The sequence below is a fragment of the Streptomyces sp. NPDC020597 genome (assembly GCF_044335095.1).
In the GTDB taxonomy this organism is placed as follows: Bacteria; Actinomycetota; Actinomycetes; order Streptomycetales; family Streptomycetaceae; genus Streptomyces.
Window position 1 is genome coordinate 1 of record NZ_JBIRUL010000023.1, and the last position, 57530, is coordinate 57530.

The window sequence follows — 57530 nt, forward strand, 5'->3', positions numbered from 1 at the left end:
GCGGCGTCCGGTGTGCCCGGTCCACTCGCCTGAGCGCACCCGCCCGGCGAACGCGGCCATCCTGTCGAGCACGGCGTGCACCGCCGGGACGACGTCCTCCCCGTCGACCTCGACCACCGCGTCGCGCGGGGCGCGCAGCGCGGTGTGCAGCACCGCACGGTCCTCGGTGGTGTTGATCTTCTCGCCGCGGAACATCGCGTCCCGGAGCCCGAACACGTCGACGGCCGCGGCCAGCTCACGCAGCAGTCGCAGCGTCTCGTCGGTGACGAGGTTCTTCGAGTAGTCGATGCGCAGATCGCCGACGCGCACCACGTACCGCTCGGCGCGCTGCGGGTCCGCGGCGAACAGGTCCCGCAGGCCCGCCTGCCGTCCGGCGCGGTGGTCCTGGAGCGCGGTCCACTCGGGCCGCCGGTCGGGACGGGGGGTCTCAGACATGAGCAGGGGTCTCCTTGGTGCCCTCGCCCCGCAGGGCGACGGCGTACATCTCGTCCGCGTCGAGGCGCCTGAGCTCCTCGGCGATGAGTTCTGAGGTGGTGCGGACCTTCAGCGCGAGGGTGCGCGAGGGCTGGCCGGGCAGGGTGAGCGTGGCCAGCGGCCCCTCGGGGCGGTCGATGACGATCTCGCCGTCCGCGGTGCCGAGCCGCACGGCCGTCACCACCGGGCCGTCGGTGACGACACGGTCGATCGTGACCTTCAGCCGCGCCTCCAGCCAGCGGGCCAGCAGCTCCGCGGCGGGGTTGTCGGCCTCGGCCTCGACGGCGCCCGAGACGATCGGCACCCGGGCCTGGTCCAGGGCCGCCGCCAGCATCGAGCGCCACGGGGTGAGGCGGGTCCAGGCGAGGTCGGTGTCTCCGGGGGCGTAGGAGCGGATCCGGGTCTCCAGGGCCTGCAGAGGGTTCTCCACCGCGTAGAGGTCGGTGATCCTGCGCTGGGCCAGCGCGCCCAGCGGGTCCTTCGACGGGTTCTGCGGCGCGTCGACGGGCCACCACACCACGACCGGCGCGTCCGGCAGCAGCAGCGGCAGGACCACGGAGTCGGCGTGGTCGGAGACCTCGCCGTAGGTCCGCAGCACGACCGTCTCGCCGGTGCCTGCCTCGGAGCCGACGCGGACCTCGGCGTCGAGCCGGGACCGGGTGCGCTCTCGCGGGGTGCGGGCGTGCCGCTTGATGACGACGAGGGTGCGCGAGGGGTGCTCGTGCGAGGCCTCCTCGGCCGCCTTGATGGCGTCGTAGGCGTTCTCCTCGTCCGTGACGATCACCATCGTCAGGACCATGCCCACGGCCGGTGTGCCGATCGCGCGGCGGCCCTTCACCAGCGCCTTGTTGATCTTGCTTGCTGTGGTGTCGGTCAGGTCGATCTTCATGGCCTGCGCCAGCTCCGTCCGTCTCGTGCGAGCATCTCGTCGGCTTCCTCGGGTCCCCAGCTGCCCGAGGGGTACTGCGCGGGCCTGCCGTGCCGTGCCCAGTACTCCTCGATCGGGTCGAGGATCTTCCAGGACTCTTCCACTTCCTGGTGGCGCGGGAACAGGTTGGCGTCGCCGAGCAGCACGTCCAGGATGAGGCGCTCGTACGCCTCGGGGGAGGACTCGGTGAAGGACTCGCCGTAGGCGAAGTCCATCGTGACGTCCCGGATCTCCATGGAGGTGCCGGGCACCTTGGAGCCGAAGCGGACCGTGATCCCCTCGTCCGGCTGGACGCGGATGACGATCGCGTTCGCCCCGAGCTCCTCGGTGGCCGAGGAGTCGAAGGGGGAGTGCGGGGCCCGCTGGAAGACGACCGCGATCTCGGTCACGCGCCGGCCGAGCCGCTTGCCGGTGCGCAGGTAGAACGGGACGCCCGCCCAGCGGCGGTTGTCGACGTTCAGCTTCACGGCGGCGAAGGTGTCCGTGGTGGAGGACGGGTCGATGCCGTCCTCCTCGAGGTAGCCGCGCACCTTCTCACCGCCCTGCCAGGCGCCCGCGTACTGGGCCCGCACGGTGTGCCGGCCCAGGTCGTCCGGCAGCTTCACGGACTGCAGCACCTTGAGCTTCTCGGTGAGCAGCGAGGCGGCGTCGAACGCGGCCGGCTCCTCCATGGCGGTGAGGGCCATCAGCTGCAGCAGGTGGTTCTGGATGACGTCACGGGCCGAGCCGATGCCGTCGTAGTAGCCGGCCCGGCCGCCGATGCCGATGTCCTCGGCCATGGTGATCTGCACGTGGTCCACGAAGGACCGGTTCCAGATCGGCTCGAACATGGTGTTGGCGAAGCGGAGCGCCAGGATGTTCTGGACGGTCTCCTTGCCGAGGTAGTGGTCGATGCGGAAGACCTGGTCGGGTTCGAACACGTCGTGCACCACCGCGTTGAGCTGCTGGGCGCTCACCAGGTCGTGGCCGAAGGGCTTCTCGATGACCGCGCGCCGCCAGGAGCCCTCCGGAGCCTTCGCCAGCCCGTGCTTCTTGAGCTGCTCGACGACCTTGGGGAAGAACTTCGGCGGGACGGAGAGGTAGAAGGCGAAGTTGCCGCCGGTGCCCCGGGACGCGTCCAGCTCCTCCACGGCCGTCTTGAGCTGCTTGAACGCCGTGTCGTCGTCGAAGTCGCCGGGGATGAACCGCATGCCCTCGGCGAGCTGCTGCCAGACCTCCTCGCGGAACGGCGTGCGGGCGTGCTCGCGCACCGCGTCGTGGACGATCTGCGCGAAGTCCTCGTCCTCCCAGTCGCGGCGGGCGAAACCGACGAGCGAGAAGCCCGGCGGGAGCAGCCCGCGGTTGGCGAGGTCGTACACCGCCGGCATCAGCTTCTTGCGGGACAGGTCGCCCGTCACCCCGAAGATGACGAGGCCGGACGGGCCCGCGATGCGGGGCAGGCGCCGGTCGCGGGGGTCCCTCAGGGGGTTCTCCCAGGCCGCGCCGAGACTGCTGCTGCTCATTCCGCGTCAACTCCCTTGCTCATCGTCGACTTCGTGACCGCGTCCGGAAGGCCCTGCCACGCCGCCGCGGATCCGGTGACGCCCTCGTGCTCCGACCGGGTGACCCCCTCGTCGTGGGGGACGCCCGGCGTCTCCGGTGCGGCGGGGCCGGCGGCCGCCCGGGCGCGGTCGCCGGTGACCGTGTCGCCGGTGGCCTCGCCGCGGTCGGCGGCGGCGGTCTCCGGCGTGGTCCCGGCCATGGCGCCGACCGTGCCCGGCGCCGCCATGCCGTCCACATACAGCGTGTCCTCGTCAGCGGGATCCTTCACGCCGGCGGACGCCCACAGCAAAGGCCGCCGCACCTTGCCGGCTCCGGACGGCCTTCTCCGGCGTTCGCCGGCCGGGCCCCTGAGTGCGCCCGCGATCGCGGTCGCTTCGGTCACTGTGATCATCTTCTTTCTGGCGTTCCGGTCAACCGCGTGCGGCGGCCACGGATTCCCGGGCCGCGGCGGCGACGTTCTCGGCGGTGAAGCCGTACTCGGCGAACAGGGTCCCGGCGTCGGCGGAGGCGCCGAAGTGCTCGAGGGAGACGATGCGTCCCGCGTCGCCCACGAACCGGTGCCAGGTCAGGCCGATGCCCGCCTCGACGGCGACCCGGGCCCGCACCGACGGCGGAAGCACCCGGTCGCGGTAGTCCCGGGGCTGCTCCTCGAACCACTCCACGGACGGCATGGAGACGACGCGGGCGTCGATCCCCTCGGCCCGCAGCGCCTCGCGCGCGCCGACGGCCGGCTGCACCTCGGAGCCGGTGGCGATGAGCACCACGTCGGGCACGTCCGAGGCGGAGTCCAGGAGCACGTACCCGCCCTTCGCCGCGTCCGGGTTCGGCGGGTACGCCGGCAGGCTCTGGCGGGAGAGGGCGAGGCCGTGCGGGGCGGGCCGGGTCGCGTGCCGCCGCAGGATCTCGGCCCAGACGAGCGCCGTCTCGTTGGCGTCGGCCGGACGGACCACGTTCAGGCCGGGGATCGCGCGCAGCGACGCGAGGTGCTCGACCGGCTGGTGGGTGGGGCCGTCCTCGCCGAGGCCGATGGAGTCGTGCGTCCACACGTACGTCACCGGCAGCTGCATCAGCGCCGCCATGCGGACGGCGTTGCGCATGTAGTCGGAGAACACCAGGAAGGTGCCGCCGTAGACGCGTGTGTCGCCGTGCAGCGCGATGCCGTTCATCGTCGCGGCCATCGCGAACTCGCGGATGCCGAAGTGGACCGTACGGCCGTACGGGTTCGCCCCGGGCAGCGTGTTGCCCTCGGGAAGGAAGGACGACGTCCCGTCGATGGTGGTGTTGTTGGAGCCGGCGAGGTCGGCGGAGCCGCCCCACAGTTCGGGCAGCACCGGGCCGAGCGCCTGGAGCACCTCGCCGGACGCGGCGCGGGTGGCGACCGACGCCCCGGGTTCGAACACCGGGAGCGCGTCCTCCCAGCCGTCGGGGAGCCGGCCCGCGACGATCCGGTCGAACAGGGCCGCCCGCTCGGGGTTCGCGGTGCGCCACGCGGCGAGGCGCCTGTCCCAGGCGGCATGGGCCCGCGCGCCCCGGTCGAGTGCGGCGCGGGTGTGCGCGAGGACCTTGTCCTCGACCTCGAAGGTCTTCTCCGGGTCGAAGCCCAGGACGCGCTTGGTGGCGGCGACCTCGTCCGCGCCGAGCGCCGAGCCGTGCGCTGCCTCGGTGTTCCGCGCGTTCGGGGCGGGCCAGGCGATGATCGTGCGCAGCGAGATGATCGACGGGCGGCCGGTCTCGGCCTGAGCCGCCCGCAGGGCCTCGTGCAGGGCGGGCACGTCGACGTCGCCGTCCCCGGCGGGCTCGACCCGCCGGGTGTGCCAGCCGTAGGCCGCGTACCGCCCGAGCACGTCCTCGGAGAACGCGGTCGCGGTGTCGCCCTCGATGGAGATGTGGTTGTCGTCGTAGACGAGGACGAGGTTGCCGAGCCTTTGGTGGCCGGCCAGCGAGGAGGCCTCCGCCGAGACGCCCTCCTCCAGGTCGCCGTCGGAGACGATGCCCCAGACGGTGTGGTCGAACGGCGATGCGCCCTGCGGGGCGTCGGGGTCGAACAGTCCGCGCTCGTAGCGTGCGGCCATCGCCATGCCGACGGCGTTGGCGACGCCCTGACCGAGCGGACCGGTGGTCGTCTCGACGCCGGCGGTGTGTCCGTACTCGGGGTGTCCGGGCGTCTTCGAGCCGTGCGTGCGGAAGCGCTCCAGGTCCGCCAGCTCCAGTTCGTAGCCGGCCAGGAAGAGCTGGGTGTAGAGGGTCAGCGAGGTGTGGCCCGGGGACAGCACGAAGCGGCCGCGTCCGGTCCACTCCGGATCGGCCGGATCGTGCCGCATCATCTTCTGAAAGATCGTGTAGGCCACCGGAGCCAGACTCATGGCGGTGCCGGGATGGCCGTTGCCCGCCTGCTGGACGGCGTCAGCAGCCAGGAGCCGTGCGGTGTCGACGGCGCGCCGGTCGGTGTCGGTCCACGTGAAGTCGTTCGGTGTCTGCGTGCTCATCTTCAAGAGATCCTCGATGGGGGCGAGCCTGCGGCTCTGGCGTGTTCAAACTTAAAAGTCTGACTTTTCGGCGGATAGGTCTCCCTGTGTCAGGCTGTGGTGAAAGTGGGACACCCCCGGGCGACAGATGAGCCCCCGGGACGGCAACTGGGCGGCGCGAGCAGGACATGGCGGACACACCTACCCGAGGCGGCGCCGAAGGCGGCATCAGAACCTTTCCCTTCCCGGTCGAGCACAGCGTCGGCGGCATCGGCATGCAGGTGGGCCCGATGGGGCCCGCGCACGGCGGCCGCTCCTGGCACACGGATGCCCCCGCGGACCGCGTGCACCGCATCGACTTCCACGTCGTGATGCTGTTCGACGCCGGTCCCGTCCACCACATGATCGACTTCACCCGGCACGAGGCGGCGGCAGGCGACGTGCTGTGGATCCGCCCGGGCCAGGTCCACCGCTTCTCGAGGTCGAGCGAGTACCGCGGAACCGCCCTCACCATGCAGCCCGGCTTCCTTCCGCGGGCCACCGTCGAGGCGACCGGTCTCTACCGCTACGACCTGCCCCCGCTGCTGCATCCGGACGAGGCGCAGCTCGCGGGGCTGCGCGCGGCGCTGACGCATCTGCGGCGCGAGTACGACGACGGGGCCGAGGGCACCCTGCCGCTCAGCCTGCACACGGCGGTGCTGCGGCACTCGCTGACGGCGTTCCTGCTGCGGCTCGCGCATCTCGCGGCGAGCGGCGCGGAGGCGACGCGGCGTCAGGCGGACACGACGTTCACGCTGTTCCGGGACGCGGTGGAGAAGGAGTTCGCCGTCAATCACAGCGTCAGCGCCTACGCCGACGCCCTCGGCTACTCACGGCGCACCCTGGTGCGGGCGGTCCGGGCGGCCACCGGCGAGACGCCCAAGGGGTTCATCGACAAGCGGGTCGTCCTGGAGGCGAAGCGGCTCCTGGCCCACACGGACCTGCCGATCGGCCGGGTGGGCGCGGCGGTCGGCTTCCCCGACCCGGCGAACTTCTCCAAGTTCTTCCACCTGAACACCGGTCAGACCCCGGTGGCCTTCCGCGCCGACCAGGGATGAGCCCCCAGCGGCGCGGATCGGTGTCGCCGGACCGGTGTCGTCGGACCGGTGTCGTCGGACGGGACACGACGGACCGGAGAGGACGGTCCGGAGATGACGGGGCAGGACGTCGCCGGGCGGCCGGCCTCGGTGCGAGGTCGGCCGCCCGGCGTCGTCGAGCCGTCGGTCAGTGACCGAAGGTGAACCAGTTGACGTTCACGAAGTCCGCGGGCTGACCGCTGGTGAAGGTCAGATAGACGTCGTGGGTGCCGGTGACGGAGCTGATGTTCGCCGGGATCGTCCGCCAGCTCTGCCAGCCGCCCGTGTCGGCCACCGCGAAGCTGCCGACGGGAGCGGCGCTGCGGCTGTCCAGGCGCACCTCGACCAGCCCGCTGACGCCGCCCGCCGCGCCACCGGCGACCCGGGCGCTGAACTGGGTCGCCGCCGACGAGCCGAACTTCACGCCCTTGTACAGCGCCCAGTCGCCGTTGGCGAGGGCGCCGATGTTCTGACCGCCGCCGGTGTCCGAGGTGGACTCGGTGATCGTGCCCGACTGGCTGTCGTACGACTCGGCCTGGATCGTGCCGTAGGCGTCCCGGCCGCCGGTCGGCGGGGGCGTCGTCGTGCCGCCGCCGCCCGCGGCCTGCAGCACCTGCACGTAGTCGACCACCATCGGACGGCCCGGCTGGGTGTCGCCGTCCAGACCGCCGCCGAAGGCGTCGGGGAACGCCCCGCCCATCGCCACGTTCAGGATGACGAAGTAGCCGTGGTTCGTGGCGTTGGCCCACGTCGTCGCGTCGACCTGGTTCGCGGTGACGGTGTGGTAGTTCACGCCGTCGACGTAGAAGCGGATCGCCTCGGGGCTCACCGAGCGGTCCCACTCCATGCTGTAGGTGTGGAAGCCGGACTGGCAGGTCGTGTTCGGACACGCGACGGAGTTGCCGATGCCGGTCGTCTCGTTGCACGGGCCGCCCGGGTTGGTGCCGCAGTGCATCGTCGCCCACACCTTGTTCAGGCCCTGGACGTTCTCCATGATGTCCAGCTCGCCGACGCCCGGCCAGTTCTGGTAGTTGCCCCGGTACGGTGCGCCGAGCGCCCAGAACGCGGGCCAGTAGCCCTCCGCGGCGGTACCCGTCACGTTCGGCATCTGGATCCGCGCCTCGACGCGCAGCTTGCCGCCGGACGGGGGCTGGAAGTCGGTGCGGGTGGTCTCGATGCGGCCGGACGTCCAGCGGCCGGCGGAGTCGCGCAGCGGGGTGATGCGCAGGTTGCCGTTGCCGTCGAGCGAGACGTTGGCCGTGGCGGCGGTCATCGTCTCGACCTCGCCGGTGCCCCAGTTGGCCGGTCCGCCCGGATACGAAGTGCCGGTGCTGTACTGCCAGTTGGAGGTGTTCACGCCGGTTCCGGCGGCTCCGGTGAAGTCGTCGAGGAAGACCTGCGTCCAGCCGGACGGCGGCGTGGGCGCGGAGGCGTTCGCGGGCAGGGTGACGGCCGCGGCGGCGGCCGCCGCCAGACCGAGCGTGCTGAGCACGGCGATGAGCGCGCGTCGCCGTCGGGGGATGCCGGAGGTTGCACTCATGAGGGGGGCCTCTCGGGTACGGAGTGATGGCGCGGGTGCCTTTCCCATCCTTTGAGAGCGCTCTCAAAGTGCGCCCAATGTGCTCTTCGCCCCGAGGGTCGTCAAGAGTTAAAGCGAAGAAACTCCTTTCACGGCCCGGAAGTTCAGGGTGTGAAGCGCCCAAACGGGCGAAAGCGCGCCGCGCGCAGCGCAGTTGACGACCGGACCGTGTGGCCGCCCCGTCCGCGCACCGCCCTACGCGAGGGGGTGGTCGTAACGGATGAACCCGCGGAACTCCGCCACCTTGTCGTACAGGGCCCGGGCGGTGGCGTTGCCCTCCTGGGTGGTCCAGTAGAGACGGTCGGCCCCCCGCTCGCGCGCCGCGCCCGCCACCCGCTCGATCAACGCACGCGCCACGCCCCGGCCGCGGGCCGCCTCGTCGATGTAGAGGTCCTGGAGTTGACATGCTCCTCGCCCTGAAGGGCGTGGATTCTGGCCTTCTCTGACTGGTTGCCGTGCCGCTACGCGGCACGGTGTCCGGTCGGGAATCCGTGGCTTCCTGTTTCTTCACGCCGTGCCAGGACTGCTCCTGGTCTTACCGGCGCTCCGCAGGCTGTCGCCGCCAGTCCGGCGGCCTGTTCGATGTTGAGTGCGGCGTTGTGGTCCCGGTCGTGGACGGTGCCGCAGGCGGGGCAGGTCCATTCGCGGATGTCCAGGGGTTTGGGTCCGTCCTTGACACCGCAGGCGGAACAGACCTGGGAGGTCGGTTCGAACCGGCCGATCCTGACCAGGGTGCGGCCGTACCGCTCCGCCTTGTACTCCAGCATGCTCACGAACGACGACCAGCCCGCGTCATGCACGGACTTGGCCAGCCTGGTGCGCGCCAGCGCCTTCACCGCCAGGTCCTCCACCGCGATCCCTTGGTTCTCGGAGATCAGCTTCGTGGAGAGCCGGTGGTGGAGCTCACGGCGCGCGTCGGCGACCTTCGCGTGGGCACGGGCGACCTTCACCCGCGCCTTCTCACGGTTCCTGCTTCCCTTCCGTTTGCGCGACAGCTCCCTTTGGGCCTTCTTCAGTTTCTTCTCCGCGCGCCGCAGGAAACGCGGCGAGTCGATCCTCTCGCCGGTGGAGAGGACCGCGAAGTGGGTGAGGCCGAGGTCGATGCCGACGGTGCGGTCGGTGGCGGGCATCCGTGCGGCGTCGGCGGCGGGGTCGGCGTCGATCACGAACGAGGCGAAGAACCTGCCCGCCGCGTCCCTGGCCACGGTGACGCTGCTGGGGACGGTCGGCAGGGTCCGGGACCACTTCACCTTCACCGCCCCGATCTTCGGCACGCCCGCTGGAGCATCACCGGCGGCGGGCGTCTGAACCTGTTCGCGGTGAAGCGGATGGACTGCCGGGCGTCCTTGCGGGACTTGAAGCGGGGCGGGCCGAGCTTCGGGCCCTTGCGCCTGCCGGTGAGAGAGGCGAAGAAGTTCCGGCAGGCCGGCGTCCCGCAGGGACTGCTGGAGCACCACCGCGGACACCTCACCCAGCCAGGACCGCTCCCTTGTCTGTTTGGCTTCGGTGATCAGTCTCTTCGACAGTTGACCGGCCGTGGGGAACGGCCGCCCCGTCCGCCGGGCGTCCTCACGGGCACGCACGGCGTCGTTGAACACGACCCGGGCGCACCCGAACGCCCTGGCCAGCGCGGCCTGCTGAACGGCGTCCGGGTACAGGCGAAACCGGTACCTGAGCTGCATGACGATCACACTAGGCATCTCGAACCCACGTCGCCACCGGGAACATACGAGCGACCCTTCACCGTCACGAAGCTGGGTCCGGCTCCCCCGCAACGCCCCCGCGACGCTCCGCGTCGCGACCACCGGATTCGCTTCACCCCCGGCCCGAAGGCCGGAGCGCTGCGAATGAATCCCGGTAGCCGCGCGCCAGCGCTTCCCAGGCGGCGCGGTCCTGCGGGGCGAGCGAACCGGTCTCGATCATGGTCGCGCATTCTCGCCGAGGACGGCGACCGCGCCAACCGGGTTTCCCCGCACGGGCGGAGGTCGGCGACGGCGGTGCGGACGGCACCGCGGCCGACGTCGTGTTCGCGACCTCGTGGGCGAAGGCGTCCGGATGTCAGCCCAGCTTCGTGACGATGTCTGCGACCTGGTCCGGCATCGACAGGAACGGCGAGTGGGAGGCGTCCAGAGCCACCACGGATGTCGAGTTGTCCGGGAAGGCGGCGTCGGCTTCCGTGATGAATCTGCGCTGCAGCGCCGGGCGTATCGCCATGTCCTGCGCGCAGGTGACATAGGTTCGCGGGATCGATCCCCAGCCGTCTCGGGTCAGAGTCGTGGCACCCGCCGCGATACCGACCGGGGCATCGGGTGACAGCAGGCCGAGAGCGGCATCGGCGACGACCGGATCCACGTCGCCGAAGAATGCCTGACGCAGTTGCTGCCGGTAGGCCGCATTCTCCGACGCGAGGTCGAAACGTAGCGCGCCGATCACGGTGGGATCGGCACGTAGGGATGGCCCGACGAGCTCGCCCTCGTTGTCGGCCGACTGAATGTACGCGACAGCCGGGATGTCCGAGGCCGGCATGAACGCCGTCAGGTACACCATGTGTCCGACCAGCTCCGGCACTTGCTGGGCCGCACGCGTCAATACTGTGCCGCCCATGCTGTGGGCCACCACGGTGACCGGACCTCCGCGGCCGACCTGTCTGATCTGCGAGGCGAGAAGGTCGGCCGCTTCGTCCAGGCCGACACCCGCCACCGGAGAGGCCTCTGTGGCGACAGCGTCAGGATCGAAGGGGCGTCGGGAGAGGCACTCCGGCCGACGGGCGTTCAGCCCATGTCCTGCCATGTCCACTGCGACTGCTTGGCGACCGGCCGCCGTCACTTTGGCGATGACCTCACTCCAGCACCAGGAACCGTGCCAGTAACCGTGCAGGAAGAGCAGGGGTGTAGATGTCATGGCCACTCCTTTGTTTCGGCCGACGCGGCCACGAGCAGGCGCGTGCGCTCCAGGGAAGGACCGGCGTCATGGGTGAAGGAATCTTCACTCAGAGAACAATCGCAATCAATGTGATCCACATCACTCATATTTCAGGTCAGTGTGGACCTCGGTCGACTGTGCCCCTGGCGGCCTGGGCGCCGGGACGGCGGTACGCGTCTGGCCGTGGTGTGGTTCCACGGTAGGGCACACCGCCGGTGACAGCAGGGTCAGCGGCGCGCGTCGTCGGGTGCGAGCGGGCCGGTGACCTCGGCGAACGCTTCCGCCAAGGGGTGGAAGCAGCGCCGTGACGACGGCAGGCACCGCTTCCCCCTTGCCACAGATCACGGGGCCGCTTCACGTACGGCCCCGAGAACATCACCGCAGGTCGTGATCAGCGATCCCGCAGATAAACAGGGCGATATCTGCGGGAAGGCCTCAGAAGGGGCCGGCGCCCGACGCGCGCCGCCCACCAGGGTCGACGAAGGCTGGCGCCGGTTTTCGTTCCGATGTTCCTCGGCCCCCTGGTCGCGCATTCTCGCCGGGGGCGCAGGTCAAGCCAACCGGGTTTCTCGCGCGGGTCGGCCCGGGGCGGCGGGTCAGTCGCGGCGGTCCTGCGGCTGCCAGCCGAGCGCCCGGGAGATGCCGCGGGCCGCGAGGCGCACCGCGGGGGCCAGGATCGGGACCTGGGCGTCGGCGTGGGGGACCACGACCGAGACGGCGGCGGTCACCGCGCCGTCCGGGCCGCGCACCGGAGCGGCCACCGAGAGCGCGTCGTCGGTGACCTGACGGCTGCTCACCGCCACACCCGTGAGCCGTACCTGGGCCAGCGTCCGGCGCAACTGGACGGGATCGGTGAGGGTGTGGGCCGTGTAGGACGTCAACGGACCGGCGCAGTAGTCCTCTTGGAGCTCCGGGCTGCCGTGCGCCAGCAGGGCGAGCCCGACGCCGGTGACGTGCAGGGGCCAGCGGGCGCCCACCCGGATGTGCACGCCGACCGCCGACCGTCCGGACAGCCACTCGGTGTAGACGACCTCGTGGCCGTCGCGCACCGCCAACTGCACGTTCTCGTGGGTGGCCTCGTACAGGTCCTCCAGGTACGGCAGTGCCGCCTGCCGCAGTGCCAGGCCGCGCGGCGCGAGCGCAGCGACCTCCCACAGCCGCAGCCCCACGTGGTACGTGCCCGACCCGTCGCGCTCCAGGGCGCCCCAGTCGGTCAGCGCGGCGACCAGCCGGTGGGCCGTGCTGAGCGTCAGGCCGGCGCGACGGCTGATGTCGGTGAGGGACAGCGCGGGATGCGTGTGGTCGAACGCCGCCAGCACGGCGAGCAGGCGGTCGGGCGCGGAGCGGGCGCTGCGGGCGGGTGCCGGCCGGTCCATCGGGTCCTCCTCACGGCATGGGGCTGACGGTCTCGGGCCGACCGCCCCGGTCTGACGGGGCCGGTCTGACGGGGGGCCGTCCGGTGCGGCGGCCCGCGGGGGAGGGGGGCCGCGACCTCAGGCGAGTCCGTCCTCGGCGATCCGCAGCAGCAGGCCGTGCAGCGCGTCGCGTTCGGCCGGGGCGAGCGGGCCGAGCAGTTCGTTCGTCACCCGCAGGCCCGCTTCGTCGGTGCCGCGCAGGAACGCGCCGCCGCCGTCGGTGAGGACGACGATCCTGCTGCGCCGGTCGTCGGGGGACGGCCTGCGCTCGGCGAAGCCCAGCTTCTCCAGATCGTCGACGAGCCCGACGATCGCGCTCGGGTCGTAGCCCAGCCGTGTGCTCAGCTCGCGCTGGAGCGCGCCCTCGGAGCCGGCGAGGAAACGCAGCACCGCGTAGTGGCGCAGCCGCAGCCCCGACTCCTGGAGGAACGTGTTGAAGAGCTGGCCCGAGCGCAGCCCCAGCCGGTAGAGCAGATAGCCCGTGTCGGCGTGCAGCGCGCGCATCCACGGCTCGTCCGCGTCGATCGGGGCGGCGTTCACTGCGTTGTCCTGGCGGGCGATGGCGGGCTCCCTGGTCTCGGTCCCCTCCCGGGGCGGTGCGTCGTACAGATTTCAGCATGACGCACGCGCAGGATGACAACAACTATTGACGACAACAATTATTGCTCTTAGCTTCGATCTCGAAGCCGTACCCCTCGTGCCGCCCGGCCGCCTCCCCGTGGCCGGCCGTACTCCCCATGTGAAGGGACACCGTCGTGCCCAGCATCGATCTCACCGGCAAGGTCGCCGTCGTCACCGGCAGCGGCCGGGGCCTCGGCCTCGCCTACGCGCACGCCCTGGCCGCCCACGGCGCGGCCGTAGTCGTCAACGACGTCGACGAGGCGGTCGCCGAGCAGGCTGTGAAGTCCCTCGTCGAGGCGGGCGGCCGGGCCGTCGCCGAGGTGGTCCCCGTCGGCACGACCGAGGCCGCCGAGCGGCTGGTGAACCGGGCCGTGGAGGAATTCGGGCGGCTCGACGTCCTGGTCACCAACGCGGGCATCCTGCGCGACAAGGTGCTGTGGAAGATGACCGACGACGACTTCGACGCGGTGATCGCCACCCACCTCAAGGGCACCTTCACCTGCGCCCGCGCCGCCGCGGTACGGATGCGCGAGCAGGGCGAGGGCGGCACGCTGATCCTCGTCGGCTCGCCGGCCGGCCAGCGCGGCAACTTCGGCCAGACGAACTACGCCGCCGCCAAGGCGGGCATCGCCGCGTTCGCCCGCACCTGGTCGATGGAGCTGGGCCGAGCGGGCATCACCGTCAACGCGATCGTCCCGGTGGCCGCGACCGCGATGACCGAGACCATCCCCGCCTTCGCCCCGTACGTCGAGGCCCTGAAGAACGGCGAGCCGTTCCCGGACTTCCTGCGCAAGGGAGAGGGCTTCGGCACGCCCGAGGACTGCGCGGCGCTCGTGCCCTTCCTGGCCTCCGAGGCCGCCCGCGGCATCACCGGCCAGGCCATCGGCATCGGCGGCGACAAGGTGGCACTCTGGTCGCATCCGCAGGAGATCCGCACGGCCTACGCCGACGGCGGCTGGACCCCCGGGACGCTGGCCGATGCCTTCCCCACCTCGGTCGGCGCCGAGCTCCAGACGGTCGGCATTCCGGCCCCCAAGTTCCCGGAGGCGTGATGAGCCCCGCCGAGACCCCCGTCCCGCCCCCCGCGATGAACGTCGACGAACTGGTCGCCATCGACGTGCACACCCACGCGGAGGTGTCCTCCAAGGGGCACTCCTCCCTGGACGACGATCTGCACGACGCCTCCTCCGCCTACTTCAAGGTCGAGGGCAAGCGCAAGCCCACCCTGGAGGAGACCGCGCGCTACTACCGTGAGCGCAGGATGGCCGCCGTGATCTTCACGGTGGACGCCGAGTCCGCGACGGGCACGGCGCCGGTGCCCAACGAGGAGGTCGCCGAGGCCGCCGCCGCCAACGCCGACGTCCTCATCCCGTTCGCCTCCATCGACCCCTTCCGCGGGAAGGCGGGCGTGAAGCAGGCCCGCCGCCTGGTGGAGGAGTACGGGGTGAAGGGCTTCAAGTTCCACCCCAGCATCCAGGGCTTCTTCCCCAACGACCGCTCGGTGGCGTACGACCTGTTCGAGGTGATCGAGGAGACGGGGACCATCGCCCTGTTCCACACCGGTCAGACGGGCATCGGCGCCGGCGTCCCGGGCGGCGGCGGTATCCGGCTCAAGTACTCCAACCCGCTGCACGTGGACGACGTCGCCGCCGACTTCCCGCACCTCAAGATCATCCTGGCGCACCCGTCGTTCCCCTGGCAGGACGAGGCCCTGGCGGTGGCCACCCACAAGCCGGGCGTGCACATCGACCTGTCCGGCTGGTCGCCGAAGTACTTCCCGCCGCAGCTCGTGCAGTACGCCAACACGCTGCTGAAGGACAAGGTCCTCTTCGGCTCCGACTTCCCCGTCCTCACCCCCGACCGCTGGCTCGCCGACTTCGACAAGCTGACGATCAAGGACGACGTGAAGCCGAAGATCCTCAAGGAGAACGCCGCCCGCCTGCTCGGGCTGACCACACCGTAAGGGGCGTGGAAGATGCGCAACGAGGGACTGGGGTCCTGGCCCGCACGCCGGGCCCGCAAGACCCCGCACCGCACCGCCCTGGTCCACGACGGCCGGCCGACGGACTACCGCACCCTGCACATCCGCACCACGCGCCTGGCGCACGCCCTGCGCGCCCGGGGCGTGCGGCGCGGCGACCGCATCGCCTATCTCGGCCCGAACCACCCCTCCTACCTGGAGACCCTGTTCGCCGCCGGCGCCCTGGGCGCGGTCTTCGTCCCGCTGAACACCCGTCTCGCCGGCCCCGAGATCGCCTACCAGCTCGCCGACTCCGGGGCCAAGGCCCTCGTCTACGGCCCCTCGCACGCGGGTCTGGTCGCCGGACTCCCCGGCCACACGGACGTGCGGACCTACCTCGAGGTCGGGGCCGAGTACGAGGAGGCGCTCGCCTCGGCGCCGGACGAGCCGATCGACACGCCGGTCGCGCCCGACGACACCTGCATCATCATGTACACCTCGGGGACCACCGGCCGCCCCAAGGGCGCGATGCTCACCCACGGCAACCTCACCTGGAACGCGATCAACGTCCTCGTCGACACCGACCTGATCGCCGACGAACGCGCCCTCGTCTCCGCGCCGCTGTTCCACACGGCGGGACTGAACATGCTGACGCTGCCGGTGCTCCTCAAGGGCGGCGCCTGCGTCCTCGTCGAGGCCTTCGACGCGCAGGCCACCCTCGGCCTGATCGAGGAGCACCGCATCACCTTCATGTTCGGGGTGCCGACCATGTTCGACCAGGTCGCCCGGCACCCGCACTGGGCCGCCGCCGACCTGTCCTCCCTGCGCATCCTGACCTGCGGAGGCTCCCCGGTGCCCTCGCCGCTCATCGAGGCCTACCAGGCACGCGGTCTGACCTTCCTCCAGGGCTACGGCATGACCGAGGCCTCGCCCGGCACGCTCTTCCTGGACGCCGAGCACGCCGTCAGCAAGGCCGGTTCGGCGGGCGTCCCGCACTTCTTCAGCGACGTGCGGGTCGTGCGGCCGGACCTGGCGCCGGTCGAGACGGGCGAGACGGGCGAGGTCGTGGTGCGCGGTCCGCACGTGATGCCCGGCTACTGGGGCCTGCCCGAGGAGACGGCCGCGGCCTTCGCCGACGGCTGGTTCCGCAGCGGCGACGCCGCCCGGGTCGACGAGGACGGATACGTGCACATCGTCGACCGCATCAAGGACATGATCATCTCGGGCGGGGAGAACGTCTACCCCGCCGAGATCGAGGACCTGCTGCTGGCCCACCCCGACATCGTCGAGTGCGCGGTCATCGGGGTGGCGGACGACAAGTGGGGCGAGGTGCCCCGCGCGGTCGTCGTCCCCCGCGAGGGCGTCACGCTCGACCCCGACCAGGTGCTGGCGTCCCTGGCGGGCCGGCTCGCCAAGTACAAGATCCCCAAGTCGGTGGCGATCGCGGACGAACTGCCGCGCACCGCCTCGGGCAAGCTCCTCAAGGCCCGGGTGCGCTCCCGGTACGGCGCCCCCTCCTGAACAACCCGCTCCCCCCGACCGACTGACCGACCCCTTTGTGAACTCCCCTGTGAGGAACGGCATATGAGCATCATCGTCAACGGCCTCGACGAGCTGAGGAAGCTGTCCGGCAGCGACCTGGGCACCAGCGAGTGGATCGAGGTCACCCAGGAGCGCATCGACACGTTCGCCGACGCGACCGGGGACCACCAGTGGATCCACGTGGACCCGGAGAAGGCCGCGGCGGGACCCTTCGGCGCGCCGATCGCCCACGGGTACCTGACCCTGTCCCTCTTCATCCCGCTCTTCACCGAGCTGCTCGACGTCCAGGGCGTCACCACCAAGGTCAACTACGGGCTCAACAAGGTCCGCTTCCCCTCGCCGGTCAAGGTCGGCTCGCGGATTCGCCTGACGGGCAGACTGACCGACGTCGAGGACGTCCCCGGCGGGGTGCAGATCACCGTCGACGGGGCGATCGAGATCGAGGGGGGCGCGAAGCCCGCGGCCGTTCTGCAGAGCCTCTCGCGGTTCTACGGATAAGGGCTGATCCGAGCACCGCAGGGTGAGGGGGTGCGGAAAGCGCGGGCCGGTCGTGCCGGCCGCGCGGTCCCCGCACCCCCTTCGGCGCGCCTCAGCTCACGACGTCCACGAAGACCGGGTTCGAGTAGAACCAGGTGTCCGCCCACGGGTCGCCGTTGCCGGGCGGGTGCGGGACCGGACCGTGCGGGTCCACGGAAGCGCCCAGGTAACCGGTTCCGTGACGGTTGCCGTCGCTGCCCCGCAGCCGGACGTAGAACGACTCGTCGCCCACCGTGAGCGGGACGCGCAGCGTGTACGTGCCCTTGCGGCCGCTCACGTCGGTGGAGCGCACCACCCTGGTGTCGGGCGCCCGCCAGGAGTCGCGGTCGGCAACCGGACCGCGCACCGCGCCGCGGATCACGTCCACGTGCGCCGGCTCCGGCAGGATCCCTTGCGGGTTGGGGCGGGAGGCGGTGGTCACCGTGATGTCCAGGGTGAGCCTCTCGCCCCGGCGCACCCGCAGCCGTCCGCCGAGGGTGACGCCCCGCCCGTCGCCGTGCCCGCGCCGCAGCCGCACCTCGAGTCCGTCCAGCAGGTGCCCGTGGTCCAGCCAGACGCGGCCCTCGCGCAGCCCCGCCATCACCGCGCGGTAGCCGTAACGGGTGACGCCCACGTGCGTGCGGCTGAACTGGCCCGGCCAGAAGTCGCTGCCCGGCTGCGGGGTGCCGGTGTTCACCGGGTCGGGCAGCCTGCCGGTGTCGTCGAAGGTCTGCCCGGCCGGCCAGTCGCCGTTCTTCCAGGTGTCGAAGACGGTCCGGTGGTTGTCGGAGTTGGTGGTGATCGTGAACAGCCGGCCCTCGGCCAGCATCGAGTCCCACAGGCCGCCCACGGTCGCGGTGGCCCAGTCGAAGCCGCCGTACGTGAGATACGCGTCCGCCGGGTACCCCGCCCAGGACTGTGCCGACGGCTTGTTCTCGTACTCGCCGCGGATCGACGTGGCGCCGCGCAGGCCCGGCAGCGCCGCGCCCTGGGCGCCGGGCGCGCCCTCCATGCCGATCATGATCTCGGGCGCCGCGTCACGCCAGGCGCGCATCTCGTGCGGGGAGTCGATGCCCAGCCGCAGCGGGTGGTTGGCGAGCACGAGGACGTCGTCGACGTAACCGGTGCGGCGCTGCTCGGCCAGCCACTTCACGGCCTTCACCGCGTGCGCCTCGTTGCGTGCGGTGTCGGCGTCGGCGGCCCCGCCCTTGTCGTACCCCAGCAGCTTGCCGTCGTAGGCGAGCTCGAACCGGGTGAGCAGGTCCACCTCGTGCGGGCCGGGCGCGGCGAACACCGTGCAGTGCTCGGCGGCCGGGATGTACCACTCCAGCCCCTGGAAGATCAGCTGTCGCGGGTTCGCGGCCCGGGCCTCGAGGATCTCCCGGTGCTCCAGCGCGGCGCCGTGGCGGGCGTGCCCGAAGTTGGCGTGCTCGTTGAACACCATCCAGTCCAGGCCGTACCGGGCGGCGGCCCGCGCCTGCTGGGAGAACGTGTACTTCGCGTCGTGGCTGTACACGGAGTGCACGTGGTGGTCGCCGACGAGGTAGGCGAGGGGCGGGTCCTCGCCGCCGCAGCCCCTCTCGCCGGCCGCGGCCGGGCCGGCGAGGGCGGGCGCGGCCGCGCCCCCCAGCGTGAACGCGGTGCCGAACAGGCCGGCCCGGCGCAGAAGCTGCCGCCGGGACACGCCCTGGGGGTCGAGCGCGGTGGAGGAGACGGTCGGGTCGGCCCAGACGGGGAGCTGCTGCTCGGTCATCACGGATTCCATGAGGTCTCTCAGTGGTTCAGGAAGGAGGTCACGGGCAGCGCCCGCGCCACGATGCGCACGTCGCCGAGGCGGCCGTGCAGGATCTGGTCGATCCGTCCGGCGTACGTGTAGCCGCCGAGCAGCCAGGGCAGCCCGACCGAGGCGATGCCGACGGCCGGGGCCTTCGGATTGCGGACCACGGGGCAGCCCTCGACGTACAGCGTGGTGTGCCGGCCGTCGTTGACGACCGCGAGGTGCCACCAGGTCTCCAGCGGCGTCTCCTGGCCCCAGTTGGTGGCGATGCCCTGCTGGTTCAGGGGACGCATCGCCCACTGCGGTTCCCGGTCGTCGGACAGCGAGAGGGTGGCGAGCGGTTCGTCCGGGTCGTCGGCGGACTTGCCCGCGGCGCCGCCCGTGCCGGTCCGGCCGACCAGACCCGACCAGGCGTGGTGCGCCGGGTCCCAGTCGGCGGGGAGGCGGTAGAACGCCTCGATGGTGTAACCGCGGGCGAAGGTCGCCGAGTTCAGCGGCGCGCCGTCGACCGTGCGCAGGTAGGCGCCCTTCAGCGGGGACTTGAAGCCCCGGAACTCCAGGCTGCCGTGGCCGGGCTGGTCGGGATGGTGGTCGGACGACCAGCCGAGCGTGCCGCCGCCGACCGCGACGACCGTGAGGTCGTTGCCCTGCCCGGAAAGGTCGCGCACGGTGCCGGAGACCGCCGAGCCGTCGGTGTGACCGTCGAACCGCCAGTAGGCCGCCGTGCCCGGCACGAGGACCTTGGCCACGGGCCGTGCCGGGCGGGCCGGCGCCGGATCGAACCCGGCGAAGCGCTCGGCGAAGTCGACGCCGACCGTGAACCGGTCCGCGTCTCCGCTCAGTTCGAGCTCCTGCCGCTCCAGCTCGCCCAGCCCCTCGGCGGCCCGGCCCAGGATCCAGGGCGAGAGGGTCTCCACGTCGATGACGTTCCGGTCGAGGTCGAAGCGGTACAGGCGGATCATCGCGGCGCCGCCGAAGTACCGGTTCTGGTAGTTCGTCAGATGCAGATGGACGTCGTGTCCGGCCGCGTTCTTCCGCGTCGCGCGGCCGGCGGGCCAGTAGTGCCCGCCCAGCGCGAGGAAGATCTGGTCGTGGTCCGCGATCAGCCGGTCCCACAGCTGCTGCCCGTACGCCGAGAGCGCGTCGTCCTCGACGACCAGCTCGTGCGTGGTCAGGATGACCGGCGTCCTCGGATGCCGGGCGAGGACCCCGGCGGCCCAGGCGTACCCCTGCTCGGACAGCCGCCAGTCCAGCGCCAGCACCATCCACTCCCGGCCGCCGGCACGGAACAGGTGGAAGGTGTTGTAGCCGTCGGGGGAGGCCCCGCCGAAGGTGGGCTTTCCCCGGAAGCGCTGCGGGCCGAAGGCCTCCAGGTACGGGGTCGTGCCGCGCTGGTCGGTCGTCGACGACTGCACGTCGTGGTTGCCGGCCAGCACGCTGTAGCCCGCTCCGCGCCGGTCCAGCAGCCCGAACGCCCCGCTGATCGCGGCGACTTCCTCGTTCGCGCCGTTCTGGGTGAGGTCCCCCAGATGGGACAGGAACACGATGTTGTCGTCCGCGCCCCGCGCCAGCAGATAGCGCAGAGACGCCTCGACCGGCGACTTGTCGATGCTCGGGCCGTCGAAGAGGTACTGCGTGTCGGGCATGACGGCGAGCGTGAAACGGCGGCTGTCGGGGTCCGGGCGCCACCGGGCCGGGACCGCCTCGGCGGCGGCCCCGGTGGCGAGGCCGGCCGTCGCGGCGGCGCCGAGCAGGGCGGTGGCCCGCAGAAAGCCGCGTCTGCCGGCGCCGGAGGGGACGGGGTCTTCCTGGGGCCGGGCATGCGAAGTACACACGTGCTGCTCCGTTGCGAAGTGCGAAGTCCGTTACCGGACAGGGGGTTCACAGGACGCGCAGGATCCAGCTCCAGCGGTGGACGCCTGCCGGGACGAGGTAGGAGGGGAGGGTGTCGGGACCGCACGACGCCGTCCCGAGGCCGCGGTGCGCGGCGTCCACGTGCACGACGCAGCCGCTGCGCGCGGTCAACTCGTCATGGTGGGCGACGGCGGTCAGGTCCTCGGCGCGATAGCGGGTGACGGAGACCTGGCGCGGCTCGTCCAGCGTGACCGCGAGGCCGGTGGCGTCCGGCGCCGAGAGCGTGAAGCGCCGCACGCCGTGCCGGCCGCCGCTCTCCTGCGGACGCAGGTAGGGGGTGAACGCCTCGTCGACGGCGAGCGAGTGATGGCCCACCGGCGCCCCCGAGGCGCGGTCGGGGTAGGACTCCCACGGGCCCTGCCCGAACCACTCCAGCAGGTCCAGCCCCGCGACCGTCTCGAAGACCGAGCCGACGCGCGGCACGTCGTCGAACTCCGCGGGCAGTTCCGCCTGTTCGTCGATCCGCAGCCCGCCCTCGACCGGCGTGAACACCTGCCGGTGCCGTACGACGCCGCCGGCGCCCGCGTACTCGGCGAGCACGCTCACGCCGTCGCCCTCCTGACGCACGGAGACCAGCCTGCGCACGAGGGAGTCCAGACCCCACGCCCGCCAGCGACGCGCCGGGCCGCCGAGCTCGTCGTTGTCGGTGGGCGCCCGCCACAGGGAAAGCGTCGGGGCGGCCGCGAGCAGCGGGTGGACGAGGAGCCCGGCGGCGTCGGTCTCGACGCGCCCGGACCCCGCGGACGCCTGCAGCGGTTCGGCCTTCCGCAGCTGCACCTGGGGCGCGCAGACCGCGGTGCCGGGCGGCGCCCACGGCAGCTCCCGGGCCGTCGTCACGCGCAGTGTCAGCCATGCCTCGCCGCCGTCCCGCGGAAGGTCGAAGGGCAGCGGCAGCACGGCCGTCCCGCCCGGCCGCAGATCGGGCAGTTCGGCGGCCGCGGTGAGCGTGCCTCCGTGGGCGAGCGACAGCTCCCACTCGCCGCAGAGCCACTCCAGACCACGGAAGTGCTGGTGGTTCGAGACGACCACCCCGTCCTCCCGCAGGCCGTGCAGCCGCACCGGCGCGGCGAGTTCCCGGTGCTCGGACATCACCGGCTTCGGGGTGCGGTCGGGGAAGACCACGCCGTCCGCGATGAACGCGCCGTCATGGTCCTTCTCGCCGAAGTCGCCGCCGTACGCCCAGCGGTACCCGGGCGCGGCGACACCGTTGTCATAGAGCCCGGCGCCCCCACGCCCGACCGGTCTCGCGTCGTTCACGTCCTGGAGGATGCCGTGGTCCCAGAACTCCCAGATGAACCCGCCCTGAAGACCCGGGGTGGCCTCGATGGCGGCCCAGTGGTCGGCCAGCGTGCCGTTGCTGTTGCCCATGGCGTGGGAGTACTCGCACTGGATGAGCGGCTTGGTCTGCCGCCCGGACAGCGCGTGCGCCACACAGTCCTCCAGCGGCGCGTACATCGGGCAGGCGATGTCGGAGGCGACCTCGGGGTCGGCCCAGCCGCGCTTGGCGGCGCCCTCGTACTGCACCGGCCGGGTCGGATCGTGGCGGCGGACCCAGCCCGCGGCCGCGTCGTGGTTCGCGCCGTAGTCGGACTCGTTGCCCAGGGACCAGACGATGACCGACGGGTGGTTCTTGTCGCGCAGCACCATCCGCGAGACCCGGTCCACGAAGGCGTTCAGGTAGCGGGGGTCGTCGGCGATCTCGTGGGCGTGGTCGTGGGCCTCGATGTCCGCCTCGTCGACGACGTAGAAGCCGAGTTCGTCGGCGAGGTCGTACAGAGCGGGGTCGTTCGGGTAGTGCGCGGTGCGGATCGCGTTGAAGCCGTGGCGTTTGAGCACGACCAGGTCGGCGCGCATGTCCTCGTGCGACACGGTCCGTCCGGTCAGCGGGTGGAAGTCGTGCCGGTTGACCCCCCGGATGAAGATCCGCTCGCCGTTGACCAGCAGGTCGCGGCCCACGATCGCCACGTCCCGGAAGCCGACCCGGTGGCGGGAGGCGTCGGCGACGGTGCCGTCCGCGCGGTGCAGGCGTACGGTCAGGTCGTACAGCTCGGGCGTCTCGGCGCTCCAGGCGCGCACCCCGGGCACGCGCGCGCCCAGCCGCACCTCGCCGAGGAAGGCGGAGACACGCTCCTCCTCGGCGTTGGCCAGGTCGAATCCGGCGTCCCGCGTCAGCGGCAGGCCGGCCAGCTCGCCGCTGACATGCCATCCCGCGGGCAGCGCGCCGCCCGCGTCCCGCACCCGGCAGTCGACGCGCAGTTCGCCGTCGGCCGATGCCACCACGTCCACGTCGGCCAGGTGCAGCGGGTCGGTGGCGTAGAGGAGCACCGAGCGGGTGATCCCGCCGTGCCACCACTGGTCCTGGTCCTCGATGTGCGAGGCGTCCGACCACTTGACCACCGTCAGCCGGACGAGGTGCCGCCCGCCCGGGCGCACGAGGTCCGAGAGGTCGAACTCGGCCGCCAGGTGGGAGTCCTTGGACAGGCCGGCCGGCCGCCCGTCGACGTGCACCAGCAGCACGCTCTCGGCGGCCCCGACCTGCAGCACGATCCGGCGTCCCGCCCACTCGGCGGGGACGTCCACGCCCCGCTCGTACACACCCGTCGGATTGGCGTCCGGCGCCAGCGGGGGCACGTCCGCGAACGGCATGCGGATGTTCAGGTACTGCGGGAGGTCGTCGGCGCCCTCGACGGACTGCATCGTCCACGCGCCGGGCACGGCCGCGCTCGACCATCGGCCGCCGACCGGCGCGTCCGGAGCGGGCAGCAACTGGAAACGCCAGTCGCCGTCCAGGGAGTGTGCTCCGAAGCGCCGGTCGACGGCGTTCATGGGCAGCCGGCCCCAGGAGGTCAGCTCGGGCGCCGACCAGGGCCGCAGCGCCAGCAGCGGGTCGGTCACTTGACGGCTCCCTTGGCGAGGTCCCCGATGATCTGGCGGGCGCCGACCGCGAACACGATCAGCAGGGGGACCAGGGCGAGCAGGGCGCCGGTCATGACCATTCCGTAGTCCGTCGTCCCGTGCGTGCCGTTGAGCTGCGACAGCGCCACCTGGAGGGTGACGTTGCCCGGATCGGTGAGGGCGATCAGCGGCCAGGCGTAGTCGTTCCACTGGCCCATGAAGGTGAAGATGCCGAGGAAGGCCAGTCCCGGCCGGACCACGGGCAGCGCCACGTGCCAGTACTGGCGCAGGAAGTGCGCGCCGTCGATGCGCGACGCGTCGAGGAGTTCGTCGTGGATGGCGCCGGTCATGTACTGGCGCATCCAGAAGATGCCGAAGGCGTTGGCGGCCGCCGGCACGATCAGCGCCGTCATCGACCCGATCCAGCCGAGCTTGGCCATGATGACGAACTGCGGGATGGCCTGGAGCTGCGCCGGCACCATGAAGATGAACATGAGCAGCACGAACAGCAACCGCTTGCCGGGGAACTCGAACTTGGCGAAGACGAAGGCGGCCAGCGAGTCGAAGAACAGGACCAGGAAGGTCACCGACCCTGCCACCAGCAGTGAGTTGAGCATCGAGCCGAGGAAGTCGACGGTGTCGAGGAGGCTGCGCAGGTTCTGCAGGAAGTGCGTGCCCGGCAGCAGCTTGGGCGGGTAGGAGAAGATCTCCGACGTGGTGTGCGTCGACATGATCACGGCCCAGTAGAACGGGAAGGCCGAGAGCAGGACGCCGAGGACGAGGACGGCGTGCAGCGCGATCCCTCTGCGGCGGGATCCGTCGATCCCGCGGATGTGCGGGGTGGTCCGGTCGGATGCCATGGTGTGCGGGCCTCCCTAGTCTTCGCCGCGGCGCTGCACCAGCCGCCAGTTGATGATCGAGAAGATGACGACGACGAGGAAGATGCCCCACGCCACGGCGGCGCCGTAGCCGAAGTCGTTGTTGTCGAAGGTCTGCTGGAAGAAGTAGAGGACCATGGTCCGGCCGGCGTGGCCGGGACCGCCCGAGAACGTCGAGTCGTTCGAGGTGTTCTGCAGCAGGACCTGGGGTTCGGAGAAGCTCTGCAGACCGGTGACCGTCGACACGACGAGCACGAACAGCAGCACCGGGCGCATCATCGGAAGGGTGATCCGGAAGAAGGTCTGCACGGGACCGGCGCCGTCCATGCGCGCCGCCTCGTACAGCTCGCCGGGGACGGTCTGCAGGCCGGCCAGGAAGATGATCGCGTTGTAGCCGGTCCACTGCCAGGTCATCAGCGTCGCGACCGCGATCCGGATGCCCCACGGGGTGTTCAGCCAGGCGATCTGGTCGAAGCCGACGGCCTGCAAAAAGGCGTTCACCAGGCCGAAGTTGGTGGAGAACACCGAGCCGAAGACGATCGCGATCGCCACCACCGAGGTGACGTTCGGCAGGAAGTAGGCGATCCGGTAGAGGGTTTTGAAGCGGACGGCCGAGTTGAGCATCACGGCCGTCACCATCGCCAGGAAGACCATGGGGAAGGTGGCCAGCGCCCAGATGACGATCGTCGTCCCGATCGAGGACCAGAACTGCGTGTCGCCGAGCAGGTACCGGTACTGCGACAGCCCCGCCCACTCCATCGGGCCGAGGCCGTCCCACCGGTGGAAGGACAGGTAGAGCGAGAAGCCGACCGGTATCAGGCCGAAGCAGAGGAACAGCAGGTAGAAGGGGGAGATCGCGGCGTAGAGGTGCCAGTGCTTGCGCCACCCCGTGCCGGGCCGGACGACGGGGGCGGGCGTCACGACGGCCGGGGGCCGTTCGACGGCGGGGAGCGTGGCCATCAGACGCTCACCCCCAGGTGCTTCGCGATGCGCCGGCAGGTGCTCATGGCGTCACTCCAGGCTTGCTCCGGGTCCTTGCCGAGGACGCCGACGTTCTTGATCTCGTCCTTGACGGGCTGTCCGAGCGCCACGTCGAAGGGACTGTTGTAGGCGACGGAGATCTTCTGCGCGGCCGGCCCGAAGACGTCCATCGTGACCTGCCCGCCGAAGAACTCGTCGGGCTCGCGCACCTGTTCCAGGCCGTACGACGCGGGGGTGGAGGGGAAGAGCCCCGCGTCCAGGAACCCCTGCGCCTGGTTGCCCGCGTCGAGCATCCAGCTGATGATCCGGAATGCCTGCTCGGGCTCGCGGCACGCCTTGGTGACCGACAGGAACGAACCGCCGTTGTTCGCGGGCCGCACCGGCATGTCGGCCACCCGCCATCGGCCCTTGGTCTTCGGAACGCCGGTCTTGAGGTCGTTGGTGGCCCAGGAGGCGCCGAGCTGGCTGGGCAGCTTGCCGTCCTCCACCGCCGACAGCTGGTCCGGGGTGCCGCTGACCAGGTTGGAGACGATCTTGCGGCGCTTGGCCTCGACGGCGAGCGCCCAGGCGCGCCGCACGTGCTCCTGGTCGCCGATGAAGTGGCGGTCCTTGTCCACGTACCGGGCGCTGCCCTGCTGCACCACGTTCTCGAAGACGCTGTTGACGTCGGTCAGCAGCGAGGTCCCTGGGAGCCGTTTGCGCAGTTGCTCGCCGGCCGCGAAGAACTTCTCCCAGGTGTCGAGCTCGCGGGAGACGTCGGCGGGTTCGTAGGGCAGGCCCGCCTTCTCGAAGACCGCGTACTGGTAGAGGTGGGCGACCGGGCCGCAGTCGATCGGGAAGCCGACCAGGGAGCCGTCGTCGGCGACGCCCTGCTCCCACTTCCACGGTAGGTACTGGCTCTTGAACTTCTCCGCGCCCAGCGTGCGCAGGTCCACGAACTGGTCGGCGTCGGGCAGGTAGGACGCCATGTCCTCGCCCTTGAGCCCCGCGATGTCGGGGATGTGGGCGCGGCCGGCGAGCGTGGTGATCAGCTTGGAGCGGTAGTAGCCGCCGATCTTGATGGCCTGGAGGTCGACCGTGCTGCCGTAACGGGACCTGGCGTTCTTGACGACGGTGTCGCCGAGGCCGCCGTCCCAGTACCACAGGACCATGTTGCGGCCGGTCGAGCCGGTCGGGACGGCGCAGCCGGCCGTCAGGCCGCCGAGCGCCGTGGCGGCCGTGCCGGCCAGGCCGGCGCGCAGCAGGCCTCTTCGTGAGAGCCGCACAGCTCCCACCGCCTTTCGGATCTGTTCGTGTCTTCGCAGACGGGGTGCCGTTCGAGGGGCGTGTGTGGAGGGGCGTCCGTCCGGCTCAGGGCCGCAGGACGGGCGGGGTGACCGGGGCGTGCCGTACGGGAGGGCCCACGTCCGCCGGGATGCGGTCGGCGAGGAAGCCGTACGCCCGCTCGAGGTCGGGGTCGGTCAGGGAGCGCCACCAGCGCCGCACGCCGTACCAGCCGGGGGCGGCGAGTGCGCCGCCGTGGTGCCGTACGGACAGTCCGGCGGCGAGGACGGCGAACCGCAGCCGCTCCGCCAGCGGCCAGCCGCCGAGCGAGGCCGCCACGAAGCTCGCGCCGAACACGTCGCCGGCGCCGGTCGCGTCCAGGACGTCGACGTCCAGGGCGGGGACCTCGGCGAACTCGCCGGTGCTCTGGTCGACCGCGACGGCGCCGTGCGCGCCCCGGGTGACGACGGCCACCGGCACCAGCTCGGCGAGCGTGCCGAGCGCGGCGAGCGCGCTGTCGGTGCGGGTGTACGCCATGGCCTCGGTCTCGTTGGGGAGGAAGGCGTGGCACAGGGCCAGCTGGTCCAGCAGGCTCGCGGACCACTGACGGGTGGGGTCCCAGCCGACGTCGGCGTAGACCCGGGTGCCGTTCGCGGCCGCCTTGGCGAGCCAGGCGCGGGGTTCGGCCTCGAGGTGCACGAGGGCCGTGCGTGCCTCGGGCGGGTCGCCCATCAGCGCGTCCTGCGAGTACGGAGGCTCCTGGCCGTGGGTGACGAGGGCCCGGTCGAAGGCCGGTGTTCCGCCGCGCGCGGCGCCGGGTCCGGGGAGGGCGAGGGCGACGGTGACGGGGGTGTGCCAGCCGTCGGCGGTGCGGGAGAGGGCGAGGTCGACGCCTTCCTGGCCGGCGAGCACTTCCCGGCAGTGGGCGCCGTAGAAGTCGTCGCCGAAGACCGTGGCGAGCGAGGTCCGCAGGCCGAGGCGGGAGGCCGCCACCGCGAGGTTGGCGATGCCGCCGGGGCCGCAGCCCATGCCGCCGGTCCAGATCTCCTCACCCGGCACGGGCGCTCGGCCGAGGCCCGTCAGGACGAGGTCGTAGAAGAGCAGCCCGGTGAGCAGAACGTCGGGCCGGTCGTCGTCCACCGCACATCCTCTCGTCAGAACTCTTCATTTCGGTGACCGGAATCGTGCGCCCCTCCGTGAGATTGGTCAATACCTCAGCAGAAGTGAGCATAGATTTGATTGAAGATGACGAGTAGTGTTCACGTCGTGCTGGCAGAACGACGACATCAACTGATCCTGCGGGCCCTGCGCGCCGGGGGCCCCGCGGCCGTGACCGATCTCTCCGAGGAGCTGGGGGTGAGCCCGGCCACGATCAGGCGCGACCTGGTCAAACTCGAGGAGGACGGCCTGCTGACCCGGGTGCACGGCGGGGCCGTCGCGGAGGAGGGCGACCAGCCCTTCGCCGAGGTGGCCGAGGTGCGCGTGGCCGAGAAGGACGCGATAGCGGCCCGGGCCGCGGCGATGGTCGAGGACGGCCAGACGGTGCTGCTCGACATCGGCACCACCGCCTACCGGCTCGCCCGGCAGCTGCACGGCCGCAGACTCACCGTGATCACCAGCAACCTGGTGGTCTACGAGGAGCTCGCCGACGACGAGGGCATCGAGCTGGTGCTCCTCGGCGGCATGGTCCGCCGTGAGTACCGTTCGCTGGTGGGCTTCCTCACCGAGGACAACCTGCGCCAGCTGCATGCCGACTGGCTCTTCCTCGGCACCAGCGGAGTGCGCCCGGGCGGGCAGGTGATGGACACGACGGTCGTCGAGGTGCCGGTCAAACGGGCCATGATCAAGGCCGGCGGCAGGGTCGTCCTGCTCGCCGACGCGGCGAAGTTCCCGGGCACGGGCATGGCGAGGGTCTGCGGTCCCGAGGACCTCGACGTGGTGGTGACGAACGGGCCGGTCGACCCGGCGACCCGGTCCTCGTTCGAGGAGGCGGGCGTCGAGGTGGTGCTGGCAGGAAAGGTGCAGGCGTGAAACTGACGATTCTGGGCGGCGGCGGGTTCCGGGTGCCGCTCGTGTACGGCGCGCTGTTGACGGACCGCGGCGAGGGGCGCGTCACGGACGTCGTCCTGCACGACCTGGACGGCGGCCGGCTGCGGGCGGTCGCCCGGGTGCTGGCCGAACAGGCCGCCGCCGTGCCCGACGCCCCCCGGGTGACCGCCACCACCGACCTAGACGACGCTCTGCGCGGCGCCGACTTCGTCTTCTCCGCGATCCGCGTCGGCGGCCTGGAGGGCCGCGCGAACGACGAGCGGGTGGCGCTCGCGGAGGGTGTCCTCGGCCAGGAGACGGTCGGCGCCGGAGGCATCGCCTACGGCCTGCGGACGGTCCCCGTCGCCGTCGACATCGCCCGCCGGGCGGCCCGTCTCGCCCCCGACGCCTGGGTCATCAACTTCACCAACCCGGCGGGGCTCGTCACCGAGGCCATGTCCCGCCACCTGGGCGACCGCGTCATCGGCATCTGCGACTCCCCGGTCGGCCTCGGCCGCCGTATCGCCCGGGTCCTGGGCGCCGACCCCAAGCAGGCGTGGATCGACTACGTCGGCCTCAACCACCTCGGCTGGGTCCGCGGCCTGCGCGTGGCCGGACGCGACGAGCTGCCGCGGCTGCTCGCCGACCCCGGCCTGCTCGGCTCCTTCGAGGAGGGCAAGCTCTTCGGCGTCGACTGGCTGCAGTCCCTCGGCGCCATCCCCAACGAGTACCTGCACTACTACTACTTCAACCGCGAGGCCGTCCGGGCCTACCAGCAGGCCGAGAAGACCCGCGGCGCGTTCCTCGCCGACCAGCAGTCCCGCTTCTACGAGGAGATGACAGACCCGGGCGCGGCGGCCCTGTCGGCCTGGGACCGCACCCGCGCCGAGCGCGAGGCCACCTACATGGCCGAGAACCGGGAGACCGCCGGCGCCGGCGAGCGCGACGCCGACGACCTCTCCGGCGGCTACGAGAAGGTCGCCCTGGCCCTGATGCGGGCCATCGCCCGCGACGAGCGCACCACGCTGATCCTCAACGTGCGCAACCAGGGCGTGCTCTCGGTGCTCGACGCGGACGCCGTCATCGAGGTGCCCTGCCTCGTGGACGCCGGCGGCGCGCACCCGGTGGCCGTCGCGCCGCTGCCCGAGCACGCCACCGGGCTGGTCTGCGCGGTGAAGGGCGTCGAGCGCGAGGTGCTGGCCGCCGCCGAGTCCGGTTCCCGGGCGACGGCGGTCAAGGCGTTCGCGCTGCATCCGCTGGTCGACTCGGTGAACGTCGCCCGCAGGCTGGTCGAGGCCTACGCCGACGTCCACCCCGGGCTGGCGTACCTTAAGTAGCCTCAGCGGGGGAAAGCGCTTTCCCCCGCTGGGCCCGCACCCGGCCTCCGGCCTTCCGCACTTCGTGGTCCCCTCTGGAGATTCCCCATGCATGACGAACGCCGCCGCATCGAGGAGCGCGTCGAGCGCGTCCACAACCAGCGCGTCAAGCCCGCCGTCTACGCGGCCACCGTGCCCCTCGAGGTCGAGGCCTGGCAGGCGCCGGGGGAGCCCGTGCCCTTCGAGGAGGCCGCGGCCGCCGCCTACCAGCCCTTCGCCATGGACACCCCGTGGGGCCCGCCCTGGGGCACCACCTGGTTCCGGATGCGCGGCCGGGTGCCCGCCGAGTGGGCCGGCCGGCGCGTCGAGGCCGTCATCGACCTCGGCTTCGTCGGCGACTGGCCCGGCAACCAGGCCGAGGCCCTCGTCCACCGCACCGACGGGACGCCGCTGAAGGCCGTCAACCCGCTCAACCAGTACGTGCCGATCGGCAACCCGGCGACGGGCGGCGAGAGCGTCGACTACCTCGTCGAGGCGGCCTCCAACCCCGACATCCTGGCGAACGACTTCGCCGCGCCGACCCAGCTCGGCGACGTGCTGACGGCGGGCGACCGGCCGCTGTACACCTTCCGCCGCGCCGACCTCGCCGTCCTCGACGAGCAGGTCTGGCACCTCGACCTCGACCTCCAGGTGCTGCGCGGCCTGATGGTCCACCTCGCCGAGCACGAACCGCGCCGCCACGAGATCATGCACGCCCTGGACCGGGCCATGGACGTCCTCGACCTGGACGACGTCTCCGGCAGCGCCGCCGCCGTCCGCGAGGTGCTCGCCCCGGCCCTGGCCCGGCCCGCGCACGCCAGCGCCCACACCATCTCCGGCGTCGGCCACGCGCACATCGACTCCGCCTGGCTGTGGCCGATCCGCGAGACCAAGCGCAAGACCTCCCGCACCTTCTCCAACGTCACCGCGCTCGCCGACGAGTACGAGGACTTCGTCTTCGCCTGCTCCCAGGCCCAGCAGTACGAGTGGGTGCGCGACAACTACCCGCACGTGTGGGCGCGCATCCAGGAGTCGGTGAAGAAGGGACAGTGGGTCCCGGTCGGCGGCATGTGGGTCGAGTCCGACGGCAACCTGCCCGGCGGCGAGGCCATCGCCCGGCAGCTCATCCACGGCAAGCGGTTCTTCATCGAGCACTTCGGCGTCGAGACCAGGGGCGTCTGGCTGCCGGACTCCTTCGGCTACAACGCCGCCTACCCGCAGCTCGCCAAGCTCGCCGGCAACGAGTGGTTCCTCACCCAGAAGATCTCCTGGAACCAGACCAACAAGTTCCCCCACCACACCTTCTGGTGGGAGGGCATCGACGGCACCCGCATCTTCACCCACTTCCCGCCGGTCGACACCTACAACGCCCGCTTCAGCGGCGAGGAGATGGACCGCGCGGTGCGCAACTACTCCGACAAGGGCGGCGGCACCCGTTCCCTCGCCCCGTTCGGCTGGGGCGACGGCGGCGGCGGCCCCACCCGCGAGATCATGGAACGGGCCCGCCGGCTCGCCGACCTCGAAGGCTCGCCGAAGGTCGTCATCGAGCACCCGGACGACTTCTTCGCCCAGGCCCGCGCCGAGTACCCGGACGCCCCCGTGTGGGTGGGCGAGCTCTACCTGGAGCTGCACCGCGCCACGTACACCACGCAGGCGCGCACCAAGCAGGGCAACCGGCGGTCCGAACACCGCCTGCGGGAAGCCGAGTTGTGGGCGACCACGGCCGCACTGCACGCGCCGGGCCACGCCTACCCGTACGAGAGGCTGGACCGGCTCTGGAAGACGGTGCTGCTGCACCAGTTCCACGACATCCTGCCGGGCTCCTCGATCGCCTGGGTGCACCGCGAGGCCGAGGCCGAGTACGCCAGGGTCGCCGCCGAACTGGAGGAGCTGACGGCCGAGGCCGTGGCCGCGCTGGGCGCGGGCGCCACCCGCGTGTTCAACACGAGTCCCCACGACCGCGCCGAGGTGGTCCGCACCTCCGCCGGGGCCCCGGCGTACGTGGAGGTGCCCGCGAGCGGCAGCGCCCCGCTGGCCGCCCCGGCCGTCGGCACGCCGCAGGCCGTGACGGTCACCGGCCGCACCCTCGACAACGGACTGGTCCGGGTGGAGGTCGCGGCGGACGGCACGCTGTCCTCGGTGCGCGACCTGCGCGCGGACCGCGAGGTCCTGGCCGGCCCCGGAAACCTGCTCCGCCTGCACACCGACCTGCCCAACTACTGGGACGCCTGGGACATCGACAAGCACTACAAGAACCGCTTCACCGACCTGCTCGACCCGGACTCGGTCACCGTCGTCGAGGACGACCCGCTGCTCGGCGCGGTGCGCGTCACCCGCTCCTTCGGCAGGGGCTCGACCCTCACCCAGACGATCACCGTCCGGGCGGGCAGCTCGCGGATCGACATCGAGACCGACATCGACTGGCACGAGGCCGAGAAGATCCTCAAGGCAGCCTTCCCGGTCGACGTCCGTGCCGCGCACTCGTCCGCCGAGATCCAGTTCGGGCACGTCCAGCGGCCCACCCACACCAACACCACCTGGGAGTCGGCCCGTTTCGAGGTCTCCGGCCACCGCTGGGTGCACGTAGGCGAACCCGGCTACGGCGTCGCGGTCCTCAACGACTCGACGTACGGCCACGACGTCTCCCGCACGGTCCGCGAGGACGGCGGCACGACGACCACGGTCGCCCTCAGCCTCGTGCGCGCCCCGCGCATCCCCGACCCCGAGGCCGACCAGGGCCGGCACCGGTTCACGTACTCCCTGCTGCCGGGCGCCACCATCGCGGACGCGGTCGCCGAGGGCTACGCCCTCAATCTGCCGTTGCGCGTCGCGGAGTCGGCGGGCGCCGCGGAGCCGGTCGTGTCGGTGGACGGCGACGGTGTCACCGTCGAGGCCGTCAAGCTCGCCGACGACCGGTCGGGCGACGTCGTGGTGCGGCTGTACGAGTCCCACGGCGGACGGGCCCGGGGCGTGCTGCGCACCGGCTTCCCGCTGGCCGGGGCGCAGGTCACCGACCTGCTGGAACGTCCGCTCGAGGACGGCGCGGCGGCGACGGTGCACGCCGACGGCACGATCGGGATCGCCCTGCGGCCCTTCCAGATCCTCACCCTCCGCCTGCACCGCGCCACCTGACCCACGGCGCCCCGCCCCACCGGACGGGCGAGTTCCGGCACTCGTCCGGTGGGGGCGAGGGAGCGGTGGAATCCGGCCCGGGCCGGGCGGTCGACCTGTGGCCGCCCGGCCCGCGGACGCGGGCCGCGGCGTCCCGAAGTCCCCACGGGCGGGGCGCGGTTCGGCGTGTCCGCTCGGCACGCCGTGACGTCGCCCGTTGCGCCGGTCTCCCGAAGGAGTCCACGGCGCGGCTGCGACCCCGGTGTGCTCTTGGAGACGTACCCGGGGCCTGGACGTCCCTGACGCACGGTCGGGCCGGTCGGCCGCTCCCCGTGACAGCGGCCGACCGACCCGATCCCCCCGTGCCCCGAGGATCCCCCGTCGATCCCCGGAGCGTCCCCCGTCGATCCCTGTGCTTCCCCCGCGGGCCGGCGCTCCCCCCGCGGCCCTTCACCCTTGAGAGTCCGCAGGTGCGCCCCTGATACACCCTCCGCGGAAAAAAGTCCCCCGGACCGGGATCCGGGGGACTTCCACGGCCGTGGGGGAGGCTTCGGCCGGGCTTCCTCGGCTCGCGCCGGGAGCCTCAGCCGGTGAAGCCGGCCGTGATGGAGGTGAACTGCCAGGTGCTCTGGCTGATGCCGGAGCAGTTGCTCACCACGCCCCCGCCCGGGCACGGCCGGTCGCGGTTGACGGCCCAGTAGGCGAGCCGAGCGATGTGGTGGGAGTTGGCCCAGTCGCGGATCTGCGTCCAGATCGCCGGGGTGGTGTTCTCCTGCTGGTCGGAGAGGCCGTTCATGCCCGAGATGCCGATGTGGGCGTACGCGGTGGCGTCGTCCCAGCCGAAGGTGGACTTCAGCTTGTTCTTCAACCCCTCCGTGGCGTTCACGGTGTTGCCGTACATGTCCGAGCCGCCGCCGAAGTCGAACGGCATGATGGTGAAGACGTCGATGTCCGCGCCGAGCGACTTGGCCTGCTCGATGAGGCGGTTGCCGTAGTACGTCGGTCCGGTGGTGCCCGTCCCGAAGGTGACGACCGTCTTCAGGCCGGGATTGTCGGCTTTCACGGTCTTCAGCGCGGTGAGGATCCGTGCCTGCACGGCCTCGTTCTCGAACTCGTCGGTGTTCTCGATGTCCATGTCGACCGCTTTGAGCGAGTAGGCGTCGATCACCTTCTGCAGGGCGCCCGCGAGCGCGCTCGCCGAGGAGCAGTTGGCGCCGAGCTTGCTGCCCTGCCAGCCGCCGAACGAGGGCACGATGTCACCGCCCGCCGAGCGGATCTGGTTGATGACGCTCTGGTCGACCCCGCCGGCCAGCGCCCGGTTGCCGTCCCACAGGGGGTTGCAGCCGCCGCCGTCCAGCACGAACGCCATGGTGAACCACTTGACGCCGGTCGCGTTCATCACCGTGGTCACGTTCGGCGGGTCTCCCCACCCTTCGAACAGGTAGGGCGCGGCCTGCTTGAACCCGGCGCCGCCGCCCCCGCCCGCGCTGGTGGTGACGGACACGGAGTTGGAGGCCGCGGAGGTGTTCCCGGCGGCGTCGCGCGCCTTCACGGTGAAGGTGTACGCCGTGCTCGCGGACAGCCCGCCGACCGTGGCGGCCGTGCCGGAGACGGTGAGCGCCTTCGAGGACCCTCTGTAGACGTCGTAGGACGTGACGCCGACGTCGTCGGTGGCGGCGTTCCAGGACAGCGACACGCTGGAGGACGTCTTGCCGGTCGAGGTGAGCCCGCCGGGCGCGGTCGGCGCCTGCGTGTCCGTGCCGCCCCCGCCGCCCGGCCCGTCGAGGCTGACGTCGTCGGCCTGGTAGGCGCCCTGGGCGTACCAGCCGTGGACGTAGATCGTGGCGCTGGTCTGCGAGGCCCCGGTGGTGAAGGACACCGACAGCCTGCTGTACGCCGAGGGCGACGACGTCCAGGTGGACGCGCCGCCGTCGACGCCGAGGTAGACGTAGGAGCCGCGCACCCAGCCGGTCAGCGCGTAGGCGGTGTTCGGCCGGACGGCGACGGTCTGGCTGCACTTGGCGTTGTCGCTCGAACTCACCGCCCCCGTGAGGGCCTTGGATCCGCTGTGAGTCGGGGACGAGACGACGGAGCCGAGGTTGCCCGTACAGGTCCAGGGCGCGAGGGCGCCCGACTCGAATCCGGGGTTGGCGAGGACGTTGGCCGCCTGGGCGGTGCCCGGCAGGGCCACGGCGCCGGCGAGGGCGAGCCCGGCGGTGCCGAGCAGGGCGAGGAAGCGACGCCAGGGGCGTTCGAGGAGTGTGCTGCGCACGCGATCTCCCTGAAGGAATGGGGGTGTTCGGGAGTGCAGGGGAGTGCAGGGGGTGCGCAACAAAGTTGGTATGGACCAATCCGCCTGTCAAGACAACAGGTAGGATTGGTCCATACCGGTGAGAGGAATATCCGTTTCGGGGGCTCTCAGAGCGGCAGTGCCTGCGCCGCCGGAGCCGGAGTCACCTCGACGGAGTCGGCCGGTGCGGGCACGGCCGGCAGCAGCGGCTCGGTGGGCGCCACCTCGTCCAGGCGCTGGTGCGGCAGCGTCACCGCGCGCAGCGGCCGGGGGCCCGACACCACCGTGTAGTCCTGTCCGAGGAACGGCGGCACGATCACGCCCGGGTCCTCGCCGAGCGCCAACTGCACAGCGGCCCAGGGGGCGTTGATCCCGCACTGGGACAGCTGGTGCAGTCCGCCGGCCGGGCGGGTGTTGACGTCCATCAGGACCGGCCGGTCGCCGAACATCCGGAACTGGACGTTGGACAGGTAGTGCAGCCCGAAGCCCTCGGCGACGAGCCGCGCCGGCTCCAGCCACTGCTCGTGCAGCGTGAAGCCCCGGCGGCGGCCGTTCTTCGTCCGGCCGACGGCCATCCGCAGGACGTTGTCCGGGCCGGTCAGGCAGTCCACGGACACCTCCGGCTGCTCCAGGCGCGGCATGACCAGCCAGTCGACCTGCTCCCCGTCCTGCTCCTCGGCCTGCCTCAGCACCTCGACCACCGCGTCGAGTTGGACGTACGGGCTCGGGAAGCCCGTGAGGTGCGACAGCGAGAAGGGCGCCCGGGTGATCATCCGGAAGCCGACGCCGCCCGCGCCGGACGCCGGCTTGAAGCACGGCTTGTGACCCGCGTCCTCCAACTCCTCGACGGCTGCGACGAGTTCGTCCGCCGACCGGATCCGGTACCACGGCGGCACGGGCACGCCGATCGCCTGCACGGCCTCGTACGCGATCACCTTGTCGTGGAAGACGGCGACCGCCTCCGGCGGCGGCGCCAGCAGCGCGGTGCCGACCGCCTCGAAGTCGGCGCGGTGCGCCACGATCGCCGACTGGTGCAGCCGGGGCACGAACACGTCGATGCCGCGGCGCCTGCACTGGGCCAGCGCGTACTCGACGTACGCGGCCGGGGAGAGGCCCTCCGGCTCCAGTTCGGCGGTGTCGGCCGCGGCCAGCACCGGGGAGTCGGCGTCACCGTGCGTGGCATGGATCTCGACGGCGCGGTCGCTGGGATTTCGTCGCAGCTGATCCGTGAAGAACACGTTCTCCGCGTACGTGCGGTTGAGCCAGACGCGTACGCGAGAGACCATGCGAGGCCGCCTTTCACGGTTCGCGGGCAGGGCGAAGCAGGCCCGGCCCGGGCAGGGGGAATGGTGGGTCACCAAACCGCCCTGCGGAAGGGACGTCCATGGCGGTGGTGTTGGGGCGATCATACGGCTTCCCGGGGGTGCCGCGTGCAACGCGGGTGTTACGGAATTGCCGATCTTGTTCACGTGCGGCGTCCGGTCCGGTAATGGGGTGCTCCGGCGCAGGTGGAGCCCGGTGCCGGACTCGCGGACGACGTGATCCGACCTTGTACAGGGGCCGCGAATGTGTTCTCTTGGGCACACTGGTGTGTGCATCCAAATACGGAGCGTGGGCTCCTGAGCGGGGGTGTGAAGTGACGTCGACGGCCGGTGCCGCCGGGCGACTCCTGGCCATCAGCGATCTGCACATCGGCTATGCGGAGAACCGGGCCCTCGTCGAGGCCATGGTCCCCGAGACGGACGAGGACTGGCTGCTCGTCGCCGGCGACGTCTCGGAGAGCACCGACGACATCCGCTGGGCGCTGAAGACGCTCGCGAGCCGCTTCCGCAAGGTCGTCTGGGCTCCCGGCAACCACGAGCTGTGGACGTTCCCCACGGACCCGGTCACCCTGCGCGGCGTCGCCCGCTACGAGCACCTGGTGGACCTCTGCCGCGACCTGGGAGTGACGAGCCCCGAGGACCCCTACCCGGTGTGGGAGGGGCCGGGCGGCCCGGTCGCCGTCGCGCCGCTGTTCCTGCTGTACGACTACTCGCTCCTGCCGGCCGGCTGCACGACCAAGGAGGAGGGGCTCGCCTACGCGGAGGGCACGGGCATCGTCTGCAACGACGAGTACCTGCTGCACCCCGATCCGTATCCGAGCCGCGAGGCCTGGTGCCGGGCCCGGGTCGCCGAGACCGGCCGGCGGCTCGCCGCGATCCCCGTGGACCTGCCGACGGTCCTCGTCAACCACTACCCGCTGCACCGTCACCCGATGGACGTGCTGTGGCACCCCGAGTTCGCCATGTGGTGCGGCACCGCCCTCACCGCGGACTGGCACCGGCGGTTCCGCGTCGAGGCCATGGTCTACGGCCATCTGCACATCCCGCGCACCACCCGGCAGGACGGCGTCCGCTTCGAGGAGGTGTCGGTCGGCTACCCCCGCGAATGGCGCAAGCGGCCGCAGTCGCCGGGCCGTCTGCGCCGCATTCTGCCCCGGGAGGCCGAAGCCTCGTGATCGATGAACTGTTGCCCGCCTCGGTGGTGGTGGTGGAGGCGTTCGGCGAGGAGGGCGTCCGCGAGTTCGGGAACACCGCGCTGTACCCCGAGGAGCAGGCGCTGCTGACGCGGGCGGTCGACAAGCGGCGCCGCGAGTTCACCGTCGTGCGCGGCTGCGCCCGGCGCGCCATGGAGAAACTGGGGGTGCCCGCGCAGCCGGTGCTGCGCGGCGAGCGCGGCGCGCCGTGCTGGCCGGACGGCGTCACGGGCAGCATGACGCACTGCGCGGACTACTCCGCCGCGGCCTTGGCGCGGGCCGCGGACCTGGCCTCGCTCGGCATCGACGCCGAACCCGACGGGCCGCTGCCCGAGGGAGTGCTGGGCGCGGTCGCCCTGCCCGAGGAGACGGCGCGGCTCGAACGGCTGGCCGCGGACCGCCCCGAGGTCAACTGGGACCGGATCCTGTTCAGCGCCAAGGAGTCCGTCTACAAGGCGTGGTTCCCCCTCACCGGCAAGTGGCTGGACTTCGACGAGGCCGACATCGACCTCGCGGCCGACACCCGCCACGCCGTCGTCGACGCCGGACCGGCCGCGGGAGCGCAGGGCGCCTTCCGGGCCCGGCTGCTGGTCCCGGGGCCGGTGGTCGGCGGGCGCCGGGTCGGGTACTTCGACGGCCGCTGGGCCGTACGGCAGGGGCTCGTGGCCACGGCGGTGACGGTGCCGCACGGCTGAGACGGCCGGCCGCCGCGGTCATCTGCCGGGGCACCAGCTGTGCAGCAACCGGAAGAACTCCTCCTCGTTGCCGGCGAGCCCCGCGTCGGCCAGCGCCTGCTCGGCCTCCGCCAGGACGGCGGGCGGCACCACCGGGGGCAGACGGTCGTGCGGCGGTCGCGCCGCGCCGAGGCGCTCCCCGCCGTCCTCGTCGCCGAAGGCGGCGCGCACGGTGTGCAGCAGCCGCAGGTAGGCCTGGACGGCGGTGCGTTCGCGGTCGGTCAGTACGGCAGTGGGCATCGGTCGGCTCTCCCCGTGTCGGCGTCGTCGGCTGCCACGCGCCCGCACGGCGCGTACGCCACCGTGCGGCGGCGCACCACCAGCTTGCCGCCCACCACTGACAATCCGGTGGTCCCGCACGTCGGTTCGCCCGCTCAGCGCAGCCGCCGCCCTCGCCGGCATCCGCCCGGGAAACGTCTTCTGAGCTGCGTCGAAGGCACGTGCGCGGGCTGCCGAAGGCCCGGATCGGGACGGGGTGCGACAAGGCCCGTCACCTTCTGAACGCGCCCGGCGCGCGCCCCCCGGCCGCGCCACCGCTCAGTTCTGCGGCCCCAGATACCCGAGCGAGGCCTCTATGCGGCCCGCCAGGTGGTCCCGCTGGCCGCGGCCCCTGGGTGACGAACCCGGCAGCCAGGTGCGGCACTTGCTGGCCAGCAGCAGGCCGAAGCTCTCGGCCTGCCGTTCGTCGGCCAGGTCGAAGCGGGTGCGCGCCGCCACGCTGCGGACCGTCGCCCGCAGGTCCGCCCCGTCGCTGAGTAAACGGGCCGCGACCGCGGCGCCCTCGACGTGCTGGCCGCAGTGCCCCGCCTGCATGTGCCACAGCTCGTGCCCGAGGATCACCAACTGGTGTTCGGGCGCGGTGCGTTCCTCGATGACGACGAGGTCCTGGTCGGCCATGTCGAGCCACAGCCCGCTGGCCGTGTCCGCGGGGAAGGGGGCCATCCGGAAGTGCACGGGGCGGCCGCGCCGTCTGCTCATCCCGTCGCACAGGGCGGCGTACAGGTCGGCCGGCGGGGCGGGGGCCGGGAGGGTCAGCTCCGAGACCAGTTCGCCGCTGAGCCGGCGCATTTCCTTCGCGATGCTCACGCTTCTCCCCCGGATCACGACTCGGGCCGCTTCACGCTCTCCAGGAGCATGTCCAGCCACTCGGCGACCTTGTCGCGGTGCTGGTCGGTGGGCAGTTGAGCGGCCCGCCACGCGATCCCGCGCACGCCGTGGTCCTGCAGCAGCCGCTCCAGCGGGTCCACGGCGGCGGCCGCCGCCTCCCGGGCGGCGAGCTTTTGCAGCAGTTCCTGCTCGGTGTGCTGCAGCGCCCCGGCGAGCGCCTCCGGGTCCTCCGCCGTGAGGAAGCCGGCGTGCACGCGGAAGAAGCGCTGCAGGGCGTCGCAGTGCTCCATCGTGGGACGCCGGTCGCCGTTGATGAGGGCGCCCGCCTGCTGGCGCGACATGCCGGCGCCGTCGGCGATCTCCTGTTGGGTGTACCTGCGGCCGTTCGGCTTGAGCCGCGTACGGCGCAGCAGGTCCAGGCGCTGCAGGAAACGTGCCTGCACATCGGGCTCGCCGGCGGGCCGGCCGCTCAGCAGGGCCCTGACCACGGGCTCGGGGACACCGGAGGCGACGGACAGCCGCCCGGTGCCGAAGACCTCCGTGTGCGGCACGCCGAGACGGTCGGCGAGCGCGGCGACACGGGCGACGACGGCCGACAGCAGCACCGTCGCCGTGGCGCCCGGAACCTCGAAGCCATCCTCCGCCACCGACAGGTCTCCTAGGTCTCTCACGTCCCCCTCGCCGGGACACGCCCGGCGGCACAGACGGTCGCCGTGAACTTGTGGAGAGTAGCGGGTGTTTCGAACTCACATCCAGGTCTCGCCACAACTGTGGCCAATTTCAGCCGTCAACGAGCACCGAATGCCACGATAGTTGACATGACTGCTCCTCGGCAGCAGGATCGGGGCGCCGCGTGAAGGCCGCAGAGGCAAGAGGGGTGACCTCCCGATGGCATATCAGGCAGGTGGGCAGCGGTCCGTACCGCGTCCCGTCCCCGAAGGACCCGAGGCCCAGGCGTATCTGCAGGACTGCGCCGTCTACCTGGAAGCCGTCCCCTTCCCGTCCGTCGTGGTGGACCACCGCTGGGACGTGGTGCAGTCCAACGCTGCTTTCGCGTCACTTTTCCGTGCGGTGGGCCCGCACCCGACGGCCCAGCCGGGCGACAACTTCCTGCGCTTCGTCCTCTTCCATCCCGACGCGCCCTCGGTGCTCGGCGACCACGAGGCCGGCTGGTGCCTGCCGATGCTCGCCGGCTTCGCGGCGGCCGTGGAGCGGCACGGACACGACCACGGGCTGCTGGCGATCCGCCGTGAGATCGCCCAGGACCCGATCATGGAGGCCGCCTACCGGTACGGCCTGCCGCACTGGATCCGCGCGGTCGGCGATCAGGCCGCGGAGCACGACGGGGCGGTCCGCGCGCTGGTGCATCCCGACCCGCGCTGGGGCGCCACGGACTGCCGCATCGTCGAGGACACCCCGGGGGCCCTGCGGGACATGGGGTACACGCGGCTGACGATGGTGCTGCGCGAGGTGCGCCCGGCCCCCGCCGCCCGCAGGGCGCGCGTCGGACGCGGCGCGAGCCACCTGAGCGTGGTGCCGCCGGCCGAGGCCTGAGGTCCCCCGGGGCCCGTCGGCGTCCCGCGGGTCACAGGTCGAGGACCAGTCTCCTCCCGCGGCACCGGGACACACAGATCATCATGGTCTCCCCGGCATCCCGCTCCTCGGCGGTGAGCACCGAGTCGCGGTGCTCCGGCACGCCCTCCAGCACATCGGTCTCACAGGTGCCGCAGGTGCCCTCGGTGCAGGAGAAGAGCACCTCGACTCCGGCCGCGCGCACGGTGTCCAGCACGGACACGCCCGGCGCGACCGTCACCGTACGGCCGCTCTGCGCGAGCTCGACCTCGAACTCCACGTCCGTGCCCGTGGGTTGCTCCCTGGCCTGGAACCGCTCGACGTGCAGCGCCCCGGCCGGGCAGCGCTCCTCCACCGCGTCCAGCAGCGGGCCGGGGCCGCAGCAGTAGACGAGGGCGTCCTCGGGCAGCTCGTCGAGCACCGCGGCGAGATCCAGCAGACCCGTCTCGTCCTGCGGCGCGACGGTGACCCGTTCCCCGTACCGCGCCAGCTCCCGGGTGAACGCCATGGAGTCGCGGGTGCGGCCCCCGTACAGCAGAGTCCACTCGGCGCCCGCCGCCTCGGCCGCCGCCAGCATCGGCAGCACCGGCGTGATCCCGATGCCGCCCGCGATGAACCGGTAGCGGGCCGCCGGGAGCAGGGCGAAGTGGTTGCGCGGACCGCGCACCCGGACCTTGTCGCCCTGTCTCACCTCGTCGTGCACATGGGCCGACCCGCCCCGTCCGGCCGGCTCGCGCAGCACCGCGATCCGCCACTCGCTCCGGTCGGCCGGGTCGCCGCAGAGCGAGTACTGCCGCTCCAGCCCCGGCCCGAGGACCACGTCGACGTGGGCGCCGGGCTCCCAGGTCGCCAGCGGTTCGCCCAGCGGGTGGCGCAGGGTCAGGGCGAGCACTCCGTCGGCCGCGAACTCACGCCGCTCGACGACGAGTTCGACTTCGTGGACGTCACTCATGAGGTGCTTCCCTCCGCGGCTCGTGTCCGTGCGGCTCATGTCCCTCGGGGTGGGCCAGCATCCACTCCCACATCTGCACCGGGTCCTGGGCGGCGTGCTCGGCCCCGCAGTGGCAGGTGCCGTGCAGGACGTCGGTTCCCGGGAGCCAGTCGATGCGGTAGACCTCGCCGGCGGGACCGCTCACAGGACCCGCTCCACCGGCTTGTCGCCCTCCTCCACCAGCCGGGCGAGGATGCGGCGGGCGGCGAGACCGCCGGTGTCGATGTTGATGCTCAGCTCCTGGTAGCCGGAGCGCTCCGAACCCAGCGTCCTCTGCAGCAGGTTGAGGGCGTCGACGTCCTGCATGACCACCGTGTGGTTGTTGCCGCGCAGGAACTCGGTGACCTCGTCGTCGTCCGTCGCCCAGTCCCGCGAGACCATCCAGAAGTCGTACACCCGGCCCTCGGCGGACGGGGTGATCGCGTACGTGATCTCGGTGTGGAACCCGTTCGGGTCGCTCCCGTCGGCCTCCGGCAGCACGCCCACCGGCGCGATGCGGCTGTGCAGCAGGTACAGGCACGGCGCGTGGTACTCGATGTCCTGCCACCGGGTGATCCGCCCCTCGATCCCGGTCGAACGGGCGTAGAAGGGCGGGCACGCGGCGTCGTCCATGTGCCGGCTCACCCGCACGATCCCGGCGCCCTCGTCGACCTCGGTGGTGATCGGCGTCTCGGCGACCTCGGGGGTGCCGATGTATCCGCCGTGCAGATACGTCTCGTGGGACAGGTCGAGGAGGTTGTCGACGAGCAGCCCGTAGTCCGCGTCGATCGGCTCCATGCCGCGCACGGTCGTCCAGCCGGGGGAGTCCAGATGCCGGGCGCGCGGCACGGCCACGGGGTCGGCGAGAGCCGGATCGCCGATCCACACCCACACCAGGGAGTCCTGCTCGACGACCGGGTAGGCGGTGACCCGGGCGGTGCGCGGGATGCGCTTCTGCCCCGGCACGTACACGCAGGCGCCGGTGGTGTCGTAGGTGAACCCGTGGTAGCCGCACACGATCCGGTCGCCGTCCAGCCGGCTCTCGGAGAGCGGGAAGCGACGGTGCACGCACCGGTCGTGCAGGGCGACGGGCGCGCCGTCCTCCTCGGTCCGGTAGAAGACCAGCGGCTCCCCGAGGACCGTCCGCCCGAGCAGCTCCTCGCGACCGACCTCGTGACTGTAGGCGGCGACGTACCACTGGTTCCTGGCGAAGGTCGTCATGTGCGGCATGGCTGCGGCTCCCGTCGTTGGGTGATGGCGACATAGTCCGGAAGGGCGTCACGGCGCCGCAATACCTCTTCCGCCTCACGGAAGCGCCCCCGGCCGCGGCCGACGGCCGGCGCTCTCCCGTCCTGTCGCGCGCCGCGCGTACCGCGGACCTTCACATCGGCGTCATCCGGCCCTTCCCTGACGTTCGACGCCCTTGCCACACTCCGTAGGCGCGCTTGTGCCACCACCGGCCGGCCCCTTCATCGCGTACGAGAGGTGCCTCTCCCATGTCCGAAGTCAACCGGCGCCGCTTCCTCCAACTCACGGGCGCCACCACGGCGTTCACCGCACTGTCCGGCAGCGTCGAGCGTGCCGCGGCACTGCCCGCGCACCACCGCACGGGGTCGATCGAGGACGTCGAGCACATCGTCGTCCTGATGCAGGAGAACCGCTCCTTCGACCACTACTTCGGCTCGCTCCGCGGCGTCCGCGGCTTCGGCGACCCGCGGCCGGTCACCCTCGCGAACGGCCGCTCGGTGTGGCACCAGGCGGACACCGCCGGCAAGGACGTGCTGCCCTTCCGCCCCGACGCCGACGACCTGGGCCTCGCCTTCGTCCAGGACCTCCCGCACGGCTGGAACGACGGTCACGCGGCCTTCGCCGACGGCCGGTACGACCGGTGGGTGCCCGCCAAGAGCGCGACGACGATGGCGTACCTGACGCGCAAGGACATCCCGTTCCACTACGCGCTCGCCGACGCCTTCACCGTCTGCGACGCCTACCACTGCTCGTTCATCGGCTCCACCGACCCCAACCGCTACTACCTGTGGACCGGGCACACGGGTAACGACGGCAGGGGCGGCGGCCCGGTCCTCGGCAACGACGAGGCGGGCTACAGCTGGACGACGTACCCCGAGCGCCTCGAGCGGGCGGGCGTCTCCTGGAAGATCTACCAGGACGTCGGCGACGGCCTGGACGCGAACGGCGGCTGGGGCTGGATCCAGGACGCCTACCGCGGCAACTACGGCGACAACTCGCTGCTGTACTTCACGCAGTACCAGAACGCGAAGCCCGGCGACCCGCTGTACGACAAGGCCCGCACCGGCACCGACGCGCGCGCGGGTCAGGGCTACTTCGACCTGCTGAAGGCTGACGTGCTGGGCGGGAAGCTGCCGCAGGTCTCCTGGATCGTCGCGCCGGAGGCCTTCACCGAACACCCCAACTGGCCTGCCAACTACGGGGCCTGGTACGTCTCGCAGGTGCTCGACGCGCTCACCGCCGATCCCGAGGTGTGGGCGAGGACGGCCCTGTTCGTCACCTACGACGAGAACGACGGGTTCTTCGACCACGTCGTCCCGCCCTTCCCGCCGGCCTCGGCGGACCGGGGCCGCTCGACGGCCGACGTCGGGCCCGACGTCTTCAAGGGCGACGCCGGCCATGTCGCCGGCCCCTACGGACTCGGCCAGCGCGTCCCGATGCTCGTCGTCTCCCCCTGGAGCAAAGGGGGGTACGTCTGCTCGGAGACGCTCGACCACACCTCGGTCATCCGGTTCGTCGAGCGCCGCTTCGGCGTCCACGAGCCGAACATCTCGCCCTGGCGGCGCACGGTCTGCGGCGACCTGACCGCCGCGTTCGACTTCTCCCGCAAGGACGCCCGGCGGGTCGTCCTGCCGGCGACCGGCGGCTACGCGCCCCCGGACCGCAACCGTCACCCCGACTACGTGCCGACCCCGCCGGCCCACCCCGTCCTGCCGAAGCAGGAGCGCGGCTCGCGGCCCACCCGGCCTCTCAAGTACGCGCCGCACGTGGACGGTTCGGCCGATCCGGCGGCCGGTACCCTCACTCTCGGCTTCGCCTCCGGGGCCGAGGCGGGCGCCGCGTTCCTCGTCACCTCCGGCAACCGGAGCGACGGGCCGTGGAGTTACACGACCGGGGCGGGCGCGACCGTCTCGGACACCTGGAACGCGGCGTACTCGGGCGGCTCGCACGATCTGACCGTGCACGGACCGAACGGCTTCCTGCGCGTCTTCAAGGGGCGGGCGAAGGCGGCCGGACCCGAGGTGAGCGCACGGCACGTCGGCGACGGCGTCGAGCTGACCTTCACCCACCGCGGCTCCGGCACGGTGGAGTTGAGGGTGTCCGACGGGTACGGACGCCCGGCGACGACCGTCCGGGTGCGGCCCGGCGCCGTCCTGCGGCGGGCCGTGGACCTGCGGGCGAGCCGGCGATGGTACGACCTGACCGTCACGTCCGCCGCCGATCCGGCGTTCCTCAGGCGGTTCGCCGGACACGTGGAGAACGGGCGGCCGGGCGTCAGCGACCCGGCCTTCCTCACGGACTGACCGGGGTCCGGGCGCCGTCCGCGGGCCGAGGCCCGGGACGAGGTGAGTACGGGCGATGGACACCGCATCGCGGCCGCTGGTCAGGTCCCGGTGGGCTCGGGATAGTGTGCCCCGGTGACCACGCATTCGAACACACCTGCAGGCTGGTATCCCGATCCGCACGGAGCGGCCCAGACCCTGCGCTACTGGGACGGCGCCCAGTGGACCGAGCAGACCCACGCCGAGGGCAAGGGTGTCGCTGCCCCGCACATACCGCAGCAGGCGGGGCCCGACGCCCGGGTCCAGCGTCAGGTGCAGCAGCAGGCCGGGGTCACGCCGAGCGGCCCCGGCGGCGGCACCCTGTTCAGCGAGCCGGTGCTGGTGGTGAACCAGAAGGCGAAGCTGATCGAGCTCACCAACGAGTACAAGGTGATGGACCAGCAGGGCAACCAGCTCGGCTCGGTGGTCCAGGTCGGCCAGAGCGTGCTGCGCAAGATCGTGCGCTTCTTCGGCAGCATCGACCAGTACCTGACGCACCGGCTGGAGATCCGCGACGCCCACGGCCGGCCGGTGCTGCTGCTGACCCGGCCGGCGAAGATCTTCAAGTCGCGCGTGCTCGTCGCCCGTCCCGACGGACAGCCGGTCGGCGAGATCGTCCAGCAGAACGTCTTCGGGAAGATCAACTTCGCGATCAACGCCGACGGCGGTCAGGTCGGCGCCATCAAGGCGGAGAACTGGCGGGCGTGGAACTTCGCGATCGTCGACCACGCCGGCAACGAGGTCGCCCGGATCACCAAGACCTGGGAAGGCCTCGCCAAGACGATGTTCACCACCGCGGACAACTACGTCCTGCAGATCCACTACCAGCTGCCCGAGCCGCTGCTGAGCCTCGTCGTGGCCACGGCCCTGACCGTGGACACCGCGCTGAAGCAGGACGCGCGCGGTTTCGGCTGACACCCGGCGCGACGGGTGGCGCTCCCCCGAAGGGGCGGACGCCACCCGTTCCCGCGCTACAGCGGGGTGAGGTGCTCCGGGCCGGTCGCCGGCCGGGGGAGCAGCGCCGGCTCGGCGGACGCCGTCTCCGGCCTCAGGGCCAGCACCGCCGCCACCGGGTGCTCCTCGTCCGCGTCGGCCGCCGGCTGCGGCGCGGTCCGGGACAGCAGCACCACGCCCCGCCCCGCGAGTCCGGCTCCCGCAAGGGCGAGAACCACCCCCGCGAGCCCGCCCTGGAGCCGTTCGCCGAGGAGCGCGAGGCCGATCGCCGCGGCGGCCACCGGGTTGGCCAGCGTCACCATCGCGAGCGGAGCGCCGAGACCGTCGCGGTAGGCCGTCTGCGACAGCAGCAGTCCGCCCGCCGCGAAGGCCGCGACCAGCAGTGCCACCCCGATCACCTGCATGCTCAGCAGTGAGCCCGACCGGTCCGTCGCGGCCACCGTCACCGTCTGGGTGAGCGCCGAGGCGACGCCCGAGGCGAAGCCGGACGCGGACGCGTGCCGCAACCCGGGACGGGCGCCGCGCCGGGTCAGCAGCCCGATCAGCGCGGCCGTCGCCCCCGCCACGGCCACCGCCTCCGGACCGCTGAGGACGGCCTCGGGGGCCGACCCCGAGGCCGTGACCAGGATCGCGGCCAGGCCGGCCAGGGTGAGGGCGGTGCCCCGCCACTCGGCGGCGTCGACCCGGCGTCCCGCGACCCGCGCGCCCATCGGCACCGCCGCCACCAGAGTGAGCGCGCCGAGCGGCTGCACCACGGTGAGCGGCCCGTACTTCAGGGCCACGACGTGCAGCAGCGCGGCGGCGGCGTTGAGCCCCACCGAGCACCACCAAGCCCCGTTGCCGAGCAGGCGGACCAGGCCCGAGCCGGGGTGCCGGGAGGCGAGCCGCTCCTGGGCGACCGCGGCGGCCGCGTACGCGACGGCCGAGAACAGGGAGAGGACGACGGCGGCCAGGGTGGCGTTCATCGGCCCGCTCCGGCCAGGACCGGCTGCTCGGCCGGGACGAGGGCGTGCGCGTCGCGTCCGCTCGCGGCGGCCGTGCCGGCCGTGCGCCGTGGCGCGGGGATCAGTGCCAGCGCCGCACCGAGCAGGGCGGCCGCGGCGATCGCGTCGAGCCAGTAGTGGTTCGCGGTGCCCACGATCACCAGCAGGGTGAGCAGCGGGTGCAGCAGCCACAGCCACCGCCATCGCGACCGGGTGGCGACGATCAGGCCGATCGCCACCATCAGCGCCCAGCCGAAGTGCAGCGAGGGCATCGCCGCGAACTGGTTCGACAGGTGGTCGGTCTGCGGGGGACCGTAGACGGACGGTCCGTACACGCGCGCGGTGTCCACCAGGCCTGTCGCCGCCAGCATCCGCGGCGGGGCGAGCGGGAACGCCAGGTGCAGCACCAGGGCGGCGGCGGTGACCGCGGCCAGCGTCCGCCGCGCCCACGTGTAGTGGGCCGGGCTCCGCAGGTACAGCCAGACCAGGAAGGCCAGGGTGGCCGGGAAGTGGACGGTCGCGTAGTAGGTGTTCGCGGCTTCGGCCAGGCCCTCGCCGTGCAGCAGGAGCGACTGCACCGTGCCCTCGCCGGGCAGATGCAGCCACCGCTCGACGTGCCACACGTCCCGGGCGTTGCGGAAGGCCTCGCCGGTGTGGCCCGCGGCCAGTTGCCGGCCGAGTTTGTACACGGCGAAGAGACCTGCGACGAGCAGGAGTTCTCGGACTACGGGCGGCCTCGCCGGTGTGACCGGCTCCGCTTCTGCAGGCTCCGTGCGGGCATTCATCCCCCGGCCCCTTCGCTTGACGGTGGTACGTGTGAGGCGGTGCTGCCGGGCGGAGGCTCGCGCATGCACCATCGATACGATGACGTACCGATACGCCAGTGTACCGATACGTCCGCGTACCGGTACACTGGCGTATCGATTGATGTGCGCCACACTGGAGAGCGGGCCCCGTCCGGGCCCCGCACACCGTCGGACGGGCGCGCCGAGCGGAAGAGAAGCGAGGGGGAGAAAAGATGACGTCGCAGGCCGCGGACGGGCCGGAGTCGGCCGCCGCCACGCGCCGCTCGAAGATCACGCCGGAGCGCGAGCAGGAGTTCTTCGACGCCGTCCTCGACCAGGTCCGCGAATGCGGCTACGAAGCCGTCACCATGGAGGGCGTCGCGGCGAGCACCCGCTGCAGCAAGTCCACTCTCTACCGGCAGTGGAGGACCAAGCCGCAGTTCGTCGTCGCCGCCCTGCGCTCCCGCCGTCAGGCCCGGCTGACCGGCATCGACACCGGCTCGCTCGCCGGCGACCTGCGCGAGGCCGCGCGGGCCGCGGGCCGCTGGTCCACCCATGACACCGAGCTGATGCAGGCCCTCGGCCACGCCGTCACCGGCGACCAGGAGCTCGCCCGCGCGCTGCGGGAGGCGATCGTCGCCCCGGAGATCGACGCGCTCCGGGAGATCCTGCGCCGGGGGGTGGAACGCGGCGAGATCGCGGGTGACCACCCGGCGCTGGAGTACGTCCCCGCGCAGATGTTCGGGGTGATCCGCGCCCGTCCGGTCGTCGACGGGGAGTACGCGGACCAGGAGTACCTGCTGCGGTTCGTGGAGGCCGCCGTGCTGCCGGCCCTCGGTCTCGTCGCAGGCCCGGGCGGCGACCCTTCGCGGAGGCCCTCCGGGTCCGGCCCGGGGCCCGACTGACCCGGGTCGCCGTCCACGGGATGACCGGACGGCGGCCCGTGGCGCACCGCACCGTGGGGACGGGGGCGGTGCGCACCCCCCGGCCGGGTGGGCCACCCCTGCGGGCGCAGGGGCGTCCCACCCGGCCGACCGTGTCCCGGGGGCCGCATCCGGCGGTCAGACGTCCTGTCCGCTGCCCCCGCCGGTGTACGCCTTGACGCTCTTGGTGATCGTGTCGATGACGGACACGTCCTGATCGGTGTCGAGACCGAAACGGAGCACCACGATGCGCTTGGCGTCGGCGGGCGCCGGGAACGCCAGCGACTCGACGAAGCCGTCCGCGCCCTTGCTCGTCACCGCCTTCCAGCGCACCAGATAGCCCTTCTGCCCGGCCACCGTCACCGCCTTCGAGGCGAGCACCTGGTGCGAGGTGATCGAGCCGTAGGTCGTCCCGCCGTACGACTGCTCGGCGTTGGCGGCGATGTCCGCCTTGGCGACCTCCTCGGCCGTGCCGCCCTTGGCCCCCAGCGCCTCGGCGGGCGACGAGTACACGCCCCCCTTGGTGCAGGTCTTGGTCGTGTCGCCCGGGCACTTGTAGGAGGCGTCGGAGACGACCTGGACGCCCGCGGAGATCTCCTGACCGGCCCAGCCCTTCGGGATCGGGATGCTGATCCCGTTGACGGCGTCGGTCATCGAACCGCTCTTGACCGTCGGCGGCGCGGAGCCCCGGGGCGAGGGCGACCCCCCTCCGGAGCCGCCCGACCCGCCGTCGTCCTGGCCGCCCGGGCCGCCGGGACCGCCCCGGCCGCCCGGACCCTGGGCCGTGCCACCGCCGCCGCCCGAGCCGTCGTCCTTGGCGAGCGCGTACACGCCGATCCCGATGCTGGCGAGGACGGCGACGGCGGCCGCCACGGCTATGCCCGTGCGCAGTCCGCGCCGTCGGCCGGCCGCGGGCGCCGCCGGATACCCCGGGTAGCCGGCATGCCCGGCGCCTACCGGATACGTGGCGTCGCCCGGGTACGCGGGGCCGCCGGGATACGCCGGGCCGCCCGGATAGGCGGAGCCGCCCGGATACGCCGGGCCCCCGGGGTATGCCGGCCCTCCGGGGTACGCCGGGCCGGGGTGCCCCGGCTGTCCCGCGCCGCCGGGGTGGGCCGCGGGCGCGCCGTCGACCGCGGTCTGCGCCGGCGGACCCCAAGCGGCGGCCGAGCCCGCGGCGCGGGTCTGGTCCGTCCATGCCTTGCCGTCCCACCAGCGTTCGGTGGCGGGACCGTCATTCGTCTGCCCCGGATCGGGATACCACCCGGGAGGAGTCACCTGCGTCATACCCCCACCGTATGAGGCGTCGGTGAGATCCGGATGAGAGGGAGCGCACTCCGTCGGGACCGGCCGCGGCGCCCGGACCGCCCGGGTGGCGTGAATACGACGTCAATTCGCTGCGCGTCACTCGCCGTTGACGTCATGGGGGTGCTTGCGCAGGCCCGCCCGGGCCCGCGGCGCCGCGAGCCGTCACCCGTCGAGCGGGACCTGCGCGGACAGCCCTCCGCGCGAGCCCTCGGAGAGCTACGCTCGACGTCGGTACGTCGTTCGGGCGACTTGGGGAGGTAGCGGGATGACGGAGGTCAGGCCGGCGGCGGCCGCCTCGGCTTCCCTGTGGGAGCGCGACGCGGAGGTCGCCGCCATCGCGCAGGCGGTGGAGACGCTCTGCGCCGACCGGTCCTCCACGGGTCACCTGCTGGTGCTCCGCGGCGAGGCCGGATTCGGCAAGACCGCCCTGCTGGCCGAGACGCGTCGCATCGCCGAGGCCCGCGGCTGCGCGGTCTGGTCGGCCCGCGGCGGCGAGACGCTGAGGTCCGTCCCCTTCAACGTGGTGCGGCAGCTGCTGCAGCCCACCCTGATGTCCCTGCACCCGGAGGAGGCCCGCGAATACCTCGGAGACTGGTTCGGCATCGCCGGTCCCGCCCTCGGCATCGTGGAACCCGGCGAGGGCCACGCCGACCCGCAGGGCGTGTGCGACGGCCTCGTGGCCGCGGTCACCCGGCTGGCCAGGCGGGACTACCCGCTCGTGCTGCTCGTCGACGACGCGCACTGGGCCGACCAGGAATCCCTGCGCTGGCTGGCCGCCTTCGTGGAACGCCTCGACGAACTCCCGGTCCTGATCGTCGTGGCCCGCAGGCCCGGCGACGTGAGCGGCGACGCCGCCCGGCACCTCGACGCCGTCGGCGAGGCCGCGGGCCGCGCCGTCACCAGCCTCAGCGCCCTGACCCCGGCCGCCGTCGCCGGCCTCACGCGGGCCACCCTCGGCGAGCACGCGGAGGCGTCCTTCTGCCGTGAGGTGTGGGCCGTCACCGACGGCAACCCGTACGAGACCGTCGAACTCCTCGCCAAGGTCCGCGACCGCGAGCTGACGCCGAGCGAGTCCTCGGCCGCCGAACTGCGCGCCCTGAACCGGGCTGCCCGCGGCGGAGGACTCGTCGACCGCCTGGAGAAACTCGGCGTCGACGCCACCAAGTTCGCGATGGCGGCCGCGATCCTAGGCGCCGACATCTCCGTCGCCCAGGCCGCCCGGCTCGCCGGACTCGGCCGTGACGACGCGGTGCGCTGCGCCGAGCTGCTGCGCAGCGCCCGCATCCTCACCGAGCCCGACCCCGCCGCCGCCCCGGCCGAGGACGGCGACCTGGAGTTCGTCCACCCGCTGATCGCCTCCGCCGTCTACGACTCCATCCCCGGCGGCCTGCGCACCGCGATGCACGGCATCGCCGCCCAGGTGGTCGCCGACGCCGGGAAGGGTCTCGCGGCCGCCTCCCGGCATCTGCTCCAGGTGCACGAGGAGGGCGACGAGGAGCTCGTCGAGCAGCTGCGCGAGGCCGCCCGGGAACACCTCGCCGTCGGCGCCCCCGACGCGGCCCGCCGCTGTCTGGAGCGGGCGCTGCGCGAACCGCCCGCGCCCGACGTCCACGCGCGCGTGCTGTACGAACTGGGCTGCGCCACCCTGCTCACCGCACCGGCCAGGACGATCGACCACCTCCGCAAGGCGCTGGCCCTGCAGGGGCTCGACGGCGACGAGCGGGTCGACGCGGTCTTCCGCCTCTCCCAGGCGCTGCTGCACAACGACCAGCTGGAGGAGGCCGTCCGCACGGTCGAGGCGGAGGCCGCCCGGCACGCGCCCGGGCCGGCGCGCATGCGGCTGCAGGCCGTCCAGTTCATGTGGGAGGGCGTCCACGCGGGCGACCCGGCTTCCGCCCGCCGCTCCGAGAGGCTCGCCTCCCTCGCGTCCTCCTGCACCGGCCGGGACGACTCCGAGCGCGCCCTGCTCATCCTGCGCGGGTTCGACCTGATGACCCACGGCGAGAACGCCGAGGAGGTCGTCGAGTTCTGCGACCGCGCCCTCGTCAACGGCCGCCTCGCCCCCGGGCTCGGCTGGACCGACCAGGAGTGGGGCATCGAGCTGCTGATGATGCTGGCCAGCTCCTACGCCTACACCGACCGGCTCGACCGCGCGGACGCCCTGTTCAACGAGGCCCTGCGCGCCTATGTGTCGGCCGGCTGGAGCGGCGGTCACCTCGCCCTGGCCCACGCCTACCTCGGCCTCGGGCTGCGCCGCAGGGGGCGTCTGAAGGAGGCGGAGGAGTCGCTTCGGGAGTCCCTGCGCCTCGCGGAACGCGTCGGCCGCGGACTGCCGTTGTACTGGTCGGCGACCTGCAACCTGGTCGACACGCTCCTGGTGCGCGGCCATGTCGACCGGGCCTGGGAGGTGGCCGAGCAGTACGGCTTCGCCCCGCCCTACCCGTCGACGATCGTGCTGCCCGACCCCCGGTCGGTGCGGGGCCGGCTGCTGCTGGCCGTCGGCCGGGTCTAGGAGGGCGTCAACGAGCTGGAGGAGGCCGAGAAGGCGGCTGCGGCCCGCGGTCACCTCAATCCGGTGATGGCGCCCTGGGCCGTCGAGCTGGCCCGGGCTCTCGCCGTGGAGGACCCGGCACGGGCGAGCCGGCTCGCCGCCGAGGCCCGCCGTCAGGCCGAGCGCTTCGGCACCGACACCGCGATCGGCGAGGCCCTGCGCTGCGCCGCCGCCCTGGAGACCGGGCAGCGTGCCGTACGGCTGGCCCAGCAGGCGGTCACCTACCTGGAACTGTCGCCCTGCCAGTACGAACACGCGGCCGCGCGGGTCGAGTACGGCATCCTCTCCCGCTCGGTCGCCGAGATCGGCCGGGGCCTGACGCTGGCCCGCTCCTGCGGCGCGGACGGCCTGGTGGAGAAGGCGCAGCAGGCCCTGCAGAAGCTCGGCGCACCCCAGGTCGGCCTGGTCCCGGGCCAGACCAGGAGGTAGGAGCGCCGCCGACGACGCCGTGCGCCTGCCTCCGGACGTGCGGCGGCTGCCGGGTGCGTCCGGTGAGCGGGGGCGGGGACTTGTCCGTCGGGTCCTGCGCGGCGGGGACACGTCCTGCGGGTCCCGTGCGTGTGGGGGGATGCCGACCCGTGCGCGTGGTGCGGGCTCCGACGGGCCCTGGCGCGGCGGTACTTCGCGCCGCGCGACGGGGGTGACGGCCGGTCATGACGCCCCGTCGGCATCGACGCAGGGGACGCCTGTCCGGGTCGGGGCTTTCAGGTCGGGGCTCCGGCGCGTCGGGCGTGGGACGCGCGAGGCGACCGGCGTCTGGACGGGGGAGCCCTCCTGCCGTCCGTCAGTCCGGGGCCGGACGGCCGAGCGCGCCGGCGACGACCGCTTCGAGTCGACGCGCCACTCGGTCCAGCGGGGCCGTGCTGCGCTTGGCGCGGCACATGGCGATGGCGCCCTCGACGGACGCCACGATCAGGGCCGCCAGCTCCGGCGCGCCGTCGGGGTCGGCCCCGTGTGCCCGCAGCGCCTGCGTGAGCAGCCGCTCCCACTCCTCGAACGCCTCGGCGGCCGCCGTCACGGCCGGCGGGATCTCGTCGGCCGGCGGCTCCTCGACGGAGACGGCCAGCACGGGACACCCGGCCCGGAAGTCGCTCGCGACGACGATGTCCCGCCACAGGGCCAGGAAGGCCCGCAGACCGGCGGCCGGGCCCGCCTCGAGTTCCTTGCGCAGGACGCGGGCGACCGCCCCTCCCGCGTACCGCACCGCCTCCGTGGCCAGCTGCTGCTTGCCCTCGGGGAAGTAGTGGTAGGTCGAGCCGAGGGGCGCCTCGGCGTGCTTGGCCACCTCGCGGATGCTCGCCGCGTTCAGACCGCGCCTGCTGATCAGGTCGGCGGCGCCGGCCACGATGCGATCGCGTGACGGCGCACTGGATCGAGCCAAGGCCGTGCTCCCTTCCGACTCCACTTGCTATGACGATCGTCATAGTCTAGCGCGGCCGTCCGTCCCGCCGGGCGTCACGGCGCGGGTACGCGTCCGGGCACACGGCCGGACGGCGCCTGCCCGCCCCTGACCGTCTCACCCCGTCACCCCCTCACCACCTGCCTCGTCCTCCTCGGCCAGTACCCGCTGGGCCGTGGCGAAGGCCGAGTTCGCGGCCGGGACCCCGCAGTAGACGGCCGTCTGGAGCAGCACGGCGCCGATCTCCTCGGGGGTGAGGCCGTTGCGGCGGGCCGCCCGGACGTGCATGGCCAGCTCGTCGTAGTGGCCGTGCGCCACCAGCGCGGTCAGGGTGATCATGCTGCGCTCGCGGCGGTCGAGCGTCGGGTCGGTCCAGATCTCCCCCCATGCGTAGCGGGAGATGAAGTCCTGGTAGCGGGCGGTGAACGCGTTCTGCCGGGACTGGGCCCGGTCCACGTGGGCGTCGCCCAGCACCTCGCGCCGAACCTCCATGCCCCGCTTCGCCGGGCCGTTCAGATGTGCCCGCAGCGCGGTCAGCACGGCCTCGGGGCACTGTGCGGGGGCGAGGTGCGAAGCCCCCGGGAGTTCGACCAGCGTGGCGTCCGGCACCGCGTCCGCGATCTCCCGCAGATGCGCCGGAGGCGTCGCCGGGTCCTGGCGGCCGGCGATCAGCAGGGTCCGTACGGCGATCTCCGGCAGCCGCTCGCGCAGATCGAACGCGGCCAGCGCGTCACAGCACGCGGCGTATGCCTGCGGGTCCGCCGCGCGGTGGTCCGCGATCAGCTCCGGCACGGTGAACCCCGGCGTGAACCACCGGGCGTCCGCGGTCCGGGCGAGCTCCGCCAGCCCTTCCCGGCGCACCAGCGCGGCCCGCTCCTCCCACGGCCGCGCCCCGTTGAAGTGCGCGGACGAGCAGATCACCGCCAGCGACGACACCCGGCGCGGGTGGTGCAGCGCCAGATGCATGCCCACCGCCCCGCCCAGGGAGACGCCCGCGTACGCGAACCGCTCCAGACCGAGGGAGTCGGCGAGCGCCAGCACCAGGTCGGCGAGGTCGCCCACGGTGGCTCCGGGGCCGATCAGACCGGCGGCCGAGCCTCCGTGCCCGGGCAGGTCCCAGCGGACCACCCGGTGGGTGGCGGACAGTTCGGGCGCGACCCTGCCCCACACGGCGTACGAGGCGCCGAGGGAGGGGCCGAGCAGCAGCGGGGGGCCGGAAGCCGGGCCCTCGGCGTGGTGGTGGAGAAGGCTCTCGGTCAACGTCGCTCCAGCGCACGGTCGGTGAGGGCTCCGGCGGAGCCGGTGTAGCGGGCGGGGTCGGTGAGGTCGCCGAGGTCGGTCCCGGCCAGCTCCGGTTCTTCGGCGAGGAGCCGGCCCAGCGGCACGTCTTCGGCGTAGGCGCGCCGGGCGAGTTCCGTCAGCAGCTCCTTCGCGCGGGGGCGGCCGAGCAGCGCCGACAGCTCGGCGGACAGCCGCTCGGAGACGATCAGCCCGTGCGTGAGACCGAGGTTCGAGCGCATCGCGTCCGCGTCCACCCGCAGCTCCTCGGTGAGTTCGGCCGCGTCCCGGGCGGCTCCGCCGGTCAGTCGCAGCAGGTCCCGCAGCGGCTCCCACTCGGCGTGCCAGGCGCCGGCGGGGCGCTCGTCCTCGCCGGCCAGCGAGCCGTAGAGCACGGCCGCGAGCTGCGGGGCGCGCCGGGCGGCCGCCGCGATCAGCGTCGAGCGCACCGGGTTCGCCTTGTGCGGCATGGCCGAGGATCCGCCGCCGCTGCCCTCGGCCACCTCGCCGATCTCGGTGCGGGCGAGCGTGAGGACGTCCGCCGCGATCTTACCGAGCGCGCCCGCGGTGAACGCCAGGCAGCCGGCGAGGTCGCCGACCGGTGTGCGCAGGGTGTGCCACGGCAACAGGGTTGCGCTGAGGCCGAGTTCGCGGGCGAAGGCGGCGGGCAGCGCGGTTGCGTCCTCGGCGCCGTACGCCGTGAAGGCGGCCAGGGTCCCGGCGGCGCCGCCGAGTTGGGCGGGCAGCGAGTGCCGTACGGCCGTCACCCGGTCCCGGGCGTCCAGCACCAGGGAACGCCATCCGGCCGCCTTCAGCCCGAACGTGGTCGGCACCGCGTGCTGGGTCAGGGTCCGCCCCGGCATCGCCGTGTCCCGGTGCGTCGAGGCGAGGCGGGCCAGTGCGCTCTGGGTGCGGTCGAGGTCGCCCAGGACGAGGTCGAGCGTGCGCACGGCGACCAGCATCGCCGCCGTGTCCATGATGTCCTGGCTGGTCGCGCCCCGGTGGACGTACGGGCCGTACCGGTCGCCGGCCGCTGCCGTCAGGTCGGCGACCAGGGGGATCACCGGGTTTCCGCCGCCGCGGGCGCGCTCGGCGAGCGAGTGCACGTCGAAGCCGTCGCCCTGCGCGGCCGAGGTGACCGCCGCCCCGGACCCCTCCGGGGCCAGCCCCAGCGCCTCCTGGGCGCGGGTGAGTGCGGCCTCCGCGTCGAGCAGCGCCCGCAGCCAGGCCCGGTCGTCGGTGGCACGGGCGGCGGGGGAGCCGGTCCACCCGGGGGAGAGCAGGCCGGTCCCGTACGGGACGTCGGATGGC

Annotated in this window: 44 protein-coding genes and 3 pseudogenes (1 of these 47 running past the window's edge); 15 read left to right on the top strand and 32 right to left on the bottom strand. The window is 72.5% G+C overall.

The genetic code is table 11. The annotated features are described in order from the left end of the window. From ACH4ZA_RS30170 to tkt, 5 genes and pseudogenes are all read right to left on the bottom strand, one after another. A pseudogene (locus tag ACH4ZA_RS30170) lies at positions 1 to 435 on the bottom strand (glucose-6-phosphate isomerase); the annotation flags it as partial. Beyond that, a complete protein-coding gene (gene opcA, locus ACH4ZA_RS30175; RefSeq protein ID WP_398432494.1) occupies positions 428 to 1363 on the bottom strand; it encodes a glucose-6-phosphate dehydrogenase assembly protein OpcA in 936 nt (311 codons plus the stop codon). The gene opcA and the pseudogene ACH4ZA_RS30170, both read right to left, overlap by 8 nt. Continuing rightward, complete coding sequence (zwf, locus tag ACH4ZA_RS30180; protein WP_398432495.1) at positions 1360 to 2904, bottom strand: glucose-6-phosphate dehydrogenase; 1545 nt, start codon at positions 2902 to 2904, stop codon at positions 1360 to 1362. Before zwf ends, opcA begins: the two co-directional genes overlap by 4 nt. Further along, positions 2901 to 3326, bottom strand: coding sequence for a hypothetical protein (locus ACH4ZA_RS30185; RefSeq protein ID WP_398432496.1), 426 nt, complete (start codon positions 3324 to 3326; stop codon positions 2901 to 2903). Before ACH4ZA_RS30185 ends, zwf begins: the two co-directional genes overlap by 4 nt. 28 nt (positions 3327 to 3354) lie before the next feature. Further along, positions 3355 to 5430: a transketolase gene (tkt, locus tag ACH4ZA_RS30190; protein WP_398432497.1), complete on the bottom strand. Its 2076-nt coding sequence runs from the start codon at positions 5428 to 5430 to the stop codon at positions 3355 to 3357. Positions 5431 to 5597: 167 nt separating this feature from the next. Between tkt and ACH4ZA_RS30195 the strand changes: the two genes are divergently transcribed. Beyond that, on the top strand, positions 5598 to 6506 hold the full coding sequence (locus ACH4ZA_RS30195) for a helix-turn-helix domain-containing protein (RefSeq protein ID WP_398432498.1): 909 nt from the start codon (positions 5598 to 5600) through the stop codon (positions 6504 to 6506). A gap of 166 nt (positions 6507 to 6672) precedes the next feature. Here the strand turns inward: ACH4ZA_RS30195 and ACH4ZA_RS30200 are convergent, their stop codons facing one another. The 6 genes and pseudogenes from ACH4ZA_RS30200 to ACH4ZA_RS30225 form a co-directional block, all read right to left on the bottom strand. After that, positions 6673 to 8064: a glycoside hydrolase family 16 protein gene (locus ACH4ZA_RS30200; RefSeq protein ID WP_398432499.1), complete on the bottom strand. Its 1392-nt coding sequence runs from the start codon at positions 8062 to 8064 to the stop codon at positions 6673 to 6675. Positions 8065 to 8298: 234 nt separating this feature from the next. After that, on the bottom strand, positions 8299 to 8460 hold the full coding sequence (locus ACH4ZA_RS30205; RefSeq protein WP_398432501.1) for a GNAT family N-acetyltransferase: 162 nt from the start codon (positions 8458 to 8460) through the stop codon (positions 8299 to 8301). 104 nt (positions 8461 to 8564) lie between these two features. Beyond that, a pseudogene (locus ACH4ZA_RS30210) lies at positions 8565 to 9785 on the bottom strand (RNA-guided endonuclease InsQ/TnpB family protein). 376 nt (positions 9786 to 10161) lie between these two features. Continuing rightward, complete coding sequence (locus ACH4ZA_RS30215; RefSeq protein WP_398432502.1) at positions 10162 to 11004, bottom strand: alpha/beta fold hydrolase; 843 nt, start codon at positions 11002 to 11004, stop codon at positions 10162 to 10164. A 617-nt stretch (positions 11005 to 11621) separates the two neighbouring features. Beyond that, complete coding sequence (locus tag ACH4ZA_RS30220) at positions 11622 to 12401, bottom strand: IclR family transcriptional regulator (protein WP_398432503.1); 780 nt, start codon at positions 12399 to 12401, stop codon at positions 11622 to 11624. A 117-nt stretch (positions 12402 to 12518) separates the two neighbouring features. After that, positions 12519 to 12944 (bottom strand): MarR family winged helix-turn-helix transcriptional regulator, encoded by a 426-nt coding sequence (locus ACH4ZA_RS30225; protein ID WP_398432577.1) that lies wholly within the window; start codon positions 12942 to 12944, stop codon positions 12519 to 12521. 251 nt (positions 12945 to 13195) lie between these two features. Here ACH4ZA_RS30225 and ACH4ZA_RS30230 point away from each other — a divergent pair, with 251 nt between their 5' ends. From ACH4ZA_RS30230 to ACH4ZA_RS30245, 4 genes are all read left to right on the top strand, one after another. Beyond that, on the top strand, positions 13196 to 14113 hold the full coding sequence (locus tag ACH4ZA_RS30230) for an SDR family NAD(P)-dependent oxidoreductase (protein WP_398432504.1): 918 nt from the start codon (positions 13196 to 13198) through the stop codon (positions 14111 to 14113). Positions 14114 to 14148: 35 nt separating this feature from the next. Next, positions 14149 to 15024, top strand: coding sequence for an amidohydrolase family protein (locus tag ACH4ZA_RS30235; protein ID WP_398432578.1), 876 nt, complete (start codon positions 14149 to 14151; stop codon positions 15022 to 15024). Between the two features lie 12 nt (positions 15025 to 15036). Then, positions 15037 to 16542, top strand: a complete 1506-nt coding sequence (locus tag ACH4ZA_RS30240; protein ID WP_398432505.1) for a long-chain fatty acid--CoA ligase — start codon at positions 15037 to 15039, stop codon at positions 16540 to 16542. Positions 16543 to 16605: 63 nt separating this feature from the next. Next, positions 16606 to 17061, top strand: coding sequence for a MaoC family dehydratase (locus ACH4ZA_RS30245; RefSeq protein WP_351682702.1), 456 nt, complete (start codon positions 16606 to 16608; stop codon positions 17059 to 17061). A 91-nt stretch (positions 17062 to 17152) separates the two neighbouring features. Here the strand turns inward: ACH4ZA_RS30245 and ACH4ZA_RS30250 are convergent, their stop codons facing one another. From ACH4ZA_RS30250 to ACH4ZA_RS30280, 7 genes are all read right to left on the bottom strand, one after another. After that, positions 17153 to 18832, bottom strand: a complete 1680-nt coding sequence (locus tag ACH4ZA_RS30250) for a histidinol-phosphatase (RefSeq protein WP_398432506.1) — start codon at positions 18830 to 18832, stop codon at positions 17153 to 17155. Between the two features lie 20 nt (positions 18833 to 18852). Beyond that, on the bottom strand, positions 18853 to 20691 hold the full coding sequence (locus tag ACH4ZA_RS30255; protein ID WP_398432507.1) for a LamG-like jellyroll fold domain-containing protein: 1839 nt from the start codon (positions 20689 to 20691) through the stop codon (positions 18853 to 18855). Positions 20692 to 20737: 46 nt separating this feature from the next. Next, complete coding sequence (locus tag ACH4ZA_RS30260; RefSeq protein ID WP_398432508.1) at positions 20738 to 23665, bottom strand: glycoside hydrolase family 2 TIM barrel-domain containing protein; 2928 nt, start codon at positions 23663 to 23665, stop codon at positions 20738 to 20740. Further along, the gene (locus ACH4ZA_RS30265; protein WP_398432509.1) at positions 23662 to 24525 is read right to left on the bottom strand and encodes a carbohydrate ABC transporter permease; all 864 of its coding nucleotides are present in this window, start codon (positions 24523 to 24525) and stop codon (positions 23662 to 23664) included. The genes ACH4ZA_RS30260 and ACH4ZA_RS30265 overlap by 4 nt, the downstream gene beginning before the upstream one ends. Positions 24526 to 24540: 15 nt before the next feature. Beyond that, positions 24541 to 25503, bottom strand: a complete 963-nt coding sequence (locus ACH4ZA_RS30270; RefSeq protein WP_398432510.1) for a carbohydrate ABC transporter permease — start codon at positions 25501 to 25503, stop codon at positions 24541 to 24543. After that, the gene (locus ACH4ZA_RS30275) at positions 25503 to 26789 is read right to left on the bottom strand and encodes an ABC transporter substrate-binding protein (RefSeq protein WP_398432511.1); all 1287 of its coding nucleotides are present in this window, start codon (positions 26787 to 26789) and stop codon (positions 25503 to 25505) included. The genes ACH4ZA_RS30270 and ACH4ZA_RS30275 overlap by 1 nt, the downstream gene beginning before the upstream one ends. An 85-nt stretch (positions 26790 to 26874) precedes the next feature. Next, complete coding sequence (locus ACH4ZA_RS30280; RefSeq protein WP_398432512.1) at positions 26875 to 27927, bottom strand: PfkB family carbohydrate kinase; 1053 nt, start codon at positions 27925 to 27927, stop codon at positions 26875 to 26877. A 126-nt stretch (positions 27928 to 28053) separates the two neighbouring features. Here ACH4ZA_RS30280 and ACH4ZA_RS30285 point away from each other — a divergent pair, with 126 nt between their 5' ends. The 3 genes from ACH4ZA_RS30285 to ACH4ZA_RS30295 all read left to right on the top strand — a co-directional run bounded on the left by ACH4ZA_RS30285 (position 28054) and on the right by ACH4ZA_RS30295 (position 33302). Next, a complete protein-coding gene (locus tag ACH4ZA_RS30285) occupies positions 28054 to 28818 on the top strand; it encodes a DeoR/GlpR family DNA-binding transcription regulator (RefSeq protein ID WP_398432579.1) in 765 nt (254 codons plus the stop codon). Continuing rightward, complete coding sequence (locus ACH4ZA_RS30290) at positions 28815 to 30152, top strand: 6-phospho-beta-glucosidase (protein WP_398432513.1); 1338 nt, start codon at positions 28815 to 28817, stop codon at positions 30150 to 30152. The genes ACH4ZA_RS30285 and ACH4ZA_RS30290 overlap by 4 nt, the downstream gene beginning before the upstream one ends. An 87-nt stretch (positions 30153 to 30239) precedes the next feature. Then, the gene (locus ACH4ZA_RS30295; protein ID WP_398432514.1) at positions 30240 to 33302 is read left to right on the top strand and encodes an alpha-mannosidase; all 3063 of its coding nucleotides are present in this window, start codon (positions 30240 to 30242) and stop codon (positions 33300 to 33302) included. 562 nt (positions 33303 to 33864) lie between these two features. On the opposite strand, the gene ACH4ZA_RS30300 is transcribed toward ACH4ZA_RS30295, so the two are convergent. Both ACH4ZA_RS30300 and ACH4ZA_RS30305 read right to left on the bottom strand, forming a co-directional pair. After that, a complete protein-coding gene (locus tag ACH4ZA_RS30300) occupies positions 33865 to 35553 on the bottom strand; it encodes a carbohydrate binding domain-containing protein (RefSeq protein WP_398432515.1) in 1689 nt (562 codons plus the stop codon). 146 nt (positions 35554 to 35699) lie between these two features. Next, positions 35700 to 36857, bottom strand: coding sequence for an ATP-grasp domain-containing protein (locus ACH4ZA_RS30305; protein WP_398432516.1), 1158 nt, complete (start codon positions 36855 to 36857; stop codon positions 35700 to 35702). A 350-nt stretch (positions 36858 to 37207) separates the two neighbouring features. Between ACH4ZA_RS30305 and ACH4ZA_RS30310 the strand changes: the two genes are divergently transcribed. Further along, on the top strand, positions 37208 to 38068 hold the full coding sequence (locus tag ACH4ZA_RS30310; RefSeq protein ID WP_398432517.1) for a metallophosphoesterase family protein: 861 nt from the start codon (positions 37208 to 37210) through the stop codon (positions 38066 to 38068). Then, on the top strand, positions 38065 to 38781 hold the full coding sequence (locus ACH4ZA_RS30315) for a 4'-phosphopantetheinyl transferase (protein ID WP_398432518.1): 717 nt from the start codon (positions 38065 to 38067) through the stop codon (positions 38779 to 38781). The genes ACH4ZA_RS30310 and ACH4ZA_RS30315 overlap by 4 nt, the downstream gene beginning before the upstream one ends. A gap of 18 nt (positions 38782 to 38799) precedes the next feature. Here the strand turns inward: ACH4ZA_RS30315 and ACH4ZA_RS30320 are convergent, their stop codons facing one another. The 3 genes from ACH4ZA_RS30320 to ACH4ZA_RS30330 form a co-directional block, all read right to left on the bottom strand. Beyond that, positions 38800 to 39060, bottom strand: coding sequence for a hypothetical protein (locus ACH4ZA_RS30320; RefSeq protein WP_398432519.1), 261 nt, complete (start codon positions 39058 to 39060; stop codon positions 38800 to 38802). A 297-nt stretch (positions 39061 to 39357) separates the two neighbouring features. After that, the gene (locus ACH4ZA_RS30325) at positions 39358 to 39888 is read right to left on the bottom strand and encodes a toxin-antitoxin system, toxin component (protein WP_398432580.1); all 531 of its coding nucleotides are present in this window, start codon (positions 39886 to 39888) and stop codon (positions 39358 to 39360) included. Between the two features lie 32 nt (positions 39889 to 39920). Further along, positions 39921 to 40574, bottom strand: coding sequence for a helix-turn-helix domain-containing protein (locus tag ACH4ZA_RS30330; RefSeq protein ID WP_398432520.1), 654 nt, complete (start codon positions 40572 to 40574; stop codon positions 39921 to 39923). A gap of 241 nt (positions 40575 to 40815) precedes the next feature. On the opposite strand from ACH4ZA_RS30330, the gene ACH4ZA_RS30335 reads away from it, so the two are divergent. Continuing rightward, complete coding sequence (locus ACH4ZA_RS30335; RefSeq protein ID WP_398432521.1) at positions 40816 to 41481, top strand: hypothetical protein; 666 nt, start codon at positions 40816 to 40818, stop codon at positions 41479 to 41481. Positions 41482 to 41512: 31 nt separating this feature from the next. Here the strand turns inward: ACH4ZA_RS30335 and ACH4ZA_RS30340 are convergent, their stop codons facing one another. From ACH4ZA_RS30340 to ACH4ZA_RS30350, 3 genes are read right to left on the bottom strand one after another with little or no spacing between them, the layout of a single operon-like run. Beyond that, positions 41513 to 42451 carry a PDR/VanB family oxidoreductase gene (locus ACH4ZA_RS30340; protein ID WP_398432522.1) on the bottom strand — a complete coding sequence of 313 codons (939 nt, stop codon included), beginning with the start codon at positions 42449 to 42451 and terminating at the stop codon, positions 41513 to 41515. Next, positions 42444 to 42635 carry a hypothetical protein gene (locus ACH4ZA_RS30345; protein ID WP_398432523.1) on the bottom strand — a complete coding sequence of 64 codons (192 nt, stop codon included), beginning with the start codon at positions 42633 to 42635 and terminating at the stop codon, positions 42444 to 42446. The genes ACH4ZA_RS30340 and ACH4ZA_RS30345 overlap by 8 nt, the downstream gene beginning before the upstream one ends. Beyond that, positions 42632 to 43699, bottom strand: coding sequence for a Rieske 2Fe-2S domain-containing protein (locus tag ACH4ZA_RS30350; RefSeq protein ID WP_398432524.1), 1068 nt, complete (start codon positions 43697 to 43699; stop codon positions 42632 to 42634). Before ACH4ZA_RS30350 ends, ACH4ZA_RS30345 begins: the two co-directional genes overlap by 4 nt. Positions 43700 to 43965: 266 nt before the next feature. On the opposite strand from ACH4ZA_RS30350, the gene ACH4ZA_RS30355 reads away from it, so the two are divergent. Next, positions 43966 to 46020: a phosphocholine-specific phospholipase C gene (locus tag ACH4ZA_RS30355; RefSeq protein WP_398432525.1), complete on the top strand. Its 2055-nt coding sequence runs from the start codon at positions 43966 to 43968 to the stop codon at positions 46018 to 46020. Between the two features lie 114 nt (positions 46021 to 46134). Beyond that, positions 46135 to 46953, top strand: coding sequence for a phospholipid scramblase-related protein (locus ACH4ZA_RS30360; protein WP_398432526.1), 819 nt, complete (start codon positions 46135 to 46137; stop codon positions 46951 to 46953). Positions 46954 to 47009: 56 nt separating this feature from the next. Here ACH4ZA_RS30360 and ACH4ZA_RS30365 read toward each other — a convergent pair whose 3' ends face one another. After that, positions 47010 to 47957, bottom strand: coding sequence for a hypothetical protein (locus tag ACH4ZA_RS30365; protein ID WP_398432527.1), 948 nt, complete (start codon positions 47955 to 47957; stop codon positions 47010 to 47012). Continuing rightward, positions 47954 to 48760 (bottom strand): phosphatase PAP2 family protein, encoded by an 807-nt coding sequence (locus ACH4ZA_RS30370; protein ID WP_398432528.1) that lies wholly within the window; start codon positions 48758 to 48760, stop codon positions 47954 to 47956. Before ACH4ZA_RS30370 ends, ACH4ZA_RS30365 begins: the two co-directional genes overlap by 4 nt. A gap of 233 nt (positions 48761 to 48993) precedes the next feature. Here ACH4ZA_RS30370 and ACH4ZA_RS30375 point away from each other — a divergent pair, with 233 nt between their 5' ends. Further along, on the top strand, positions 48994 to 49665 hold the full coding sequence (locus ACH4ZA_RS30375; RefSeq protein ID WP_398432529.1) for a TetR/AcrR family transcriptional regulator C-terminal ligand-binding domain-containing protein: 672 nt from the start codon (positions 48994 to 48996) through the stop codon (positions 49663 to 49665). Between the two features lie 156 nt (positions 49666 to 49821). Here ACH4ZA_RS30375 and ACH4ZA_RS30380 read toward each other — a convergent pair whose 3' ends face one another. After that, complete coding sequence (locus ACH4ZA_RS30380; RefSeq protein WP_398432530.1) at positions 49822 to 50970, bottom strand: DUF2510 domain-containing protein; 1149 nt, start codon at positions 50968 to 50970, stop codon at positions 49822 to 49824. Between the two features lie 286 nt (positions 50971 to 51256). Between ACH4ZA_RS30380 and ACH4ZA_RS30385 the strand changes: the two are divergent. After that, positions 51257 to 53971: pseudogene (locus tag ACH4ZA_RS30385) on the top strand (ATP-binding protein). Between the two features lie 355 nt (positions 53972 to 54326). Here ACH4ZA_RS30385 and ACH4ZA_RS30390 read toward each other — a convergent pair. The 3 genes from ACH4ZA_RS30390 to pcaB form a co-directional block, all read right to left on the bottom strand. After that, on the bottom strand, positions 54327 to 54923 hold the full coding sequence (locus tag ACH4ZA_RS30390; protein WP_398432531.1) for a TetR/AcrR family transcriptional regulator: 597 nt from the start codon (positions 54921 to 54923) through the stop codon (positions 54327 to 54329). A 135-nt stretch (positions 54924 to 55058) separates the two neighbouring features. Continuing rightward, positions 55059 to 56201, bottom strand: a complete 1143-nt coding sequence (gene pcaD / locus ACH4ZA_RS30395; protein ID WP_398432532.1) for a 3-oxoadipate enol-lactonase — start codon at positions 56199 to 56201, stop codon at positions 55059 to 55061. Next, positions 56198 to 57530: the 3' portion of a 3-carboxy-cis,cis-muconate cycloisomerase gene (gene pcaB / locus ACH4ZA_RS30400; protein ID WP_398432533.1), read on the bottom strand. Its footprint extends 11 nt past the window's final position; only the last 1333 of its 1344 coding nucleotides appear in the window; its start codon lies beyond the right edge, outside the window; its stop codon occupies positions 56198 to 56200. Before pcaB ends, pcaD begins: the two co-directional genes overlap by 4 nt.

Bases quoted from the DNA above. Each gene is read 5' to 3' on its own strand.
- opcA (WP_398432494.1), bottom strand. From the start codon at position 1,363: ATGAAGATCGACCTGACCGACACCACAGCAAGCAAGATCAACAAGGCG.
- zwf (WP_398432495.1), bottom strand. From the start codon at position 2,904: ATGAGCAGCAGCAGTCTCGGCGCGGCCTGGGAGAACCCCCTGAGGGAC.
- tkt (WP_398432497.1), bottom strand. From the start codon at position 5,430: ATGAGCACGCAGACACCGAACGACTTCACGTGGACCGACACCGACCGG.
- ACH4ZA_RS30195 (WP_398432498.1), top strand. From the start codon at position 5,598: ATGGCGGACACACCTACCCGAGGCGGCGCCGAAGGCGGCATCAGAACC.
- ACH4ZA_RS30200 (WP_398432499.1), bottom strand. From the start codon at position 8,064: ATGAGTGCAACCTCCGGCATCCCCCGACGGCGACGCGCGCTCATCGCC.
- ACH4ZA_RS30215 (WP_398432502.1), bottom strand. From the start codon at position 11,004: ATGACATCTACACCCCTGCTCTTCCTGCACGGTTACTGGCACGGTTCC.
- ACH4ZA_RS30220 (WP_398432503.1), bottom strand. From the start codon at position 12,401: ATGGACCGGCCGGCACCCGCCCGCAGCGCCCGCTCCGCGCCCGACCGC.
- ACH4ZA_RS30225 (WP_398432577.1), bottom strand. From the start codon at position 12,944: ATGCGCGCGCTGCACGCCGACACGGGCTATCTGCTCTACCGGCTGGGG.
- ACH4ZA_RS30235 (WP_398432578.1), top strand. From the start codon at position 14,149: ATGAACGTCGACGAACTGGTCGCCATCGACGTGCACACCCACGCGGAG.
- ACH4ZA_RS30240 (WP_398432505.1), top strand. From the start codon at position 15,037: ATGCGCAACGAGGGACTGGGGTCCTGGCCCGCACGCCGGGCCCGCAAG.
- ACH4ZA_RS30245 (WP_351682702.1), top strand. From the start codon at position 16,606: ATGAGCATCATCGTCAACGGCCTCGACGAGCTGAGGAAGCTGTCCGGC.
- ACH4ZA_RS30250 (WP_398432506.1), bottom strand. From the start codon at position 18,832: ATGACCGAGCAGCAGCTCCCCGTCTGGGCCGACCCGACCGTCTCCTCC.
- ACH4ZA_RS30265 (WP_398432509.1), bottom strand. From the start codon at position 24,525: ATGGCATCCGACCGGACCACCCCGCACATCCGCGGGATCGACGGATCC.
- ACH4ZA_RS30270 (WP_398432510.1), bottom strand. From the start codon at position 25,503: ATGGCCACGCTCCCCGCCGTCGAACGGCCCCCGGCCGTCGTGACGCCC.
- ACH4ZA_RS30295 (WP_398432514.1), top strand. From the start codon at position 30,240: ATGCATGACGAACGCCGCCGCATCGAGGAGCGCGTCGAGCGCGTCCAC.
- ACH4ZA_RS30305 (WP_398432516.1), bottom strand. From the start codon at position 36,857: ATGGTCTCTCGCGTACGCGTCTGGCTCAACCGCACGTACGCGGAGAAC.
- ACH4ZA_RS30320 (WP_398432519.1), bottom strand. From the start codon at position 39,060: ATGCCCACTGCCGTACTGACCGACCGCGAACGCACCGCCGTCCAGGCC.
- ACH4ZA_RS30325 (WP_398432580.1), bottom strand. From the start codon at position 39,888: ATGCGCCGGCTCAGCGGCGAACTGGTCTCGGAGCTGACCCTCCCGGCC.
- ACH4ZA_RS30335 (WP_398432521.1), top strand. From the start codon at position 40,816: ATGGCATATCAGGCAGGTGGGCAGCGGTCCGTACCGCGTCCCGTCCCC.
- ACH4ZA_RS30340 (WP_398432522.1), bottom strand. From the start codon at position 42,451: ATGAGTGACGTCCACGAAGTCGAACTCGTCGTCGAGCGGCGTGAGTTC.
- ACH4ZA_RS30350 (WP_398432524.1), bottom strand. From the start codon at position 43,699: ATGCCGCACATGACGACCTTCGCCAGGAACCAGTGGTACGTCGCCGCC.
- ACH4ZA_RS30355 (WP_398432525.1), top strand. From the start codon at position 43,966: ATGTCCGAAGTCAACCGGCGCCGCTTCCTCCAACTCACGGGCGCCACC.
- ACH4ZA_RS30365 (WP_398432527.1), bottom strand. From the start codon at position 47,957: ATGAACGCCACCCTGGCCGCCGTCGTCCTCTCCCTGTTCTCGGCCGTC.
- ACH4ZA_RS30370 (WP_398432528.1), bottom strand. From the start codon at position 48,760: ATGAATGCCCGCACGGAGCCTGCAGAAGCGGAGCCGGTCACACCGGCG.
- ACH4ZA_RS30375 (WP_398432529.1), top strand. From the start codon at position 48,994: ATGACGTCGCAGGCCGCGGACGGGCCGGAGTCGGCCGCCGCCACGCGC.
- ACH4ZA_RS30380 (WP_398432530.1), bottom strand. From the start codon at position 50,970: ATGACGCAGGTGACTCCTCCCGGGTGGTATCCCGATCCGGGGCAGACG.